At 73.7% G+C, this 56,469-nt stretch carries 51 protein-coding genes (2 of these 51 cut by a window edge); 20 read left to right on the forward strand and 31 right to left on the reverse strand.

The features are described 5' to 3' along the window. Positions 1–1,592, reverse strand: the 5' portion of a protein-coding gene (locus AB0424_RS15700; protein WP_366305626.1) for an IucA/IucC family protein. The gene continues 307 nt to the left of window position 1, outside the view; the window shows 1,592 of its 1,899 coding nt (coding positions 1–1,592); its start codon is at positions 1,590–1,592; its stop codon lies beyond the left edge, outside the window. 35 nt (positions 1,593–1,627) lie between these two features. Next, positions 1,628–3,070, reverse strand: a complete 1,443-nt coding sequence (locus tag AB0424_RS15705) for a diaminobutyrate--2-oxoglutarate transaminase family protein (RefSeq protein ID WP_366305628.1) — start codon at positions 3,068–3,070, stop codon at positions 1,628–1,630. A 329-nt stretch (positions 3,071–3,399) separates the two neighbouring features. Here AB0424_RS15705 and AB0424_RS15710 point away from each other — a divergent pair, with 329 nt between their 5' ends. Together AB0424_RS15710 and AB0424_RS15715 are read left to right on the forward strand one after the other, a co-directional pair. After that, the gene (locus AB0424_RS15710; RefSeq protein WP_366305630.1) at positions 3,400–4,575 is read left to right on the forward strand and encodes a hypothetical protein; all 1,176 of its coding nucleotides are present in this window, start codon (positions 3,400–3,402) and stop codon (positions 4,573–4,575) included. A gap of 129 nt (positions 4,576–4,704) precedes the next feature. Then, the gene (locus AB0424_RS15715) at positions 4,705–5,871 is read left to right on the forward strand and encodes a hypothetical protein (RefSeq protein ID WP_366305632.1); all 1,167 of its coding nucleotides are present in this window, start codon (positions 4,705–4,707) and stop codon (positions 5,869–5,871) included. 103 nt (positions 5,872–5,974) lie between these two features. On the opposite strand, the gene hflX is transcribed toward AB0424_RS15715, so the two are convergent. From hflX to miaA, 6 genes are all read right to left on the reverse strand, one after another. Then, positions 5,975–7,468, reverse strand: a complete 1,494-nt coding sequence (gene hflX / locus AB0424_RS15720) for a GTPase HflX (protein ID WP_366305634.1) — start codon at positions 7,466–7,468, stop codon at positions 5,975–5,977. Between the two features lie 123 nt (positions 7,469–7,591). Beyond that, complete coding sequence (locus AB0424_RS15725; RefSeq protein ID WP_366305636.1) at positions 7,592–9,070, reverse strand: M1 family metallopeptidase; 1,479 nt, start codon at positions 9,068–9,070, stop codon at positions 7,592–7,594. 114 nt (positions 9,071–9,184) lie between these two features. Continuing rightward, positions 9,185–11,377, reverse strand: a complete 2,193-nt coding sequence (locus AB0424_RS15730; RefSeq protein WP_366305638.1) for an HD domain-containing protein — start codon at positions 11,375–11,377, stop codon at positions 9,185–9,187. Positions 11,378–11,517: 140 nt separating this feature from the next. Continuing rightward, positions 11,518–12,426: a diaminopimelate epimerase gene (dapF, locus tag AB0424_RS15735; RefSeq protein WP_366305639.1), complete on the reverse strand. Its 909-nt coding sequence runs from the start codon at positions 12,424–12,426 to the stop codon at positions 11,518–11,520. Positions 12,427–12,606: 180 nt separating this feature from the next. Further along, positions 12,607–13,119: a hypothetical protein gene (locus AB0424_RS15740; protein ID WP_366305773.1), complete on the reverse strand. Its 513-nt coding sequence runs from the start codon at positions 13,117–13,119 to the stop codon at positions 12,607–12,609. Positions 13,120–13,227: 108 nt separating this feature from the next. After that, entirely contained in the window at positions 13,228–14,166 is a 939-nt protein-coding gene (gene miaA, locus AB0424_RS15745) for a tRNA (adenosine(37)-N6)-dimethylallyltransferase MiaA (protein WP_366305641.1), read from the reverse strand. 285 nt (positions 14,167–14,451) lie between these two features. On the opposite strand from miaA, the gene AB0424_RS15750 reads away from it, so the two are divergent. Then, positions 14,452–14,745: an antitoxin gene (locus tag AB0424_RS15750; RefSeq protein WP_366305643.1), complete on the forward strand. Its 294-nt coding sequence runs from the start codon at positions 14,452–14,454 to the stop codon at positions 14,743–14,745. A gap of 115 nt (positions 14,746–14,860) precedes the next feature. Here AB0424_RS15750 and AB0424_RS15755 read toward each other — a convergent pair whose 3' ends face one another. The 3 genes from AB0424_RS15755 to AB0424_RS15765 all read right to left on the reverse strand — a co-directional run bounded on the left by AB0424_RS15755 (position 14,861) and on the right by AB0424_RS15765 (position 17,603). Next, the gene (locus tag AB0424_RS15755) at positions 14,861–15,586 is read right to left on the reverse strand and encodes a class III extradiol dioxygenase subunit B-like domain-containing protein (RefSeq protein WP_366305645.1); all 726 of its coding nucleotides are present in this window, start codon (positions 15,584–15,586) and stop codon (positions 14,861–14,863) included. A gap of 174 nt (positions 15,587–15,760) precedes the next feature. Next, complete coding sequence (miaB, locus tag AB0424_RS15760) at positions 15,761–17,290, reverse strand: tRNA (N6-isopentenyl adenosine(37)-C2)-methylthiotransferase MiaB (protein WP_366305646.1); 1,530 nt, start codon at positions 17,288–17,290, stop codon at positions 15,761–15,763. A gap of 58 nt (positions 17,291–17,348) precedes the next feature. After that, entirely contained in the window at positions 17,349–17,603 is a 255-nt protein-coding gene (locus tag AB0424_RS15765) for a hypothetical protein (RefSeq protein WP_366305648.1), read from the reverse strand. A 247-nt stretch (positions 17,604–17,850) separates the two neighbouring features. On the opposite strand from AB0424_RS15765, the gene AB0424_RS15770 reads away from it, so the two are divergent. From AB0424_RS15770 to AB0424_RS15780, 3 genes are all read left to right on the forward strand, one after another. Next, complete coding sequence (locus AB0424_RS15770) at positions 17,851–18,531, forward strand: DedA family protein (RefSeq protein WP_366305650.1); 681 nt, start codon at positions 17,851–17,853, stop codon at positions 18,529–18,531. Between the two features lie 101 nt (positions 18,532–18,632). Beyond that, positions 18,633–19,799 (forward strand): sensor histidine kinase, encoded by a 1,167-nt coding sequence (locus tag AB0424_RS15775; protein WP_366305652.1) that lies wholly within the window; start codon positions 18,633–18,635, stop codon positions 19,797–19,799. After that, complete coding sequence (locus AB0424_RS15780; protein WP_366305654.1) at positions 19,790–20,434, forward strand: response regulator transcription factor; 645 nt, start codon at positions 19,790–19,792, stop codon at positions 20,432–20,434. Before AB0424_RS15775 ends, AB0424_RS15780 begins: the two co-directional genes overlap by 10 nt. Before the next feature lie 34 nt (positions 20,435–20,468). Here the strand turns inward: AB0424_RS15780 and AB0424_RS15785 are convergent, their stop codons facing one another. Continuing rightward, positions 20,469–21,554: a CaiB/BaiF CoA-transferase family protein gene (locus tag AB0424_RS15785; protein ID WP_366305656.1), complete on the reverse strand. Its 1,086-nt coding sequence runs from the start codon at positions 21,552–21,554 to the stop codon at positions 20,469–20,471. 163 nt (positions 21,555–21,717) lie between these two features. Between AB0424_RS15785 and AB0424_RS15790 the strand changes: the two genes are divergently transcribed. Beyond that, the gene (locus tag AB0424_RS15790; protein WP_366305657.1) at positions 21,718–22,134 is read left to right on the forward strand and encodes an organic hydroperoxide resistance protein; all 417 of its coding nucleotides are present in this window, start codon (positions 21,718–21,720) and stop codon (positions 22,132–22,134) included. A 108-nt stretch (positions 22,135–22,242) separates the two neighbouring features. Here the strand turns inward: AB0424_RS15790 and hemL are convergent, their stop codons facing one another. From hemL to AB0424_RS15855, 13 genes are all read right to left on the reverse strand, one after another. After that, a complete protein-coding gene (gene hemL / locus AB0424_RS15795; protein ID WP_366305658.1) occupies positions 22,243–23,544 on the reverse strand; it encodes a glutamate-1-semialdehyde 2,1-aminomutase in 1,302 nt (433 codons plus the stop codon). Continuing rightward, positions 23,541–25,592 (reverse strand): acetate--CoA ligase family protein, encoded by a 2,052-nt coding sequence (locus AB0424_RS15800; RefSeq protein ID WP_366305660.1) that lies wholly within the window; start codon positions 25,590–25,592, stop codon positions 23,541–23,543. Before AB0424_RS15800 ends, hemL begins: the two co-directional genes overlap by 4 nt. Beyond that, positions 25,589–26,953 carry a glutamyl-tRNA reductase gene (gene hemA, locus AB0424_RS15805; RefSeq protein WP_366305662.1) on the reverse strand — a complete coding sequence of 455 codons (1,365 nt, stop codon included), beginning with the start codon at positions 26,951–26,953 and terminating at the stop codon, positions 25,589–25,591. Before hemA ends, AB0424_RS15800 begins: the two co-directional genes overlap by 4 nt. Positions 26,954–26,957: 4 nt before the next feature. Then, complete coding sequence (gene hemB / locus AB0424_RS15810; protein ID WP_366305664.1) at positions 26,958–27,977, reverse strand: porphobilinogen synthase; 1,020 nt, start codon at positions 27,975–27,977, stop codon at positions 26,958–26,960. Positions 27,978–28,062: 85 nt separating this feature from the next. Further along, positions 28,063–28,863, reverse strand: a complete 801-nt coding sequence (locus tag AB0424_RS15815; protein ID WP_017237779.1) for an aspartate/glutamate racemase family protein — start codon at positions 28,861–28,863, stop codon at positions 28,063–28,065. Continuing rightward, on the reverse strand, positions 28,832–30,082 hold the full coding sequence (locus AB0424_RS15820; RefSeq protein ID WP_366305666.1) for an FAD-dependent oxidoreductase: 1,251 nt from the start codon (positions 30,080–30,082) through the stop codon (positions 28,832–28,834). Before AB0424_RS15820 ends, AB0424_RS15815 begins: the two co-directional genes overlap by 32 nt. Continuing rightward, a complete protein-coding gene (locus AB0424_RS15825) occupies positions 30,079–30,849 on the reverse strand; it encodes an arylmalonate decarboxylase (RefSeq protein ID WP_366305667.1) in 771 nt (256 codons plus the stop codon). Before AB0424_RS15825 ends, AB0424_RS15820 begins: the two co-directional genes overlap by 4 nt. Positions 30,850–31,093: 244 nt before the next feature. Next, a complete protein-coding gene (locus AB0424_RS15830) occupies positions 31,094–31,513 on the reverse strand; it encodes a hypothetical protein (RefSeq protein WP_366305669.1) in 420 nt (139 codons plus the stop codon). Between the two features lie 59 nt (positions 31,514–31,572). After that, entirely contained in the window at positions 31,573–32,184 is a 612-nt protein-coding gene (locus AB0424_RS15835) for a LuxR C-terminal-related transcriptional regulator (RefSeq protein WP_366305671.1), read from the reverse strand. Positions 32,185–32,384: 200 nt separating this feature from the next. After that, positions 32,385–33,314 (reverse strand): DMT family transporter, encoded by a 930-nt coding sequence (locus AB0424_RS15840; protein ID WP_366305672.1) that lies wholly within the window; start codon positions 33,312–33,314, stop codon positions 32,385–32,387. Between the two features lie 168 nt (positions 33,315–33,482). Next, complete coding sequence (locus AB0424_RS15845; protein WP_366305674.1) at positions 33,483–34,451, reverse strand: LysR family transcriptional regulator; 969 nt, start codon at positions 34,449–34,451, stop codon at positions 33,483–33,485. After that, positions 34,448–35,365 carry a TIGR03619 family F420-dependent LLM class oxidoreductase gene (locus tag AB0424_RS15850; protein WP_366305676.1) on the reverse strand — a complete coding sequence of 306 codons (918 nt, stop codon included), beginning with the start codon at positions 35,363–35,365 and terminating at the stop codon, positions 34,448–34,450. Before AB0424_RS15850 ends, AB0424_RS15845 begins: the two co-directional genes overlap by 4 nt. After that, entirely contained in the window at positions 35,362–36,654 is a 1,293-nt protein-coding gene (locus AB0424_RS15855) for an MFS transporter (RefSeq protein WP_366305678.1), read from the reverse strand. The genes AB0424_RS15850 and AB0424_RS15855 overlap by 4 nt, the downstream gene beginning before the upstream one ends. Positions 36,655–36,866: 212 nt before the next feature. Between AB0424_RS15855 and AB0424_RS15860 the strand changes: the two genes are divergently transcribed. Continuing rightward, positions 36,867–38,519 carry a glutamate--tRNA ligase family protein gene (locus AB0424_RS15860; protein WP_366305680.1) on the forward strand — a complete coding sequence of 551 codons (1,653 nt, stop codon included), beginning with the start codon at positions 36,867–36,869 and terminating at the stop codon, positions 38,517–38,519. A gap of 20 nt (positions 38,520–38,539) precedes the next feature. Here AB0424_RS15860 and AB0424_RS15865 read toward each other — a convergent pair whose 3' ends face one another. Genes AB0424_RS15865 through AB0424_RS15875 form a run of 3 tightly spaced genes read right to left on the reverse strand, consistent with a single transcriptional unit; the run spans position 38,540 to position 41,442 of the window. After that, positions 38,540–39,919 (reverse strand): hypothetical protein, encoded by a 1,380-nt coding sequence (locus AB0424_RS15865; RefSeq protein ID WP_366305682.1) that lies wholly within the window; start codon positions 39,917–39,919, stop codon positions 38,540–38,542. A gap of 16 nt (positions 39,920–39,935) precedes the next feature. Then, positions 39,936–40,910 carry a hypothetical protein gene (locus AB0424_RS15870; RefSeq protein ID WP_366305684.1) on the reverse strand — a complete coding sequence of 325 codons (975 nt, stop codon included), beginning with the start codon at positions 40,908–40,910 and terminating at the stop codon, positions 39,936–39,938. 46 nt (positions 40,911–40,956) lie between these two features. Then, positions 40,957–41,442: a hypothetical protein gene (locus AB0424_RS15875; RefSeq protein ID WP_366305686.1), complete on the reverse strand. Its 486-nt coding sequence runs from the start codon at positions 41,440–41,442 to the stop codon at positions 40,957–40,959. Positions 41,443–42,271: 829 nt separating this feature from the next. Here AB0424_RS15875 and AB0424_RS15880 point away from each other — a divergent pair. The 4 genes from AB0424_RS15880 (at position 42,272) to AB0424_RS15895 (ending at position 46,998) form a co-directional block, all read left to right on the forward strand. Continuing rightward, complete coding sequence (locus AB0424_RS15880) at positions 42,272–43,504, forward strand: sialidase (RefSeq protein ID WP_366305688.1); 1,233 nt, start codon at positions 42,272–42,274, stop codon at positions 43,502–43,504. Between the two features lie 14 nt (positions 43,505–43,518). Beyond that, positions 43,519–44,685 (forward strand): chromosome condensation regulator RCC1, encoded by a 1,167-nt coding sequence (locus AB0424_RS15885; RefSeq protein ID WP_366305690.1) that lies wholly within the window; start codon positions 43,519–43,521, stop codon positions 44,683–44,685. A gap of 19 nt (positions 44,686–44,704) precedes the next feature. Next, positions 44,705–45,886 carry a chromosome condensation regulator RCC1 gene (locus tag AB0424_RS15890; RefSeq protein WP_366305692.1) on the forward strand — a complete coding sequence of 394 codons (1,182 nt, stop codon included), beginning with the start codon at positions 44,705–44,707 and terminating at the stop codon, positions 45,884–45,886. Between the two features lie 113 nt (positions 45,887–45,999). Continuing rightward, a complete protein-coding gene (locus AB0424_RS15895; RefSeq protein ID WP_366305775.1) occupies positions 46,000–46,998 on the forward strand; it encodes a TAXI family TRAP transporter solute-binding subunit in 999 nt (332 codons plus the stop codon). A 79-nt stretch (positions 46,999–47,077) separates the two neighbouring features. Here AB0424_RS15895 and AB0424_RS15900 read toward each other — a convergent pair whose 3' ends face one another. Continuing rightward, complete coding sequence (locus tag AB0424_RS15900; RefSeq protein WP_366305694.1) at positions 47,078–48,529, reverse strand: HAMP domain-containing sensor histidine kinase; 1,452 nt, start codon at positions 48,527–48,529, stop codon at positions 47,078–47,080. Between the two features lie 19 nt (positions 48,530–48,548). Next, positions 48,549–49,253, reverse strand: a complete 705-nt coding sequence (locus AB0424_RS15905; protein WP_366305696.1) for a response regulator transcription factor — start codon at positions 49,251–49,253, stop codon at positions 48,549–48,551. A gap of 273 nt (positions 49,254–49,526) precedes the next feature. Between AB0424_RS15905 and AB0424_RS15910 the strand changes: the two genes are divergently transcribed. The 8 genes from AB0424_RS15910 (at position 49,527) to AB0424_RS15945 (ending at position 56,150) form a co-directional block, all read left to right on the forward strand. Next, entirely contained in the window at positions 49,527–50,312 is a 786-nt protein-coding gene (locus AB0424_RS15910) for an amino acid ABC transporter ATP-binding protein (protein ID WP_366305698.1), read from the forward strand. Between the two features lie 54 nt (positions 50,313–50,366). Further along, a complete protein-coding gene (locus AB0424_RS15915) occupies positions 50,367–51,188 on the forward strand; it encodes a glutamate ABC transporter substrate-binding protein (protein WP_366305700.1) in 822 nt (273 codons plus the stop codon). A 120-nt stretch (positions 51,189–51,308) separates the two neighbouring features. Then, a complete protein-coding gene (locus AB0424_RS15920) occupies positions 51,309–51,983 on the forward strand; it encodes an amino acid ABC transporter permease (RefSeq protein ID WP_366305702.1) in 675 nt (224 codons plus the stop codon). Then, positions 51,980–52,870 (forward strand): amino acid ABC transporter permease, encoded by an 891-nt coding sequence (locus AB0424_RS15925; RefSeq protein ID WP_366305703.1) that lies wholly within the window; start codon positions 51,980–51,982, stop codon positions 52,868–52,870. The genes AB0424_RS15920 and AB0424_RS15925 overlap by 4 nt, the downstream gene beginning before the upstream one ends. A 192-nt stretch (positions 52,871–53,062) precedes the next feature. Further along, positions 53,063–54,727 (forward strand): FAD-dependent monooxygenase, encoded by a 1,665-nt coding sequence (locus AB0424_RS15930; RefSeq protein WP_366305705.1) that lies wholly within the window; start codon positions 53,063–53,065, stop codon positions 54,725–54,727. Positions 54,728–54,759: 32 nt separating this feature from the next. Further along, complete coding sequence (locus AB0424_RS15935) at positions 54,760–54,846, forward strand: putative leader peptide (protein ID WP_366305777.1); 87 nt, start codon at positions 54,760–54,762, stop codon at positions 54,844–54,846. Between the two features lie 222 nt (positions 54,847–55,068). Next, the gene (locus tag AB0424_RS15940; RefSeq protein WP_366305779.1) at positions 55,069–55,626 is read left to right on the forward strand and encodes a cysteine dioxygenase; all 558 of its coding nucleotides are present in this window, start codon (positions 55,069–55,071) and stop codon (positions 55,624–55,626) included. A gap of 89 nt (positions 55,627–55,715) precedes the next feature. Next, complete coding sequence (locus tag AB0424_RS15945; protein ID WP_366305781.1) at positions 55,716–56,150, forward strand: rhodanese-like domain-containing protein; 435 nt, start codon at positions 55,716–55,718, stop codon at positions 56,148–56,150. Between the two features lie 50 nt (positions 56,151–56,200). Here AB0424_RS15945 and recX read toward each other — a convergent pair whose 3' ends face one another. Then, a protein-coding gene (gene recX / locus AB0424_RS15950; RefSeq protein WP_366305707.1) for a recombination regulator RecX crosses the window boundary here: on the reverse strand, positions 56,201–56,469 show its end. 298 nt of this gene lie beyond the right edge of the window; only the last 269 of its 567 coding nucleotides appear in the window; its start codon lies beyond the right edge, outside the window — the gene reads right to left on this strand; its stop codon occupies positions 56,201–56,203.

A 56,469-nucleotide genomic window follows, 5' to 3' on the forward strand; every position in this document is an offset into this window, starting at 1 on the left:
GTGTCGCTCTCCGCGCCGATGCCGGGGAGGCGGCTCTCCAGCTCGCCGCGGTGGGACTCGCGGAAGTAGTAGCCCTGGTTGTCGCGGTAGCGGCCGCCGACGGGCCAGCCGTCCGGGTCCAGCAGGACCAGGGTGTTCTGCTGGTGGGCCTCGAGGGCGATGCCGGCGTGTCCGTCGAGCCAGAGGACGGGGCGGACGACCTGGTCGAGGTAGCGCAGGAACCACTCGGCGGCGACGGCCGTGAGGGGGCGGCCGGTGCGGGCGGAGAGCCGGCCGACGACGTCGGCGAGGCGGGAGCGCATGGTGGTGCTCCCGGACCAGGGACGGGGGGTGGTGAGGGAGGCGATGCAGACGGCGTCGTCGCCGGGGCCGAAGGGGTTGTGGCGGATCATCACGTCGAGTCCGGCGACGGGGGCGCCGTCCGGGGTGTCGACGGCGAGCCAGGCGGGGTCGCGGACGATGTCGAAGCCCGGGTGGGCGGCCTGCCACTCGTCGACGAGGCCGGTGCGGAGCAGCCGGTGGACCTCGACTCCCCGGTGGAGTTCCTTGCGGAGGTTCTCGCGGCGGGAGTTGGTGATGCGCAGGCCGAGGGAGAGCTTGAGCATGGCACGGGCGCCGGGGCGGTGCACGGTGCGGACGGAGGAGGTGGGGTGCCAGGGGCTGCCGTGCAGGCCCAGGTCGTGGAGGAGGCCGGCATCGAGGAGGGCGCGGACGTCGGGGCGGTGGAGGAGTTCGCGGGCCTGCCAGGGGTGGAGGGGCAGTGGGGCGGTGCCGGCGGGGAGGGCGAGGCCCTCGGCGAGACCGGCGGCGAGCTGCTCCGCGGTGACGGGACGGCCCTGCTCGGTCCAGGCGGAGTCGGAGGCCAGGAGGGAGGAGTCGACGGCCATCCAGTGGAGGGGGAAGGCGCCCTGGAGCTCGGGCGAGTAGAGCCTGGCTTCGGCCTCGGAGAGACCCTCGCGGCTCTTGGGAGTGGGGTGGAGCGGGTGGCCGAGCAGCAGGGACTGTTCGGCGGCGAGGAAGAGGTCGGCGTCCGGGTGCGGCTGGGGCCGGTGGCGGCGTTCGGTGAGGAAGTCGGAGGTGCGGCGGGCGGAGTCGGCGACCCGGCCGACGAGTTCGGTGCCCTCGGGGCGGCCGGTCTCGCGGCTGAGCAGGGCGGCGACGGTGACGGCGTCGACGGTCGGCGCCGTGGCCGGGAGCCCTTCGAGGAGGGGGGCGCCGAAGCGGTGCCAGCCGGTGGGCGACCAGTAGCGGACGGGGACGAGGAGGGCGGTGCCGCTGGCGTCGAGGGGGATGCGCAGGGTCGCGGAGACGGGAGCGGGGATGCCCTTCTCCCGGACCCAGCAGCGCAGGAGGTTCTCGATGGTGGCCGTGTCGGCGGCGCGCGCCGTGTCGGGGTCGTCCAGGGGGTCCGCGCCGGCGGCCGGGTGCGGGGTCCTGGCGTCGTACGGGCCGGTGTGCTGGCGCGGGACCGTGGGCTCGTCGGCGGAGCCGTGGCCGGTGCCAGGGAGGGCGACGGCCGGGGAGGTGAGGTGCTCGAAGGAGGAGAGGGGCGCCTCGGTGTCGGGAGCCGGGGAGGTGGGCGTGGGGTTCACGGGGCTTCCTTGGGGTGTGGCCGGGGCGGTCCGGGTCAGTGGGACGGTCCGGGGGCGGTCCGGGGGGCCGTGGCCCGGCGGGCGGCCGGCTGGTGGGGGACGTGGGCCCGTTCGGCCGCGGCCAGGGCGTCGGCGAAGCGGTCGAGGACGGCGGTGGCCTGCTCGTCGGTGAGGGTGAGCGGAGGCAGCAGCCTGACCACCGCGGAGTGGCGGCCGCCCAGTTCGACGATGAGGCCGCGGGCGAGGCACTCCTGCTGGACGGCGCGGGCGAGGGCCGGGGCGGCGGGCGGGACGGCGTCGTCGGGTCCGGCCGCGTCGGGGTCGACGAGTTCGACGCCGATCATCAGGCCGCGGCCGCGGACGTCGCCGACGCAGGAGTGGGCGGCGGCGAGGCCCTGGAGCCGGCCGAGGATGCGGGCGCCGAGGACGTCGGCCCGCTCGGCGAGCTTGTTCTCGCGGACGTAGGCGAGGGTGGCCGTGCCGGCTGCCATGGCGAGCTGGTTGCCGCGGAAGGTGCCCGCGTGGGCGCCGGGTTCCCAGGCGTCGAGTGCCGACCGGTAGACGATGACGGCGAGGGGGAGGGAGCCGCCGATGGCCTTGGAGAGGACCATGACGTCGGGCACGACGCCGCTGTGCTCGACGGCCCAGAAGGCGCCGGTGCGGCCGACGCCGGTCTGGACCTCGTCGACGACGAGGGGGATGGAGCGGTCCGCGGTGATGCGGCGCATGCGGCGCATCCAGTCGTCGGGGGCGGGGAAGACACCGCCCTCTCCCTGGACGGCCTCGACGATCATCCCGGCGGGGGTGGTCACTCCGCTCTTGGGGTCGTCGAGGAGGTTCTCGGTCCAGTGGGCGGCCAGTTCGGCGCCGCGTTCGCCGCCGACGCCGAAGGGGCAGCGGTAGTGCTGCGGGTAGGGCAGGCGGGTGACGCTGACGTCGTCGGCGCCGCCGGAGGCGGACAGGGCGCCGGCGGTCATCCCGTGGTAGGCGCCGGTGAAGGCGAGGAGACCGCGTCGGCCGGTGGCGGTGCGGACGAGCTTGAGGGCCGCCTCGACGGCGTCGGTGCCGGCCGGTCCGCAGAACTGGATGCGGGCGTCGTCGGCGAGTTCGCCCGGCAGGGTGGCGAACAGCTCGGACGTGAAGGCGTCCTTGAGGGGGGTGGCGAGGTCGAGGACGTGGAGCGGGGCCCCCGAGTCGAGGACCTTGCGGATGGCCTCGAGGACCACGGGGTGGTTGTGGCCGAGGGCGAGCGTCCCGGCGCCGGAGAGGCAGTCGAGGTAACGGCGGCCGTCCGCGCCCTCGATGGTCAGTCCCCTGGCCCGCACCGGGACGATGGGCAGCGAGCGGGCGTAGGTGCGCGCGGCGGACTCACGCTGCGACTGGCGGCCCAGGATGCCTTCGTATCCGCCCCCTTGGTCCGTCGGGACGTGCGTCCGGGCGGCCGGTGGTACGGCCGGAGCTGATTCGGTCACGGCCACGGCTCGTTGTCCTCCCGCGGTAACGGTTGCGTTGCACATCGGGACGTCGAGGAGCCGCCCGCACAGGCGGTCCCGAACGCCACCGTCGTGTCCCCCGTACGTACCAACGACGGGAACTGCCGGGGATCACGGGCCGGGGGCAAGTTCTTGGCGTGTCCCGGATCACGGCACGGCAACGACCGAACGGTGCGCGGAACCGCGGACGGGGCGCGTACCGTCCCCTCCGGCACCGGCATAGTGGGGGCCGTCGGTCGCGCCCGGGAGGGTTCGGCCGCTGCAGTACCACGCACATGTAGGACAAGTTGACGTAGTCCCAGGGGGATCACGAGATGCGATCGATGCGCACGCTGCTGACGGCGGCCTCCGCCGTGGCGGCGCTGACGTTCACCGCAACGGCCTGCGGGCCGAGCGAGGAGAACGCGGGAGACAAGCCCAGCGCGCCCGCGAGCCTGAGCCCGGCCGACAAGATCAAGATTCCGGAGGACCTGAAGAAGCGTCTGAAGGAGCACGGGATCGACGTCGACAAGTGGCGCGACGGCGAGTGGAAGAACTGGGACCGCGACAAGTGGCTTCGTGAGGCGAAGGACTTCGTCAACCCGATCATCGAGGACCTGTGGAACCCGGACCGGATGCGGGAGGCCGAGCGCCCGGACAAGCCGGTCGAGGAGGAGGACATCTCCGGTGACAAGGGTGTCACCGACCCGACTCCGAACCCGGTGAGGGCCAGGGCCGTGGACGCCAAGTACCACGCCAACGCCCCCGAGTCGGGCAAGGTCTTCTTCGACGGCCCCGAGGGCTCGATGGTCTGCTCGGCCACGGTCGTGAAGGACCCGGCGCACCCCGGCAAGTCCAACATGGTGTGGACGGCCGGACACTGCGTACACAAGGGGAAGCAGGGCGGCTGGTACCGCAACATCGCCTTCGTCCCCTCGTACAACGACGCCGCGCGGGAGACGTCCGACCTCGAGAAGGCGACGCGCGAGCAGGTCGCGCCGTACGGCGTGTGGTGGGCGGACTGGGTCAAGACCTCCGACCAGTGGATCGCCCAGGGCGCTTCCACGGGCGGTGCGGGCGCTCCCTACGACTTCGCCGTCATCCAGGTGACCCCGGAGAAGGGTTCCTCGGGCAAGTCCCTTGAGGAGACCGTGGGTTCGGCGCTCCCGGTGGAGTTCAACGCTCCGGCGGTGCCGAAGATCAAGAGCCTGACGGCGACGGGTTACCCGGCGGCGCCGCCGTTCGACGGCCAGAAGATGTACCAGTGCCAGGACAAGCCGGGCCGGCTGTCCCTCAAGGCCGAGCAGCCGACGATGTACCGCATCGGCTGCTCGATGACCGGCGGTTCGTCCGGCGGCGGCTGGGTCGCCCTGGGCGGCGACGGCAAGCCGGCGCTGGTGTCGAACACCTCGATCGGCCCGTCGACGGCCGGCTGGCTCGCGGGTCCGCGCTTCGGACCCGAGGCCAAGGCCGTCTTCGACGAGGTCAGCAAGAAGTACGCCGGGCGCTAGGGGCGGTCGGTGGAGGCGGGACCATCCGGTCCCGCCTCCGCCGCGTTCGGGCCCGGCGGGCATACTGTGCACCGCTCATGACACGTCCATGGCAATACCGACATGGCGACACCAACGGGGAATTGATTCATGCGCTCTGTACGACTCATACCGGCCGCCCTCGGCCTGGCGACGGCGCTCGCGCTGACCGCCACGGCCTGCGGTCCCACCGACACTCCTGCGGCCGACAAGCCGGCGGCCGGGGCGAGCAGCTCCGCACCGGCCACCGGCGACGCCGGCACCGACCTGACCAAGGACCTGGCCGACAAGCTCAAGAAGCACGGCGTCGACCTGGACAAGTGGAAGGACGGCGAGTGGAAGAACTGGGACCAGGAGACCTGGCTCCGTGAGGCCGAGGACTTCGTCAACCCGGTGATCGAGGGCCTCTGGGACCCCGCCCGCATGCAGTCGGCGAAGAGCCCGGACCAGACGATCACGGCGCAGGCCGGTACCGGCGGCAGCGACCCGACGCCCAGGCCGGTCACGGCGCAGCGCGAGAAGACGCCGTACCACCGCAACGCGGCCCCGGTCGGCAAGATCTTCTTCGACTCTCCGCAGGGCCACATGGTCTGCTCCGGCACGATCGTGAAGGACCCGCGCCGGCCCGGGAAGTCCAACCTCGTCTGGACGGCGGGCCACTGCGTCCACGCGGGCAAGCGCGGCGGCTGGTACCGCAACATCACCTTCGTCCCCGCCTTCAACGACCTCGGCAAGTCGCCGGCGGCGCTGAACAACGCCCAGCCGCACGAGGTCTACCCCTACGGCCAGTTCTGGGCCGACTGGGCCGTGACCTCGGGTGAGTGGATCAACGCGGGCGGCACCAACCAGGCATGGCCGTACGACTACGCCGTGCTGCACGTCCAGCCGGAGCGGGGCGGCAAGTCGCTGGAGGAGACGGTCGGCGTCGCGCTGCCCGTGGACTTCTCGGCGCCGACGCCCGCGCAGTCCGGGACGGTGGGCGCCTGGGGCTACCCGGCGGCGCCTCCGTACAACGGCATGATCATGCACAAGTGCCTCGACCGGGCCACGCGGCTCACCACGGCTCCGGCCACGCCGACGATGTACCGCATCGGCTGCACGATGACCGGCGGTTCCTCGGGCGGCGGCTGGTTCCGCGTGCTGTCCAACGGCAAGACGGCGCTGGTGTCGAACACCTCGATCGGCCCGGCCGGCGGCAACGGCTGGCTCGCGGGTCCGCAGCTGGGCAAGGGCGCCAAGGCCGCCCACGACATGGTCAGCAAGAAGTTCGCCCGCTGACCCGGCGGCCGGCCACGGGCTGACGGTCGGCACACCACGACGAAGGGCGCTGCCCCTCCCCCGGACGGGGAGGGGCAGCGCCCTTGTGCCGTGGTGCGGTGCGTCAGTGCGCGGCAGGCACGAACGGTGCCAGCATCGCCGCCAGCTCCTCGTGCACCCGGGCCTTGAGCAGGGTGCCCTCCGGGGTGTGCTCCTCGGACTCGACCTCGCCCTCGGCGTGCACCCGGGAGACGAGACCGCCCTGCGTGTACGGCACGAGGACTTCGAGCTCGACCTGCGGGCGCGGCAGTTCGGCGTCGATGAGGGCGAGCAGCTCCTCCATGCCCTGGCCCGAACGGGCCGAGACGACGAGGGAGTGCTTCTCCATCCGCAGCAGGCGCTGGAGCACCAGCGGGTCGGCCGCGTCCGCCTTGTTGATGACGACGATCTCCGGCACGTTCACCGCGCCGACGTCCCGGAAGACCTCGCGCACGGCGGCCAGCTGCTCCTCCGGAGCCGGGTGCGAGCCGTCCACCACGTGCAGGATGAGGTCGGACTCGGCGACCTCCTCCATGGTGGAGCGGAACGCCTCGACCAGGTGGTGCGGCAGGTGCCGGACGAAGCCGACGGTGTCCGCGAGGGTGTAGACCCGCCCGGTCGGCGTCTCGGCCCGGCGCACGGTCGGGTCGAGGGTGGCGAACAGGGCGTTCTCCACGAGGACGCCCGCGCCGGTGAGCCGGTTGAGCAGGGAGGACTTGCCGGCGTTGGTGTATCCGGCGATGGCGACCGACGGGACCTTGTTGCGGCGGCGCTCCTGCCGCTTGATGTCGCGCCCGGTCTTCATCTCCGCGATCTCCCGGCGCATCTTCGCCATCTTCTCGCGGATGCGGCGCCGGTCGGTCTCGATCTTGGTCTCACCGGGACCACGGGTGGCCATGCCGCCACCGCCGCCGCCGCCCATCTGCCGGGAGAGCGACTGGCCCCAGCCTCGCAGGCGCGGCAGCATGTACTGCATCTGCGCGAGCGCGACCTGGGCCTTGCCCTCACGGGACTTGGCGTGCTGGGCGAAGATGTCGAGGATGAGGGCGGTCCGGTCGACCACCTTCACCTTGACGACGTCTTCGAGGGCGATGAGCTGGCCGGGGCTGAGCTCGCCGTCGCAGACGACGGTGTCGGCGCCGGTCTCGACCACGATGTCGCGCAGTTCGCGCGCCTTGCCCGAGCCGATGAACGTGGCCGGGTCCGGCTTGTCACGGCGCTGGATCACGCCGTCGAGCACGAGGGCGCCCGCCGTCTCGGCGAGGGCGGCGAGCTCCGCGAGGGAGTTCTCCGCGTCCTGCACCGTCCCCGAGGTCCACACACCGACCAGCACGACGCGCTCCAGGCGCAGCTGGCGGTACTCGACCTCGGTGACGTCCTCGAGCTCGGTGGAGAGGCCGGCGACACGGCGCAGGGCCGCGCGCTCGGAGCGGTCGAGCTGGTCGCCGTCCCGCGCTCCGTCGATCTCGTGGCTCCAGGCGACGTCCTCTTCCATCAGGGCATCGGCCCGAAGGCTCTCGGTACGGCTCGTCTCCGCGAAGCTCTGCTCGTCCTGGGAAGGGGAAGAAGAGGAGGTCATTGGATCCTTACGTCGAATGAAGCGATGGGTCTGTGTCCGTGGCAACGCGTGGGGGCTCCGGAAGATTCCCGGGGCCGGCCGCGCCGCCGACCTGACGATGGTGGCACGGTCCGGCCGGGCCCGTCATCCCGGTTTCGCGGCGGTCGCCGGGCGGCTGCGCCAGTCGGGGTGTCCGGGCATGGCCGGGGTCTTCGCCGCGTAGAGCCAGCCGCGGAAGAAGGCCGTGAGGTCACGCCCGGCGATCTCGCCGGCCAGGTCCGTGAAGTCGGCGGTGGTGGCGGTGGCGTCGCGGTGGTCGGCGACCCAGCGGCGTTCCAGGGTCCGGAAGGCGTCGGTGCCGATCTCCTGGCGGAGCGCGTAGAGGACGAGGGCGCTTCCGTCGTAGACGACGGGCCGGAAGAGGCTGATCTTGTGGCCGGGCGAGGGGGGCTCGGGGGCCGCGGGCGGTCCGCCGTCCGCGCGCCAGGCGTCGGAGGACGCGTAGGCCGCCTTCATCCGCTTCTCCAGGGACTTGCCGGCGGTCTCCTCGGCGTACAGGGCCTCGTACCAGCTGGCGTGCCCCTCGTTGAGCCAGAGGTCGGACCAGGTCCGGGGCGAGACGCTGTCGCCGAACCACTGGTGGGCCAGTTCGTGGACCATGATCGAGTCGACGTACCACTCCGGATAGGCGGGCTCGGTGAAGAGGCCGCGCTCGAAGAGCGACAGGGTCTGCGTCTCCAGCTCGAACCCCGTGTCCGCGTCGGCGACGAGCACCCCGTACGTCTCGAAGGGGTACGCGCCGACCTGTCGCTCCATCCACTCCAGGTGTCCGGGGGTGCGCCGGAGCCACGGCTCCATGAGCTGCCGGTCCGCGGTGGCCACGACGTCCCGGACGGGCAGGCCGTGCGGTCCGTCGCGGTGCACGACGGTGGAGCGGCCGATGGAGACCTGGGCGAGCTCCGTGGCCATGGGGTGGCGGGTGCGGTAGGTCCAGGTGGTGGTGGCGCCGTGGTCGGCGCGACCGGCCGGGAGTCCGTTGGCGACGACGGTGAGGTCGCTGGGGGCGGTGACCCGGAAGGTGAAGTACGCCTTGTCCGCCGGGTGGTCGTTGGAGGGGAAGACCCGGTGGGCGGCGTCGGCCTGGTTGGCCATGGCGAGGCCGTCGCCGGTGCGGACCCAGCCGCCGGTGTCGGCGGGCCCGGTCGGGTCGCTGGTGTGGGTCACGGTGATCTCGACCGTCTCGCCGGCGTCGATGGCGACGGCCGGGGTGACGACCAGGTCCTCGCCGCGGCCGGTGTACTCGGCGGGGAGCCCGTCCACGGTGACGGCGGAGACCGTGCCGTGGGTGAAGTCGAGGTTGAGGCGCTCCAGGTCGTCGGTGGCGACCGCGTCGATCGTGGTCACGGCGGCCAGCGGCCGGGTGTTCACGCCGGGGTAGGTGAGGTCCAGGTGGTAGGCGAGGACGTCGTAGCCGGGGTTGCCGAGGTGTGGGAAGAGCGGGTCGCCGATGCCGAGCGGTGTGGGGGCGGGCAGCGCGGCGGCGACCAGCCCGGCGGAGGCGGCGACGAGGACGGCGGAGCGGAGCCACCGCGCGTGGGGCAGGGGGGTTCGGACGAGCGGCATGGGCCAGGGCCTTTCCGGAGGACTGGCCCTACCGCTACCAGGGGATTCCCCGCCGCCCGGGGCGGCGCGCTCGCCCGCCACCCGAAGGGGGTCACCCCGTCGGGCCCTCGCGCGTCAGGTCCGCCGCTGCCCCGGGGTCCCGCGGCGGGCGCGGCTGACGTCGTACACCCCGGGCACGTCCCGCATGGCCCGCATGAGGGCGGGGAGTCCGGCGGCGTCGGGCAGGTGGAGCGTGTACGTGTGGCGGACGCGCTGCTCGCTGGGCGGCTCGACGTTCGCCGCGACCACGGCGGCGCCGGCGGTGGCGATGGCCTCGGTGAGGTCGGCGAGCAGCCCGGGCCGCCCGAAGGACTCGGCGACGAGGGTGACCCTGCCCTGCGCGGTGTCGCCCCAGCGGACGGCGACGGGCGCGCGGCCGACCCGGCGCATGGCGTCGACGGCGGCGCAGCGCGCGCGGTGCACGGTGACGGAGCCGCCGCGGACCCGGAATCCGGTGATCTCGTCGGGGGGTACGGGGGTGCAGCAGCCGGCGGGGCGGACGGCGGCGGCCGCTTCGTCGCCGTCCAGGTCGGCGTGGAGCTCGGCGCCGGAGTTCCGGTCGGCCGCGACGTTGACCTGGGGCCGGGGCGCTCCGGGGGCCGGGGGCGCGGCGGTCTCGGGGTGGGCCCGGAGCCAGCCGGTGATCGCGATCCGCGCGGCGGGGGTGCGGACGTGGTCGAGCCACTCGGGCGACGGGCCGGAGACCGTGTCCGACGGTCCGGAGAGGGTGTCCTGGGCGAGGAGCAGCTGGACGGTGTCGCCGTCGCCGAGGACGGTGCCGAGCGGGGCGAGGCGGCCGTTGACGCGGGCTCCGAGACAGCCGTGGGCGGCCTCGCCGTGCCGTGCGTAGGCGGCGTCGACGCAGCTGGCCCCGGCGGGCAGGCTGATCGTGCCGGGGGCGCTGCCGTCGGCGCAGAAGACGGTGATCTCGTCGTCCTCGGCGAGGTCGGCGCGGAGCGAGGACCAGAAGGTGTCCGGGTCGGGCGCGGACTGCTGCCAGTCGAGGAGCCGGGAGAGCCAGCCGGGGCGGGTGGGGTCGACGCGCTCGCCGTCGTCGGCGCGGGCGACGGGGTCCTGCTGCTCGGCCGCTTCCTGGCCGACGTGCGGGTTGCCGAGGGCGACGACCCCGGCTTCCGCGACCTTGTGCATCCGGTGGGTGCGGATCAGGACCTCGGCGACGGCTCCGTCGGGGGCGGCGATCGCGGTGTGCAGGGACTGGTAGAGGTTGAACTTGGGGGCCGCGATGAAGTCCTTGAACTCGGAGATCACCGGGGTGAAGCAGGTGTGGAGCTCGCCGAGGACGCCGTAGCAGTCGGCGTCCTCGGCGACCAGGACGAGCAGCCGGCCGAAGTCGCAGCCGCGCAGCTCCCCGCGCTTGAGGCGGACGCGGTGGACGGAGACGAAGTGGCGGGGGCGGACCAGGACCTCGGCGCCGATGCCGGCCTCGCGCAGGACGGCGGCGACCTGTTCGGCGACGGCGTCGAGGGCGTCGCCGGCCCGCGGGTTGCCGGCGATGAGCGCGCGGGTGGTCTCGTACTCCTCGGGGTGGAGGATCGCGAAGACGAGGTCCTCCAGCTCGGTCTTGAGGGCCTGGACGCCGAGCCGCTCGGCGAGCGGGATGAGGACGTCCCGGGTGACCTTGGCGATCCGGGCCTGTTTCTCGGGGCGCATCACGCCGAGGGTGCGCATGTTGTGGAGACGGTCGGCGAGCTTGATCGACATGACCCGGACGTCGCTGCCGGTGGCGACCAGCATCTTGCGGAAGGTCTCGGGTTCGGCGGCGGCCCCGTAGTCGATCTTCTCGACCTTGGTGACGCCGTCGACGAGGTAGGCGACCTCGTCGCCGAACTCCCGGCGCACCTGATCGAGGGTCACCTCGGTGTCCTCCACGGTGTCGTGGAGGAGGGAGGCGGTCAGGGTGGTGGTCTCCGCGCCGAGCTCGGCGAGGATGAGCGTCACCGCCAGCGGATGCGTGATGTACGGCTCGCCGCTCTTGCGGAACTGGCCGCGGTGCGAGGACTCGGCGAGGACGTACGCCCGGCGCAGCACCGAGAGGTCCGCGTCGGGGTGGTGGGCCCGGTGCGCCTCGGCCACGTGGCTGATGGCGTCGGGCAGCCGGTCACGGGGCGCCGGTCCCGCGGTGGCGCCGAGCAGGGCGGCCCGGCCGAGCCGCCGCAGGTCGATCCGGGCCCGACCGCGTCTGCGGACGCTCGCGTCGGTGACGGCGGCGTCCGCCGGGCTCACGGGGTTGGTGGCCTCTGCGCTCATGGGGCACCTCCGGCAACGTCGACCGGCGGCGGGCGGGCCAGACGTGCCCTGGGGGCCGGTGCTTGATGCTACCGAGCCCACCACGTGGCGCAGTCGCGCTCTCGCCCAGCGTGAATCGGATCACCCATTCGAGCGACAAATCAGTCGTTGACAGTTTCGATTCCGCCGGGTGCCGACCACCATTCCGGGTCGAGGGTGCCCTCGGCGACGATGACGGCCGGACCGGTCATGTCGATCGCGCCGTCCGGGTGCTCGGTGATCACCAGCGTCCCGCCGAGCACGTCGACGGTGTACGTGACGGGGGTGCCGGTCTCGGCGGGGTCGGTGCCGTCCCGCCGGGCGGTGGCGACGGCGACGGCGCAGGCGCCGGTGCCGCAGGAACGGGTCTCGGCGGCGCCGCGCTCGTGGACCCGCATGGCGACGTGGCGGGGGCCCCGGTCGGCGACGAACTCGATGTTCACGCCGTCGGGGTAGACGGTGGCCGGCGCGTACGGCGGCTCGGTGAAGAGCGTGCCGGCGTGGGCGAGGTCCTCGACGAAGGCGACCGCGTGCGGGTTGCCCATGTTCACGTTGCGGGCGGGCCAGCTGCGGCCGTCGACGGTGACGGTGACCCCGGCCTCGGGCAGGGCCGCGCGGCCCATGGAGACGGTGACGGAGCCGTCCTTGTCGAGGTGGACGCGCTTGATCCCGCCCCGGGTGGCGACGGCCACCTCGCCGGCCGTGACGTGGCCGGCGTGCTCCAGGTAGCGGGCGAAGACCCGGACGCCGTTGCCGCACATCTCGGCGACCGAGCCGTCGGCGTTGCGGTAGTCCATGAACCACTCGGCCTCGTCGGCCATGTGCCGTGCCTCGGGGTGGGCGGCGCTGCGCACGACGTGCAGCAGTCCGTCGCCGCCGATGCCGGCCCGGCGGTCGCAGAGCCGCGCCACGGAGGCCGGGGGCAGGTCGACGGTGTTCTCCGCGTCGGGGACGATCACGAAGTCGTTCTCGGTGCCGTGGCCCTTCAGGAACCTCAGGGCGGGGAGCTGCGGCGTCTGCGTGCTGGTCACGCGATCAACTGTACGGGGCCGGGCGGGGCGGACGCAGGCGGGGCGGCGGCCGTCCGGGCGCGGCGGCCCGGGTGCCGGGACGGTGGCCGCGCGGGTGGCGGGACGGGAGGGGCCCCGGCGGACCCGCGCGGGGTGGGGCGAAGGTGCGGCCCGGCCGTCGGGCCGGGGTGGGTCCCGGGGTCAGCGGAGGCGGGCGACGCGCCAGACGGCGAGGACGACGAGGGCCGCGATGGTGGTCGCGTACAGCGCGAGGACGCGCCAGTCGGGCCGCTCGCCCGAACCGCGCTGCGGCAGCCCCGGCCAGGTGTAGCCCACCTTGCGGGCGGCCATCATCCCCCAGCCGGCGGCGCAGGAGCTGATGAGCAGTCCGAGCATGGCGACGACCGCGCCGCCGTCGCCCGAGCCGAAGGCGAGGGGGAAGGCGAACATCAGCGAGCCGAGGGCGGCCAGGGCGACGATCGGGGCGATCTGCCAGATCCTCAGACGGCGCTGGGGGCGGAGTTCGACCTCGACCTCGCCGGCGTCCACCTCGACGGCGGTGCCCACCGCGTCGTCGGGGCCGTCCGGGCTCAGGCCCTGCGCCCCGAGCGGCGCGTCGTCCGTCGGGTGGCCCGGGGTGTCACCCGCGGTGTCCGCCGTCGGGTCGTCCAGGGCCGCGTCGTGCTGTTCTCTGTCACGAGGGCCGGCCTCCATCGCCACGCGCCCTCCCCACTCGGACTCCACTTGGTCGATCGATGCTCGATGATGGCACGCCCACGACCGCCGGAATGACGGGCAGGGCGTCCCGATGCCATCACGTGATCAGGCTGTAACCGCTCGTTCGACCAACGACAGCGCCTCCCGCGGGAGTTCCCCGCGGTGCCCGGCGGCCCCGCTGAGCCAGTGGACCCGGGGGTCGCGGCGGAACCAGGAGTCCTGGCGGCGGGCGAAGCGCTTCGTCGCCCGGACGGTCTCGGCCCGCGCCTCGTCCTCGGTGCACTCCCCCGCCAGCGCGGCGAGGACCTGCTGGTAGCCCAGGGCGCGGGAGGCGGTGCGCCCCTCGCGCAGACCGAGCGCCTCCAGGGCGCGCACCTCGTCGACGAGGCCGGCCTCCCACATCCGGTCCACGCGCGTGGTGATGCGCTCGTCCAGTTCGGGACGGGCCACGTCGACACCGATCTGGACGGTGTCGTAGACGGAGTCGGGACCGGGCAGGTTGGCGGTGAACGGCTTGCCGGTGATCTCGATCACCTCGAGGGCGCGGACGATCCGGCGCCCGTTGCTCGGCAGGATCGCGCGGGCCGCGTCCGGGTCGGCGGCGGCGAGCCTGGCGTGCAGGACTCCGGAGCCGCGCTCGTCGAGCTCGGCCTCCAGGCGGGCCCGGACGGCGGGGTCGGTGCCGGGGAACTCCAGGGCGTCGACGGCCCCGCGCACGTACAGTCCCGAGCCGCCGACGAGGACCGGGGTGCGGCCCGCGGCGAGCAGCCGGTCGATCTCGGCGCGGGCGAGCCGCTGGTACTCGGCGACGGAGGCGGCCTCGGTCACGTCCCAGATGTCGAGGAGGTGGTGCGGGACGCCGTCCCGTTCCTCCACCGTCAGTTTGGCGGTCCCGATGTCCATCCCCCGGTAGAGCTGCATCGAGTCGGCGTTGACGACCTCGCCGCCGAGCTGCTGGGCCAGGAAGACGCCCAGATCGGACTTTCCGGCCGCTGTCGGACCGACGACGGCGATGACCCGCGGGGCGGGAGCTGCGCTTCTCACCGCCCCAGTCTCGCAAACCTCCCGGCCCGTCCCCGAACGAGCTGCGTGACGGGGTGCGTCCGGGGTCGGTCGCCCGGTGCGTGGTTCCGGCCGCCGTTCGCCGCGGAACCCTCCCTCACGAGTACGCTTTGGAGTGGAAAAGGGACTTTTGGCAATGTTTCGCCGGAGGAAGCGGGACCGACGACGAGGCGGGCGAAGGCGTCCGTCGGCAGGCCCGCCTCCGGGGTTCCGGGGGCAGGACACGGAAGACGGGCCCCTCGGGGGTCCGCGGAGGGAAGGTGCCCCATGGGTCTCCTGGATTCGCTGAAGGCCAAGCTCGGACCGGCCAAGGACAAGGTCGCGGACCTCGCGCAGCAGCACGGGGAGAAGATCGACCACGGCCTGGACAAGGCCGCGAAGATGGTCGACGAGAAGACCAAGGGCAAGTACAGCGACAAGATCCAGACCGGTACGGGCAAGGCGAAGGACGCCATCGACCGCATCGGCCACAACGACGACGGCAGGGACGGTGGCCAGGGCGGCGGTCCCGGCGCAGGCCCCGGCGGCGGACCGACCCCGCCCCCGCCCCCGGCCGCCTGACGGCACGCCCCCGCACGGGCGGTCGGTCCCTCGCGACGGCGGACGGCCGCGGAGCAGCTCGCTCCGCGGCCGTCCGCCGTCGCGTCGTCCCGCGCCCGTCGTGGCCGACCGTCCGTCAGGACCAGGCGGCGACGAAGTACCCCACGCCGTACGGGGCGTCCTCGAAGAGGAGCCTGCCGTCGAGCCCCGCGCCCTGGGCGGCGCCCGCGAGGACCTGCCAGGGGGCGCGGCCGGCCGCCTTCAGCTCGTGGGCGAGCCCGGTGTCGAGGGCGAGGAGCGCGGCCGTGTCGGCCGTGCCCAGCGCGCGGGCCGCCGCGGCGTCGAAGTCCTCCGCCCGCTCGTCCAGGTAGCCGGGGGCCTTGACGGTCCGGCAGGCGCTGCCGTCCCCGAGCACCAGGAGGGCGACCCGCCCGGCGGAGTCGGCCAGCCCGCGGCCGAGCCCGGCGCAGACGTCGGGCGTCGCCGCCCCGTCCACGCCCAGGCCCTCGATCGGCGCGTCCGCCCATCCGGCCCTGCCGAGCAGCCAGGCACCGACCGCGAGGGAGGTCGGCAGCGCGCGGCGGGCGCCCTCGTCCCCGTCGCCCGCCGGGGCCTCGCCGAGCCGTACGGACAGGTCGACGCCGAAGCCCGCGAAGGAGCCCGTCGAGCCGGCCGGGTGGACCCCGTGGCCGCCGTCGGGCGCCGCGCCGACGACGTACAGCCGGTCCGGACGCGCGGCGGCGAGCAGCCCGACGGCGTCGGCGCACGCCGCGCGCGCGGCGTCCAGCTCGGGGGCGGCTCCGGTCGCGACCTCGGGCACGAGGAGCGGCGGGCAGGGACAGACGGCTGCGGCGACAAGCATGATCGGCAGCCTACTGCGCCCCTCCGCCGGGGCCGCCTCCCTGACGCACGGGAGAGCCGCGGCGCGACGGAGCCGGACCCCTGGGTCGTACCGCCGCGCGGTCCGACCGTACGACGGCCGCCGCGCCGCCCGGCCGTCGTGCGGTCGGACGGCGCGGCGGCCGTGCGCGGTGGGTCAGTGCCCGGCGCAGGCCGGGGCTTCGGCCGCCGGAAGGGGGGCGGGGGCGCCGATGGTGGGGAGGCCGAGGAGGACGCCGGCGGGCTTGGCGGCGGCCGCGGCCGTGCGCTTCTCCCAGGCGTCGCCGGCGCGGGTGCGGCGGACGGAGGAGACGGCGCCCTCGGCGAGGAGGTGGTGGGGGGCGGCGTAGGTGATCTCGACGGTCACCACGTCGCCGGGGCGGACGTCCTCGGCGGGCTTGGTGAAGTGGACGAGGCGGTTGTCGGGGGCGCGGCCGGAGAGGCGGGCGGTGGCGCCGTCCTTGCGGCCCTCGCCCTCGGCGACCATGACCTCCAGGGTGCGGCCGACCTGCTTCTTGTTCTCCTCCCAGGAGATCTCCTCCTGGAGGGCGACGAGCCGCAGGTAGCGCTCCTGCACGACCTCCTTGGGGATCTGGCCGTCCATGTCGGCGGCCGGGGTGCCGGGGCGCTTGGAGTACTGGAAGGTGAAGGCGTTCGCGAAGCGCGCCTCGCGGACGGCGTGCATCGTCTGCTCGAAGTCCTCCTCGGTCTCGCCGGGGAAGCCCACGATGATGTCGGTGGAGATGGCCGCGTGCGGGATGGAGGCGCGGACCTTCTCCAGGATCCCGAGGAAGCGCTCCTGCCGGTAGGAGCGGCGCATCGCGCGGAGGATCGTGTCCGAGCCGGACTGCATCGGCATGTGGAGCTGCGGCATGACGTTCGGCGTCTCGGCCATGGCGGCGATCACGTCGTCGGTGAAGTCGCGGGGGTGGGGCGAGGTGAAGCGGACGCGCTCCAGGCCCTCGATCCGCCCGCAGGCGCGGAGCAGCTTGGAGAACGCCTCGCGGTCGCCGAGGTCGGAGCCGTAGGCGTTGACGTTCTGGCCGAGCAGGGTGATCTCGGAGACGCCCTCGGCGACGAGGGCCTCGATCTCGGCGAGGATGTCGCCGGGCCGGCGGTCCTCCTCCTTGCCGCGCAGGGCGGGGACGATGCAGAAGGTGCAGGTGTTGTTGCAGCCGACGGAGATGGAGACCCAGGCCGCGTACGCGGACTCGCGGCGGGTCGGCAGCGTGGAGGGGAACGCCTCCAGGGACTCGGCGATCTCGATCTGCGCCTCCTCCTGGACGCGGGCGCGCTCCAGGAGGACCGGCAGCTTGCCGATGTTGTGCGTGCCGAAGACCACGTCGACCCAGGGGGCCTTCTTGACGATGGTGTCGCGGTCCTTCTGGGCCAGGCAGCCGCCGACGGCGATCTGCATGCCGGGCCGGGTGGTCTTCATCGGGGCGAGCCGGCCGAGGTTGCCGTACAGCTTGTTGTCGGCGTTCTCACGGACCGCGCAGGTGTTGAAGACGACGACGTCGGCGTCGCCGTCCGCGTCCTTGGGGGCGCGGACGTAGCCCGCCTCTTCCAGCAGACCGGAGAGCCGCTCGGAGTCGTGGACGTTCATCTGGCACCCGTAGGTGCGCACTTCGTAGGTCTTGGATCCGTCAACGCTCACTGCGGTGCTCCGGTCGCTGCTGCTCGTCATGCGTCCAAGGGTAGGCGGTCCGCGGAGAGCCCCCGCCCCGCGAGCGGCGGCCGGGCGGTCAGGGGGTGCCGGTGGCCGGGGAGGTCTGCGGCGGCGGGACGAACGGCCACGGGTCCGTCGTGGGCGGCGGGCTCCAGGTGGGGCCGGGATCCGGGGCGAAGGGGCCGACGCGGTTCTGCAGGAGCAGCAGCACGGTGAAGACCACGACGACGGTGATCACGATGAGGGCGAGACCGACGGGGTTGGCCGGGTTGTACGCGTAGCGGTTGGCGCCCCACCGGCTCTTCTTGAAGACGGGCTCGTCGCCGTTCACCGGGTCGTGCCTCCGGGGGTGCGGCGAGGGCCCGAGCCCGGTATCCGGTCGTTCCTGGTCATGGCTCCCCCTCGGCGCTGTCCCGGTCCCGGCCGACCCTAGGCGGTGGCGGCGGGGCGCCGCCTGCGGTTTTCCGCAGGGTGGCCGGAAGGGAAGCCGCGTACCGGCGGGGAGCCGGGATTCCTAGCGTTCAGGAGTGCCGGGACGAGGGGTCCCGGCACGCCGTCCGCGCCGTCTGGAGGCCACCGTGCCGATCACCACGCTCCTCGCCGCCGCTTCCCCGGCCCTGACCGGGGAGCCCGCCGACGGCTTCGCCGGGTGGGCCGCCGGGCTCGTCGACACGATGGGCGGGCCCGGGGCCGGCCTCGCCATCGCGCTGGAGAACCTCTTCCCGCCGCTGCCCAGTGAGGTGATCCTGCCGTTGACCGGCTTCGCCGCCGGGCAGGGCGTGCTCAGCCTCACGTCGGCGCTGCTGTGGACGACGCTCGGTTCGGTGGTGGGCGCGGTGGCGCTGTACTGGATCGGGGCGCTCTTCGGCCGACGGCGGATGCACGCCCTGTGGGCGCGGCTGCCGCTGGTCAGGGTCGCGGACCTGGAGAGGACCGAGCGGTGGTTCGCGCGGCACGGCACCAAGGCGGTGTTCCTGGGCCGGATGGTGCCGATCTTCCGCAGCCTGATCTCCGTGCCGGCCGGTGTCGAGCGCATGCCGATGCCCGTCTTCCTGATGCTGACGACGCTGGGCAGCCTCGTCTGGAACAGCGTGCTCGTGCTGGCCGGCTACTGGCTCGGGGACGGGTGGGACGTGGTCGAGGGGTACGTGGGCGTGCTGTCGAAGGCCGTCCTGGTGCTGGTCGTGGTGGCGCTGGGCGCCTTCCTCGCGGTGCGGCTCCGGGGGCGCGGCCGCAACCGGCACCGCCGCACCTCGTGACGGGCGCGGACCGCCCGGCGGGAGGCCCCGGGGCTCACGAGCGGGACGGGGAGGCCGAACGGGGTCCGGTGCGCTGCGGCCACGGCCTAAGCTCGGGGGCCATGGGGGACGACGAACGGGCCGGTGCGAAGGCCCACTCGAGGGCCGCGGGCGTCGTCCTGGGCTGCCCGAGCGCGCTGCTCGACGCGCTGTACCTGCTGGTCGCCGGCGCCGCCCTCGGGCCCTTCCTGCTGTGGCCGCGGACCCGCCCGGACGCCCTGGCGATCCTGGTCGCCGGGGCCCGGCGGCCCGCGGCTCTGGAGCGGTGGCGCCGCTCGTTCTTCTTCGGCGACCGCTTCCCGGAGCCGTACGAGGTCCCCGGCCCTCGGCTGCTGCGCTATCTGGCGGTCCGCGGCTGGACGGGGCTGGTGTGCGGGGCCGTCCTCGGGCTCCTCGGCTTCGGGGCCGTGCTCGCCGTGCTGCTGGCCCGGGGAGTGGCCCGCGGGACGCTCGGCTGGCAGGAGCTGCTCACGCAGCTGCTGCTCGGCGGTGTCCTACTCTTCCTGGACGCGCAGGGGCTGCACGCGCTGGCCGCGCTCGACGCCCGGATCGCCCGGGAGTGCTTCGGGCCGTCGGAGCGCGACCTGCTGCGGCGCCGCGTCGAGGAGCTGGCCGTCAGCCGGGCCGCGGTGGTCCAGGCCGTGGACTCCGAGCGCCGGCGGATCGAGCGGGACCTCCACGACGGCGTCCAGCAGCGGCTCGTGGCCCTGGCGATGCTGCTCGGCCGGGCCCGCCGGGGCCGGGAGCGCGGGCAGGACCCCGAGCGGGTGGACGCGCTGCTGCGGCAGGCACACGGGGAGGCCCGGGAGGTCCTGGCCGAGGTGCGGGACGTGGCGTGGCGGGTGTACCCGTCGGCGCTCGACGCGCTGGGGCTCGAGGAGGCACTGGGCGGGGTGGCGCGGCGCTGCTCCCTGCCGCTGCGCGTGCGGTTCGAGGTGGGCGACGAGCCGCTGCCCCGGCCGGTGGAGACGGCTGCCTATTTCGTGGTCTCCGAGGCCGTCACGAACGCCGCCAAGCACTCCGCGGCGTCGGCCGTGGCCGTACGGGTGTCCCGCGAGGGCGCCCTCCTGACCGTGCGGGTCGAGGACGACGGCACGGGCGGCGCGGACCCGGACGGCGGCGGACTGACCGGGCTGCGCAGCCGGGTCGCCGCGCTCGACGGCGTGCTGCGCGTCGACAGCCCCCTCGGGGGACCCACCACTCTCGTCGCGGAGCTGCCGTGCGCCTGATCCTCGCCGAGGACTCCACCCTGCTGCGGGAGGGCCTGGTCCGGCTGCTCGCCGAGGAGGGCCACGAGGTCCTGGTGGCCCTCGGCGACGCGCGGACCCTGGTCGCCGAGACGGAGGCGCGGCGGCCGGACGTCGTGGTCGCCGACATCCGCATGCCGCCGACCCACACCGACGAGGGGCTGCGGGCGGCGGTGGAGATCCGCGAGCGGCTGCCGGGGACGGGGGTGCTCGTCCTCTCCCAGCACGTCGAGCGGAGCTACGCGGCCCGGCTCCTCGCTCCCGGCGCGGAGCGCGTCGGCTATCTCCTGAAGGACCGGGTGGCGCAGGTCGACGAGTTCCTCGACGCACTCGACCGGATCCACGAGGGCGGCGCGGCGATCGATCCGGAGGTCGTCCGGCAGCTGGTCGTCCAGGGCGACCGCGCCGATCCGCTGGCCCGGCTCACCCCGCGCGAGCGCGAGGTCCTGGAGGTGCTGGCCCAGGGGTACACGAACGCGGCCATCGGACGTCGGCTGCACCTCTCCCTCAGCGCGGTGGAGAAGTACCTCAACTCCGTCTTCGACAAGCTGGAGCTGGTCAGGACCGACGGCTACAGCCGCCGGATCCTGGCCGTGCTGCGCTACCTGGAGGGGTGAGCGGCCGGGCGAGCCTCCGGCGCGGGGGCGCGGTTCAGCCCCGCCACTCGGTGAGGACCTCCGCCGTGTGCTCGCCGGGGAGCGGGGCACGGCCGGGGAGGCCGGCGGGGGTGGCTCCGAAGCGGGAGGCGGGGGCGGGCTGGAGGGTGCCGCCGACGTCGACGAAGGCGCCGCGGGCGGCGAGCTGGTGGTGCCCCGCCGCCTCCGCCGCGGTGAGGACGGGTGCCACCCCGGCGTCCACGGCGTCGAAGAGCTTGACCCAGTGCTCGCGGTCGCGGCTCTCGAAGCGGGCGGCGAGCAGGGCGCGCAGCGCGGGCCAGGCGGCAGGGTCGGCGCGGTCCGGGAGCTCTTCGGTGGCGGCGAGGCCCAGCTGGTCCAGGAGGTTGTCGTAGAGCCGCGGTTCGATGGCCGCGACCGCGAGGTACCCGCCGTCGGCCGCCCGGTAGAGCGAGTAGTGCGGGGCGTCGGTGACGGTGTGGTTGCCGGGCACCTCGCGCCACTGGTGGACGAGGGTCGAGATGAGGGCGGCGCCGTCGGCGAGGGCGGTGTCGACGACCTGGCCGCGGCCGGTGCGCTCGCGGGCGTGGAGGGCGGCGAGCAGCCCCTGCACGTGGACGTTGGCGCCGCCGGCGAAGCTGGAGAGGTACGCGGTGGGCGGCTGCACCGGGGCGCCGGTCCCGGGGTCGGTGTCCAGGGCGCCGGTCAGCGCGAGGACCGCCAGGTCGTGGGCGGCGCGTCCGGCCCACTCCCCCTGCTGGCCCCAGCCGCTGACCCGGCCGTAGACGAGGCGGGCGTTGCGGGCGAGGGCGGCCTGCGGGCCGATGCCGAGGCGGTCGGCGACACCGGGGCGGAATCCCTCGACGAGGATGTCGGCGTGCTCGGCGAGGGAGAGGGCGTGCTCCACGCCGTCGGGGCTCTTCAGGTCGAGGGCGACCGACCGGCGGCCCCGGGACAGGGGGTTCTCGGGCGCGCGGTCGCCGTCGGGGTCCGCGGGGCCGGCGGGCGCCCGGTCGACGCGGACGACGTCGGCGCCGAGGTCGGCCAGGACGGTGCCGACGAACGCGGTGGGCGCCGAGCCCGCGAATTCCAGTACCCGTACTCCGCTCAGCGGTCCCGCCATGGCCAACTCCCTTGAATTCGGCGTTCTGTGATGTTCTCCACGGTAATTCGGCGCGTGGTGGCGGGAACTGCGGAATTCCGTAGCGCCCGTCATTCGGGGGCGTTCGAGACTGGCGGGAAGGCTGGGGGAATTCCCCCTTCTCCGATTCGGAAAGGCAGGACACATGTCCGTCGTCTACACCGCCGAGGTCGCCTCCACGGGAGACGGGCGCAACGGCGCCGTGCGCTCCTCCGACGGGCTCCTCGACCTTCCGCTGTCGAGTCCCAAGGCCGTGGGGGGCTCCGGCACGGCGACCAACCCCGAGCAGCTCTTCGCCGCCGGTTACGCCGCCTGCTTCCACAGCGCGCTGCGGGTCTCGGCGCGCGAGTCGAGGACCGCATTGGCCGACGACACGGTCACCGCCGAGGTGGCCCTGCACAAGGAGGAGGACGGTTTCCGCCTGTCGGTGGTCCTCACCGTCGAACTGCCGGGAATCGACGCCGACGAGGCCCGTCGGCTCGCGGACGCCGCCCACGGTCGGTGCCCGTACTCCAAGGCGATCCGCGGGAACGTCGAGGTCCGGGTGAACCTGGCCGCGTGAAAGCGCCGTTCTCGTCCGGCGCGTGAAACCCGTCGCGTGAGCCGGTGACGAGGGAAAGGCCCCCGTGGTGGACACCACGGGGGCCTTTCCCTTTCCGCCGCTCCTCCGTCAGGGCTTCGCCGCCGCCGCGGCCGCCGCCGCGGCCGGGAGCGCCTCGACGACCCGGGCGAGGGCGCGGTCGTCGTGCGAGGCGGAGACGAACCACGCCTCGAAGGGCGAGGGCGGCAGGTAGACGCCGCGGCGGAGGAGTTCGTGGAAGAAGGGCGTGTAGCGGTACGCCTCGGTGGCGCGGACGCAGTCGAAGTCGACCACCTCGTCCTCCGTGAAGAAGACCGAGAACATCGTCCCGGAGTACTGCAGCCGGTGGGCCACGCCCTCCTTGGCGAGGGCGGCGGAGACCTCGCGGCCGATGGTCTGCGAGACGTGGTCGAGCCGCTCGTACACCTCGGGCGTGGTGTGCCGCAGGGTGGCGAGTCCGGCGGCGGTGGCGACCGGGTTCCCGGAGAGGGTGCCCGCCTGGTAGACGGGGCCGGCCGGGGCGAGGTGGGCCATGACGTCCGCGCGGCCGCCGAAGGCCGCCGCCGGGAAGCCGCCGCCCATGACCTTGCCGAAGGTCAGCAGGTCGGGGGCGACGCCGTCCCGGCCGTACCAGCCGGAGCGGCTGGCCCGGAAGCCGGTCATCACCTCGTCGGAGATGAAGAGCGCGCCGTGGCGGGCGGTGATCTCCTTGAGTCCGGCGTTGAAGCCGGGGAGCGGCGGGACGGCGCCCATGTTGCCCGGGGCGGCCTCCGTGATGACGGCGGCGATCTCGTCGCCGATCTCGGCGAAGACCTTCTCGACCGCGGCCAGGTCGTTGTACGGCAGGACGATGGTGTCGCTCGCCTGGGCTCCGGTGACGCCCGGGGTGTCGGGCAGCGCGAAGGTGGCGAGGCCGGAGCCGGCCGAGGCGAGCAGCGCGTCGACGTGGCCGTGGTAGCAGCCGGCGAACTTCACGATCTTGCCGCGCCCGGTGAAGCCGCGCGCCAGGCGGATCGCGGACATCGTCGCCTCGGTGCCGGAGCTGACGAGGCGGACCTGCTCGACGGGGTCGACGCGGCCGACGATCTCCTCGGCGAGTTCGACCTCGCCGGTGGACGGCGCCCCGAAGGAGGTGCCGTGCTCCAGGGCCCGGGTGACCGCCTCGACGACGGCCGGGTGGCGGTGGCCGAGGATCATCGGACCCCAGGAGCAGATGAGGTCGACGTACTCGTTGCCGTCGCTGTCGGTGAGGTACGGGCCCTGGGCCGAGGCCATGAAGGGCGGGGTGCCGCCGACGGCCCCGAAGGCGCGGACGGGTGAGTTGACCCCGCCGGGCGTGACCTTGCGGGCCCGCTCGAAGAGCGCCTTGCTGTTGGTCTCCGCGCGGCTCATCGGCCCGCCTCCTGACCGTCGAGACCGATCGCCGCGTCGAGGACGACCACGCCCTCGGGGAGGACCCGGACCGGGTTGAGGTCGAGCGCGAAGCCGGCCGGCCAGTCCTGGACGAGTGCGCCGACCCTGTGCAGCAGGTCCGCCGCGGCCGCCGCGTCCACGGCGGCCGCGCCCCGGGCACCGTGGAGTACCTTCGCGCCGCGCAGTCCGGCGAGGAGTTCGGCCCCCTCTCCGGGGGCGAGCGGCAGGAGCCGGTGGCCGACGTCGTCGAGGACCTCGGTGAAGATGCCGCCGAGGCCGGCGGTGAGCACCGGGCCGAGGTCGGTGGTGTGCACGCCGACGATCAGCTCGACGCCCTCGCCGACGAGTTCCTCGACGAGCACCCGGCCGCCGAGCGCGGCGAGCCGGGCGAACACCTCGGGCGCCGTGTCGGGGGTGACGCCGATCTCGACGCCGCCCGCCTCGGTCTTGTGGAGCAGGCCGGGGACCACGGCCTTGAGCACCGCCGTACCGCCGACCTCGGTCACGGCGCGGGCCGCGTCCTCGGCGTCCTCGGCGATCCGGCCCTTCGGGACGGCGATCCCGGCCTCGGCCAGGAGCCGCTTCAGCTCGGGCTCCTCGGCGTCGGTGCCGGGTCCGGGGACGGTCCCGGGGCGCGGCGCGTCCGGCAGCGTACGGGGTCGGCTGACCTCCCAGAGAGCGGCGGCGGCGCGCAGGGCGCGGGCCGGCGTGGGGTACTCGGGGAGTCCGGCCTCGCGCAGGTCGCGGGGGGCGTCGGGGGCGAGGAAGTCGGCGCCGGTGCGGGCGACGAGGATGGGCTTGCCGCCCTTCTCGGCGGCCCGGGAGAGGGCGTTGACGGCCTTCTCCACGTCGGGGCCGGCCATCACGCAGAACGCCGCGACGATGATGTCGACGGTGTCGTCGGCGATCAGGACGTCGAGGGAGCGGTCGAAGAGCGAGGGGTCGCTGAGGACCGTGGCCGTGATGTCGACGGGGTTGTCGATCGCCCCGAAGGCGGGGACTATCTCGGCCAGCGCCTCCTTGCTGCGCGGCTCCAGGTCGCTGAGCTCCAGGCCGTGCGCCTCGACGGCGTCGGCGGCGAGGATGCCGGAGCCGCCCGAGGTGGTGACGACGGCGACACGGTTGCCGGCGGGCCGCCTTTCGGACTCGAAGACCCGGGCGACGTCGAGGAGTTCGTCGATGTCGTCGACGCGGACGATGCCGAGGCCGCGCAGGGCGGCGTCCAGGACGCGGTCGTCGGTGGCGAGGGCGCCGGTGTGCGAGGCGGCGGCCCGGCCGCCCGCCTCCGTGCGGCCCGACTTGAGCAGGGCGACGGGCTTGCCGGAGGCGGCGAGTTCGCGCAGGGTGCCGATGTCCGGGGTGTCCTCCAGGTAGCCCAGGAGGCCGGTGACGTCGGGGACGGTGGCGAGTTCGCGCAGGACCTCCAGCGCGGTGACGTCGGCGTCGTTGCCGGTGCTGACCACCCAGCCGGGGCGCAGGCCCCGTTCCAGGGCGAGGCTGGCCGCGCCGAAGCCGAGGGCGCCGCTCTGGCTGACGAAGGCGAGGGTGCCGGGCTCGAAGGGCACGGACTCGGCGCCGAAGAGGGGGCTGAAGGTGGCGAGGACGCGGTTCTCGTAGCCGACGGCGCCGATGCAGTTGGGTCCGATGATCCGCAGCCCTCCGGCCCGGGCCTTGGCGACGACCTCGGCCTGGAGGCGGGCGCCCTCCTCGCCGGTCTCGGCGAAGCCCGACGAGGCGATCACGGCGAGCTTGACGCCGGCGGCCACGCAGTCGTCGACGGCGCCGGGGACCCGCTCGGCGGAGACCATGATCAGGGCCAGGTCGACGGGGCCGGGGGCGTCCTTCACGCTGGGGTACGCGGGGACGCCGAGGACCTCGGGCGAGCGCGGGTTGACCGGCAGGATGCGGCCCTTGTAGCCGTAGCGGAGGAGGTAGTCGAGCGGCTTGCGGCCCAGGGCGCCGGGGCGCTCGCTGGCGCCGATGACCGCGATGGATTCGGCTTCCCAGAGAGCCGAGATGTCACTCATGCGATGGCCTCGATCTTCTTCTCGTTCGTGTCGTTCGCGTCGTTCGGGTGGTGCGCGTGGTCGCCGCCGTCACCGTGGGACTCCGCGGCGGCGAAGAGCCGCGTGAAGGCGGCGATGTGCCGGGCGCCGTCCGGATCGGCGGCCAGCTCCCTGACCAGGACGGTCGGCTGGTGCAGCGCCTTGTCGACGATCCGCCGGACGCTGCGGCCGATCTCCTGGCGGGCCGCGCCGTCGAGGCCCTCCAGCCGGCGTGCGAGCCGGTCGAGTTCGGCCTCGGCCGCCTCGGTGGCGGCGGTGCGGAGGGCGGTGAGGACGGGTTTGGCCCCGGCGAGGCGCAGGCCGGTGCGGAACTGCTCGACCTCGGCGTCGATCAGCTCGTGCGCGGCCTGGACGCTGGCCGTGGAGATCTCGTCCTCCTGGCCCTCCTCGGCGATCCGGCGCAGGTCGACGAAGGTGACGCCGGGCAGCTCGGCCGCGGTGGGGGCGATGTTGTGCGGGAGCGACAGGTCGAGCAGGAACAGCTCGCGGCCGTCCCGGGCGGCGAGCGCCTCCTCGATCTGCCGGGCGGTGACGAGGTGGCCGGTGGCGGCGGTGGCGCCGACCACCACGTCGACCTCGGTGAGCAGCCGGGGGATGTCCTCCAGGCCGTATCCCGTGCCGCCGGTGGTGTCCGCGAGGCGCTGGGCCTTGTCGGGGGTGCGGTTGGCGACGTGCACCCGGTCGAGGCCGGAGCGGCGCAGGGCGGCGACGACGACGCCGGCGAAGGCGCCGGCGCCGATGACGAGGGCGGTCTTGCCGTGCAGCGAGCCGACCTGGCGCTCGAAGAAGGCGAGTCCGGCGGTGGCGAGCGAGCGGCCGGCCTCGTTGAGCCCGGTCTCGTTGCGGGCGCGCTTGCCGACCCGCAGGGCGGTCTGGACGGCCTTGGCGAGGACCCGGCCGGTGCGGTCGAGCCGCTGGGACCGTTCGAGGCCGAGCTTCACCTGGCCGAGGATCTGGTCCTCGCCGACGACGACGGACTCGAGTCCGGAGGCGACGGCGAAGAGGTGGCGGACCGCGCCGTCGGCGTGGTGGCTGTAGAGGTGGGGGGCGATCTCCTCGCGGTCGACGCCGGTGTGCTGGGCGAACAGCTCGCCCAGGTCGCCGAGTTCGCCGAGGTCGGAGGGGACGCCGCGGGTCTCCGCGTAGATCTCCAGGCGGTTGCAGGTGGAGACGACGACGGCGGCGTCGATGCCGTCGACGGAGGTCACGTCGGAGACGAGGTCCTCGGCGGGCCGGTCGGTGCCGGCGAGTCTCTCCAGGAGGTCGAGCGGGGCGCTGGCGTGGCTGATGCCGAGGACCAGCATGGTGGCGGACGAGGTCACCGGGTCACCGGTCCAGGCTCTGGGCGAACTCGGAGGCCCAGTAGGTGATGATCTGCGTGGCGCCGGCGCGGTGGATGGAGGCGAGGCTCTCGCGGACGACCTGGTCGCGGTCGATCCAGCCCTTGGCCGCGGCCGCCTCGACCATGGAGTACTCGCCGGACACCTGGTAGGCGGCGACGGGGACCTGCACGTGGTCGGCGATGAGCCGGACGATGTCGAGGTAGGCGAGCGCGGGCTTCACCATGACGAGGTCGGCGCCCTCGGCGACGTCGAGGGAGACCTCCAGGAGGGACTCGCGGATGTTGCCGGGGAACTGCTGGTAGCCCTTGCGGTCGCCGCGCAGGGTGGACTCGACGGCGTCCCGGAAGGGGCCGTAGAAGTGCGAGGCGTACTTGGCGGAGTAGCCGAGGATGGCCACGGACTGGTGTCCGGCCTGGTCGAGGGCCTCGCGGATGCGGCGGACCTGGCCGTCCATCATGCCGCTGGGGGCGACGATCTGGGCGCCGGCGTCGGCCTGGACGACGGCGGCCCGGGCGTACAGCTCGATGCTGGCGTCGTTGTCGACGTCGCCGTGGGCGTCGAGGACGCCGGTGTGGCCGTGGTCGGTGTACTCGTCGAGGTTGATGTCGCCGATGACCACGGTGGAGTCGCCGACCTCGGCGGTGACGTCGCGCAGGGCGACCTGGAGGATGCCGTCGGGGTCGACGGCGCCGGTGCCGGTCGGGTCCTTGTGCTCGGGGATGCCGAAGAGGATGAGGCCGCCGACGCCGTTGGCGACCGCTTCCGCGGCGGCCTTGCGGAGGGTGTCGCGGGTGTGCTGGAAGACGCCCGGCATGGAGGGGATCTCACGCGGCTCGGTGAGGCCCTCGCGGAGGAAGAGGGGCTGGATCAGGTTGGCCGGGCCGACCCGGGTCTCGGCGGCGAACCGGCGCAGCGCGGGGGTGCGGCGCAGCCGGCGGGGGCGGTAGTAGGGGGCGGCGGGGTCGGTGGCCGCGGTGTTGCGGCCGTAGGCGTCGTACGTCATGAGCGGGGCTCCTTCGAGGGGGTGGCGGCGTGCGGGCGCGCGTACGGATACGGGTGCGGGGCTCGGTACGGGGACACGGCATCTCCTAGAGGGCCTCGCCGAGGAACACCTGCTCCAGGTGCTTGGCGACGGGCTCCTCGGGGCGGCTGAACCAGTAGCCGTGGCCGCTGCGCTGGAAGAGCTTCAGTTCGCCGAGCTGGACGAGGGTCTCGGCGAGCTTGACGGCGAGGCCGGCGGGGTCGATGACGGGCAGGCCGTGGAGCTCGTGGATGCCGAGGTGCCAGAGGATCTCGTTCGGGATGCCCTCGGCGGGGATGATGACCTCGGCGCCGGCGCGGGCGGCCCGCTCGGCGGCGGCCGAGTACACCTCGACGAACTCGTCGAAGTCGCCTTCGAGGGAGCGGTGGACGGAGTCCCAGCCGCCGGGGACGACCTCGTAGGAGCTGAGCGAGGACTCCAGGCGGTAGTGGCGGATGTTGGCCCGGATGGGCTCCTCCAGGGGCGGCATGAAGCCGAGGACGCCGAAGCGCTGTCCGGTGAGCGCCGAGAGGAAGAAGGCCGTCTCGCCGTAGCCGAGGGTGGGGATGGAGGCGAGGTGGCGGGCGTCGCGCAGGCCGGGGTCCTGTCCGGCGGCGATCACCCAGGCGTCGTACCCCTCCCGCTCCGCGACGAGCGCGGACTCGGAGAAGTGCCGGCTGAAGAGGACCTGGGCGGAGTGGTGGCCGACCAGGCCGAAGGGCGTGCGGTCGGGGTAGGTGTCGGCGGGGAGGGTCTTGATGTCGACGGTGGTGCCGGGCGCGGCGATCGCGTCGAGGTGTTCCCGGTACCACTGGTCGAGCAGCGGGAGCCGTCCCTCAACGGTGTGCTTGTGAAACCAGATCCGCATGTGCGTCACCTTTCAGGGGTCGTGGTGCGACGTCGAGAAGTGATGCCTTGAGCAGGTAGTCGGTGGCCGAGCGGGGGTCGGCGGCGGTGCGCCGCAGGGCGGCGATCCGGGCGGGGAGCCCGCCGGGGTCGTCGAGTCCGGCCGTGCGGGCCTCGCTGCGCGGGATGACCGCCGACTCGACGACGTGGCGCCGGCGGTCCAGGGCCTCGTCGAGGAGCGTCTCGGCGGCGGTGTCGCCGCGCAGGACGGCGGCGAGGGCGCGGCCGGTGTCCACCGCGTCGTGCAGCCCGCAGTTCATGTTCATGCCGCCGGCGGTGGAGGTGAGATGGGCCGCGTCGCCGGCGAACAGCACCCGGCCGGCGCGGTAGCGGGGCAGCAGGAACCGCGCGAGCCGGTAGGTGTGCGCGTCGGTGACGCGTACGGACCGGCCGGCGGTGCCCGGCAGCGCCTGGGCGACGCGGGCCCGTACGGCGTCGGGGGCGAGCACCTCGTCGCGGTCGACGCCGCGCGGGACGCGGAAGATGAGCCGCCAGTGGTCGGGCATCCCGAGGGCGCTGAAGGAGGCCCGCGGGTCGCGGACGTACGCCAACGGCGCCAGTCCGGGGATCAGTTCGTCGAGCGGGGTGTCGGTGACCACGCGCAGCGCGTAGTCCGGGTACACCTCGGCCGTGCCGGGGAGTCCGGCCAGCTCCCGCAGTCTGCTGCGACTGCCGTCGGCGGCCAGGACGTAGGGGTGGTGGGTGCGGGTGACCCGTCCCGCCGCGTCCTCGGCCGTCAGCCGCACACCGCCGCCGGTCTCCTCGGCACCGGTGACCGCCGTCCCGAACCGCAGCTCGGCGAGGCCGGTCGCGGCGAGTTCGGCGAGCAGCAGCGGGGTGAGCCGGGCCTGTTCGACGTGGAGCCGGTAGGGGTGACCGGTGTGTCCGGCGAGCAGGGCGTAGTCCAGTTCGGCGTGGACGCCGCCGTCCAGGTCGCGCCACTGGAGGCGGTCGACTGTACGGCCCTGGCGGCGCAGGGCCGACGCGACGCCGAGTTCGTCGAGGAGGTCGAGCGTGGCCGGGTGGAAGGTGGAGGCGCGCGACTCGGTGGCCAGCTCCTCGCGTGCCTCGAACAGGGTGACGGCCACCCCGGACCGGGCCAGGACGAGCGCGGCGGCCAGGCCCACCGGCCCGGCGCCGACGACGGCGACCGGCGGGAGGGTTCCGGGGCCGCCGCTCACGACGTCGCCAGGGCGGCGCGGCCCGCGCCGGAGCCGGTCCGCTCGGCCAGCCGGCGCAGCAGCGGGTGGGCGTCCGGGCCTTCCGCGGGGAGTCCCAGGGTGTCCCGGGCCCACCAGGCACTCGCCAGGTTGGAGGTGAGGAGGGTGTGTGCGCCGTCCCGGCCGAGCTCGGCCAGCGCGTCGAAGGTGAACATGCCGGTGCCGGTGAACAACAGCGCAGCGTCCTCGGGGAGTTCAGCCTCCCGGACCTGGGCCACGAGTTCGTCGGTGGTCACGTCGTACGGGGAGAAGCGGGCCCCGGCGCGGATCTTGACGACCCGGTCGACCGTGAGGCCGGCCGCCTCCCAGTATCCGTGGGAGAGCTCCGTGAGCCAGGGCTCGTACGGCGAGACGAGGACCAGTCGCTCGGCGCCCACGGCACGCGCGGTGTCGAGGATGGCCAGGGCGGCGGACCGTACGGGTGCTCCCACCCGCTCGGAGAGCTCCTCGCACAGGGCGCGGTCGCCGTCGGGGGTGAGGAGGTAGTGCGAGCCGGTGCAGGAGACGACGGCCGCGTCGAGGCGCAGTCCGCCGAAATTCCCCAGCACGTCGGGGAGCACGTCGTTGTACTTCTCGAGTCGACCGCGCAGGTCCTTTCCCGGAAGCACGGGGAATCGCGAGGTGTACACGTTGAGTGCGGGGCTGACGAGGCCGGCGATCTCGGGTTCGGCGGCGGCGTTTCCCGAGGGAACCACCACACCGAGTCGCGGCGCCGAATGCAGGGCCATGAGGCTGTGTCTCCTCTCCGTCGTTGTCGATGACATGACCGTACGGCCGGATCGACCCGCCCTTCGATACGGGATTCCGCACCCCGCGCCGCGGCTCCCGTGAATGCGAACGGCGCCGCACCCCGAATGGGGTGCGGCGCCGGGCACCGGAAATTCCGACACGAAATCGGTTGCCCTGGCCTGCGGAAAAGCCGACAGGAAAGCAGGCGTGAAATCCGAAGGGGGGACGGACGTGCGGCCGGGGTCAGTTCGCCCGGGCGGCTTCGGCGACGAATTCGTCGATCTTCGCCCGGCGGGTCAGTCCGCCGTTCACGGCCCAGTTGCCCTCGGGGACCTCGTGGACGACGAGCCAGACGACGGTGTCGGGCCCGGCGGCCTCCCGCACCTGACGGGTGACCTCGACGGAGAGGGCCTCGTTGCGCTCGGGGGTGAGGAAGCCCTCCAGCGGGGTGAGGACGACCAGGACGCCGGGCGGCGTGCCGACTCCGGTGGTCGCGAGGCCCTTCGCGGCCTCCCGGACGTAGACCCAGGTGGCGGCGGCGAAGAACTCCGTGTGGGGCAGTTCCATGGCCGTCAGCACGGAGTCGGCGACCTGCTGTTGCAGGACCTCCGCGGCGGCTTCGGAGAGGGTGCCCTCGGGAACGGTTATCTCGACCAGCGGCATGGTGACTCCCATCGTGTGAGCGGGTGCGGGTGCGGTGCGGTCGCGGGTGCGGCGGCGGGTCAGCAGGCCAGCGCGGCTTCGAACCGGTCGATGGCAGCGGCCAGTTGGGCGCGCCGGCGGATGTCGAGCTTGCGGTAGATGCGGGTGATGTGCAGTTCCACGGCCCGGGTGGACACCGTGAAGGACTCCGCGATCTGCTTGTTGGTCAGGCCGTCGAGCATCATCGTGGCGATGCGGCGCTCGTGGGCGGTCAGTTCCTCACGGGCACGCGACGACGAGGGCGGTGCGACGGGCGCCGGGACGCCCCCGCGTATTCGCTCGTGGGTCCCGGCGCCTCCGGTGGAGCGCTCCAGGCCGGCGAGCACCACGTGTCCCATGACCGCGTTCCATTCGCGGACCCGGAGCTCCCCGATCACCTGCGCCTGGGCGTACGGGTCGGCGTACAGCACCCGTAAGAGCGTGCGGCGGTCCGGTGCCTCGCAGACGAGGAATTCGCCGGTGCCGTCCCGCCAGGGTCCGCCACCGAGCAGGATGCCGCGCGCGGCCATCCTTTTCCAGTAGGTCCGGTGCGCCTCTCCGAAACTCAGCCGGTCCGTCTCATTGCCACGGAAAACGAGTTCGACCACAAAAGCCACGTGCGACTCCCCCATAAAGGCCGGGTGTTTCCGCATCCGACGCTACCACCCGTCACCGGCCCGATGAATGAACACAATGTTGCGGGTGACGGGCCCGTATCGACGGGTGCCGGGGCATGCGGAGAACCGGGGTGCGGGGATTTTCGGGAGTGCCTGTGGGTACGCGGGAAATGGCGTACGCCCGGCCGCCGGAAAACGGCCGGGTATCGCCTTGTGCCGCCGAATTCAGACGGTGGTCAATCGGCTGCCGCCGCGGTGGCCACGGGGGCGGGCTCGGGCGCCGGGGCCGCGGCCGGCCGCGGCTTGCGCCGGAGCAGACCGGTGGCGGCGAGCACCGCCACGGCGCCGACCCAGACCGTCCAGCCGAGCGGCTCGCTCAGCACGACGGCGCCCAGGACCACGGCGACCGCGGTCATCAGATAGGTCACCGTGGAGGCGACCGTGGGGCCGTCCTTGATGATCAGCTCGAAGTTGAGCAGCGCGGCGAAGCCGGTGCAGACCACGCCGAGGACGAGGACCGCGACGACCGAGTCGGTGCGCCAGGTGATGCTCTGGAGGCCGAGGAAGGGGAAGGCGACCAGGAGCAGCACGGTGGCCGCGCTGAGCTGGCCGCCCGCCAGCATCAGGGGCGGGATGCCCTTGCCCACCAGGAACTTGCCCATGTAGGCGAAGCTGGCGCCGAAGCTGATCGAGCCGAGGACGAAGCAGAGGATGCTCCAGCCGGTGCCCGCCGAGGCCGAGTTCCACGGGGAGGCGATGAGCGCGGTGCCGCCGAGGCCGAGGAGCACGCCGCCGGCCTTGAAGCCGGAGACCTTCTTCTCCTGGCCGAGCAGCAGGGCCGCCGCCAGGGTCCAGATCGGCGCGCTGCCGTTGACGACGGCGGCGACGCTGCTGGAGCCGTCGATCTCGCCCTCCGCGTACAGCGTCCACGGCACCGCGTTGCCGAGGAGCGCGGCCACGGTCAAGTGGCCCCAGACGGCCTTCTCCTTGGGCAGCCGAAGGCCCTTGGCGTAGCCGATGGCGAGGATGACGACGGCACCGAGCGCGAGCCGGATGAGGACCATCTGCACGGGCGAGAAGCCGTACCCGGCGATCTTGATCCACAGGAAGACCGAGCCCCAGATCAGGCTCAGCGCGGCCAGCCGCGTGTACGTGGCTTTGGACATGGGTGTTTCCCGCTCTACGAGAAGAGAAGTGAGGGAGGAGGCGAAAGGGGACGCGCGCCCGGCGGTCCGCGGTACGGGAACGAGCCTCGCACCGGCGGCCGGGCGGGTCCAGCAACGGCTGGTGGACGGTACCGTCCACCAGCCGTGGCGAATCGGGGAAGACGCCGCTCAGGCGGCGACGGCCGCCCTGGCCACCGTGCGGAGCGCGTCCAGGACGGCGGCGATCTCCGGGGAGGTCTGGCTGCCCTCGCGCACGGCGGCGAAGACCGTGCGCGAGGGGGCCTGCTCGCTGAACGCGCGGATCGTCACCTCGGGCCGCGGCGCCGGCTTGGCGAGACGCGGGACGAGGGCGACCCCGAGGCCGAGCCGCACCGCCGCGAGCGTGGCGTCCCAGTCGCCGATGGCGTGGGACGCCTGCGGGGTGAACCCGGCCGCCGTACACGCGGCGACGCCGATGTCGTGACACATGCCGGTGGTGGCGAAGATCCAGGTCTCGTCGGCGAGGTCGGCGAGCCGCAGAATCGGGCTGTCCAGCAGCCGGTGGCCCGCCGGCAGGGCGATGTCGAAGGGGTCGGCGCAGAGCGCGACCCGGTGGAACCGGCCGTCGAACCGGCCGTCGTCGCCCGCGGGACCCGGATTGCTCGTGGTGTCCGCGGAGATGACGACGTCGGTCTCGCCGCGGTGCAGCAGCGAGAAGCTCTCCGGCGGGTCGACCTCGGCGAGCGAGGTCCGCAGCAGCGGCCGGGTCTCCCGGAGCCGCGCCACGGCGGGCAGGATGAGCGCCGACAGGGTGGTGGAGAAGCCGGCCACCGCCACCTCGCCGCGCTCGCCGCTCTGGTGGGCGGCGAGCTCCGCGCGCATCTGCTCGACCTGGGTGAAGACGGCGTCGGCGTGCCGGAGCACGATCCGCGCCGCGCCCGTGAGCCGCAGCCGGCGGCCCGACGGTTCGGTGAGCGGGACGCCCAACTCCCGTCCCAGGGCACTGATCTGCTGCGACACGGCCTGCGGGGTGAGGTGGAGCGCCTGGGCGGCCGCGCTGACGGTGCCGCGCTCGCTGAGCTCCCTCAGCACGCGCAGCTTCCGCAGGTCCGGATCGCCCACGTCCCGCACTCCCTCCCGTTCCCGCCGCTCGGTCATCGTACGCAGCCGGCGTCCACGTCGATGACCTCCTTGACCAGTGTCTCCAGGACGTCGAGGTCCCGTGCCGTGCGGCCGGCCTCGCGCCGGTCGCCCGGGTAGGTGGGGTCGAGGACGACGGCCGTCGCGCCGACGTCCTGGAGGAGTCCGAGGTCGTCGGCGATCTGTCCCAGGGTCCCCTCGCCGAGGAGGCGTCCGGGGCCGAGGGGCCGGGGGGTGACGCGGAGTTTGATCCGGGGGGCCACGTCGGGGACGGGTCGCTCCTGCTCCTCGGCGACCTGGCGCAGCGTGGGCAGTCCGACGCCGAGGAGCCAGTCGCCCGAGACGGAGGTGGGATGCCAGGCGTCGCCGAGCCGGACGGCCCTGCGCAGGGCTCCGTAGCTGTGTCCGCCGACCCAGACGGGCGGTCCCGGGCGCTGCACGGGCAGGGGCCCGGTGTGCACCTCGCGGAAGGAGACGTGGGCGCCGTCGAAGGAGGCGACCTCCTCCGCCCAGCACGCCTTGATGGCGGCGAGGTACTCGTCGCTGATCGCGCCGCGCTTGCGGTAGGGCACGTCGAGGACGGCGAACTCGCGGGCGGCCCAGCCCGCCGCCGCGCCGAAGACGAGCCGGCCGTTGCTGAACCGGTCGATGTTGGCGGCGACGCGGGCGGTGTGCACGGGGTGGCGGTACGGGAGGATCGTCACGGTGGTGCCGAGACCGACGGTCCTGGTGACCCCGGCGAGCCAGGCGAGGGTCGCGAAGGGGTCGTAGAACGGGGCGGGGAAGAGGTGCTGCACGTCGGGGGTGAGCGCCACGTGGTCGGAGACCATGGCGTAGTGGTAGCCCATCGACTCGACCCGCAGCGCCCAGTCGGCGAGGGCGTCGGGGGTGGCCTCGGGCCCGTAGTTGGGCAGATTGACGCCGAACTTCATGGCGCGTTCCTTTCCAGGGGCTCGGCCGCGGTCGCGTCCGCGGCTCCGTCCCCGTCGGCATGGTCCGTGGTGCGGTGACCGGTCGGGTGGCCGGCCGCGGGGGTGCCGGCGCCGTCCGCGGGGGACGGTGCGCGCCGGGCGACCGCGCGGGCCACGGTGAGATGGAGGAGGACTCCCGCGCACGCGACCCCGGCTGCGGGGAGCGGGAGCCAGCGGGCGTCGAGCCCGTGGGCGAGGGCGAGGCCGCCGAGCGCGGAGCCGACGGCGCCGCCGAGGTAGGTGGCGGAGCTGTTGAGGCCGACGGCCGCGGCGCCCGCGGCGCTCCCGAAGGCGTCCTGGGCGAGCAGCCGGTGCTGCTGGGGCACGACGAAGGCCCAGCCGACGGCGCCCCAGAGGACCAGCGGCAGCAGGACCAGGCCGGGGACGGTGCCGGCCGCCGGGAGCAGTGCCAGCGCGGCGCCGAGGGTGCCGAGCAGGGTGACCGCGAGGAGGGCGGGCTTCCCGGTCCGGTCGACGAGGGTCCCGGCGAGGAGGCTGCCGCAGACCCCGCCGAGGCCCCAGGCCCACAGGTAGGGGACGGCGTCGTGCACGTCGGCGGTCCGGCGCAGGACCGGCTCCAGGTAGGTGTAGAGGCCGAGGCTGGCCACGGTCTGGGTGAAGGTGACGGCGACGACCACGGCCACCCTGGGCCGGGCGAGGGCGCCGAGCCGGGCCCGCAGCGAGGGCGCAGCGGCGCCGTCGACCGCGGGGAGGGCCGTGGCGACGCCGAGCAGGGCGACCAGGCCGAGGCCGGTGATCAGCCAGAGGGCCGCGCGCCAGCCGGAGCCGGCCGCGACGAGCAGTCCGAGCGGAACGCCGAGGACGGTGCCCGCGCTCATCCCGCCGAGGACCAGTCCGAGGGCGCGGCCGCGCCGCTCGGGCGGGACGAGCGCGACGGCGGCGGTGGCCGCCGCGGGGGTGAAGAGTCCGGCTCCGGCGCCGGCGAGCGCACGGGTGCCCAGGAGCTCGGCGTACGAACCGGCCAGTGCGCTTCCGGCGTTGGCGACGACGAAGACGACGAGCGCGGTCACGAGGAGCGTTCGGGTGCCCCAGCGGGCGAGCACGGCCGAGAACAGCGGGGCGGCCAGCGCGTAGCAGAGGGTGAAGGCGGTGACCGTCTGGCCCGCCAGCGACACCGAGACGTCCAGCTCGTCGCCGATGGCGGGGAGCAGTCCGGCCATCGCGTAGGCGTCGGTCCCGACGGCGAAGGAGCCCAGCGCCAGCAGGGACACCGCGCGCGTGCCGCCCATCACACCCTCCTCGTCCTGCGTCTCCGTGCCTCGTACGTCTCCGTACGTCGTACGGAGCGGTCCTCGGGACGCTACTGACGGTGCGGGGCGCCCGCAGCCCACAACGCCGAAGAGGGTTCGGAGTTCCGCAGCCTCCCGCCGCCGGTCCGCCGGATTCGGCCGGCCACCGGCCTACGGTGGATCTCTCCAGGAACCCCAGGAGGGAGTCCACCGTGCTCGACCTGTCCGTCATCAACGCGATGTTCCCGCCCGACCTGCCGGAACCGGCCGACTGGGAGCGCAGGTTCCGGCCGCGCGACCTGCCGGACGGCGCGGAGGTGACGCGCTTCGCCCCGAGCCCCACCGGACATCTGCACATCGGCGGCCTGTACACGGCGGCCGTGGCCCGGGCGCTGGCCCACCAGTCGGGCGGTGTGCACGTGCTGCGCGTCGAGGACACCGACCGCTCGCGCCAAGTGGCGGGTGCGGCGGAGGAGTTCTCGCGGCTGCTCGGGGCCTTCGGTCTCGCGCCCGACGAGGGCGGTGTCGCCGGGGACGGGGAGTGGGGGCCGTACCTCCAGTCGGAGCGCCGGGACGTCTACCTCTCCCATGTGCGGGAGCTGCTGCGCCGCGACCGCGCCTATCCCTGCTTCTGCGGCAAGGAGCTGCTGGCCCGCAGCGGCGAGGAGCAGCGGGCGGGCCGGTCCCCGCTGGGCTACTACGGACGCTGGGCGCCGTGCCGGACGCTCGCCCCCGAGGAGGCGGCGCGCCGGATCGCGGCCGGCGAGCCGTACGTGGTGCGGTTCCGCTGCCCGTACGAGTTCCCCGGCCGGGTGCGGTTCGCGGACCGGATCCGCGCCTCCGTGACGATGCAGGACAACGGCAACGACATCGTGCTGCTGAAGTCCTCGCAGGAGGAACTCCCGCTGCCGACCTACCACTTCGCCCATGTGGTGGACGATCACCTGATGCGGGTGACGCTCGTCGTGCGCGGCGAGGAGTGGCTCTCCTCCACTCCGGTCCACCTCCAGCTGCACGCCGCGCTCGGCTTCGAGCCCCCCGCGTACGCGCACCTCGCCCCGCTGATGAAGGCCGAGGGGGCGTCGCGCCGCAAGCTCAGCAAGCGCAAGGACCCCGAGGCGTCGGTGGACTACTACCTGTCCGCGGGGTATCCGCCGGCCGCCGTCCAGCACTATCTGCGCGGTCTGGCCAACGTCCGGCTGATGGACGTGCCGACGGCCCGGGCGCTCGGCGCGACCGTCCGGCTGGACGGCATGCGCCCCTCGGGCCCGCTGCTCGACCTGCCCAAACTCCACTCGCTGAGCCGGGAGTTCATCGCCTCGCTGGCCCCGGAGGAGGTGTACGCGCAGCTGCTGGCCTGGGCGCGGGAGTACGACCCGGAGCTCGCGGCCGTCCTCGTGCGCGAGGAGCCGCTGGCCCTGGCGGCCGTGGCGACGGGCCGGCCGGAGGGGGCGCCGGCCCGCAAGGACCTGGAGCGCTGGTCGTGCTTCCGCGACCGCTACGGCTTCTTCTTCGCCGAGCTCTTCGGCGCGGTCCCGGCCGCCGGGGACGACCGGTACGGCGGCCTGGCACCGGAGCTGGTGCGCGCGATCGCCGCCGATTTCGCGGGGTTCGCCGCCGGCCCGGAGGCGTCCGCGGACGCGTGGTACGCGGAGCTCGGAGGGCTCGCGGTGCGGCACGGGTTCGCCCCGGACACGGCGTCCTGGCGGCGGGAGCCGGATCGCTGGGCGGGGCCGCCGAGGGTGGTCGCGAACGTGGTCCGGGTCGCCCTGACGGGCGCCGTCCGCAGCCCCGACCTGTTCGCGGTGGCCCGGGCCCTCGGCCGGGACGAGGTCGTGCGCCGCCTCACCGCCGTGGCGGGGTGAGGCGGCGCGGCCGGGTGCGGTCAGCCCAGCGGCAGGCTCCGTGAGGAGGTGCGGACGCCCGGTGCGGTCGGCGCCGGCGTCCTGAGGAGGCCCTTGTCGCTGGAGCTCGCGGGCGCGTCCGCGCCCACCGGGGTGGTGGTCATGGGGCGGGCGGCGGCGCACCGCTGCTTCTCCGCCTCCGACATGGGCCCGGTGCGCTGGAGGAGCCGGTCGGGGACGGCCCGGGAGGGCCCGTCGACGACGGCGTGCAGCCGGTAGTCGTCCTTCTTGCCGACGAACCAGCCCTCGACCCGCTCGCGGCTGGGCTGCAGCTCGACCCAGCTCACCTCGCCGGGCTGGATCCGCTCCACGACCGTGCGCTGGTCGCTGCTGAACCACTGCCACGGCCGCTGCCAGCCCTTCTCGTAGGCGAGGGCGAACTGGGCGGCCATCGGCCGTTCCCTGGCCCGCTTCTCGTCCTCCTCCCGCACCCCGCTGGTGGGCAGTCGGGCGACCTCGACGAGCGCGAGGCCGGCCTCGGCGTACGTCTGGGAGATGCTGTCGTGGCTGCGCTCGGCGTACGACAGGAGCCTGCTGTGCTCCAGGGTGTTGCGGGTGCAGTTGACGAACGCCTCGCCGACCACCCGCGCCCGGTCGTAGTAGCGGAAGGACGTGCGGGTGTCCGGGCGGAAGACGCAGGCGTTGTCGCCGTTGCAGGCGGCCGCCGCGTTGTGGAGGGTGCTCTCGCGTTCGTTGCCCTTGTACGCCTCCGAGGTGCCCAGGCGCGTCTTGTCGACGGTCCTGTCGAGGGCCGGCGGCACCTCGACGGCGCGGATCCGGGCGATCATCGGCGTACAGGTCACATGGGTGCGGGAGTCGGTGACCCGGGAGGTGAAGGTGAGCAGCGGCTCGTTCTCGCCGGCGGTGAACACATAGGCCCGGCCGGTCCAACGGCCCTTGCCGGGGGTGCCCTTGACGCGGTCCGGGTCGCCCGCGGTGGTGACCTCGCGGACCGGGCCGCCGGAGGCGTCGACCGCGTACGGCTGGCCGCCGGCGACCTGTTCCCCGGTGCACTCCTTGGAGACGGCGGGGCTGTCCTCGTAGGTGACGGTGACCTGGGCCCCCGCACGGACGCCCCGGAGCCGCTGCCGGAGCGTGTTGCCGTCCTTCTGGAGGGCGACTCCGTGGGAGGCGTCGGTGCGGCCCGAAGCGGCGGGCGAGTAGCGCTGGTTGAGTCCGGTCCAGAAGTCGATGCCGACCGTGGTCGGGCCGTCGCCCTTCATGACCGGGTCGGCGAAGTCGCCGTTGAGGACGGGGACGGACTGCTCGGCGGGCGCGGCGGCCGCGGAGGGGAGGGCGGCGGCGGGGAGCAGCAGCCCGGCGGCGCCGAGGACGGCGAGCGCGGAGAGCGAGCGGTGCATGGGGGACTCCTCGGGCTCAGGAACCGTGGGACGACAGGACGACTTCGCGCTTCGGGTCGGCGCCGGGCGGCACCGCCCGCGTGGCCGGCACCTCGCGCGGGGTGGTGCGGACGCCGGGCGGAGGGGCGTTGTCGCCGTCGGGCGCGGTGTCGCCGGGGGGCCTCTTGCGGCCGCAGAGCATGTCGGGGACGGCGTACGTCTGGGCGACGAAGGTGCTGCTGTTGACCATGGAGGGGCTGTCGACCCGGATGCCGATGATCTTCTGCCCGTTGTCCGTGGCGAGGCTGCCGACGACCCGCCGCATCGCGGCGCTCGCGCCGAAGACGAGCATGTCGTAGGGCTTGACGGTGGTCTTGTACGTGGTCGTCTCGGTGTTGTCGATCGTCCAGGACTTGGAGTACGTGGCCTTGAAGGCCGCCTCGAAGGCGAGCTTGGCGCTCAGGGACCCGGCCACCTTGCCCCCGGCGGTGACGCCGGTCTTGGTGCCGTTGGTCGAGGTCGGTCCGTCCTTGAGGTTGGGTGTCTTGTTCTCGCTGGTGATGTCGTTGGTGAGGTTGGTGGTGACCTCGCCGGAGGCGCTCACCGTGCCCTCGGCGGCGATTTTGCCGGAGATCTCGCCGCCGATGTTGTCGGTGCTGCTGGTCCGCAGCGTGACGGTCCGGTCGACGCTCATGTCGTTCTGGGTGCAGTTGACGACCGCGTTGCCCAGGGACTTGACCGCGGTGGCGTACTCCCGGTCCTGCTTCGGGTCGATCGTGAAGGTGCAGGCCGTGCGCTTGGTCCCGCAGTACTCCAGGACGTCGGCGATCCTCGCGGGACGGCCGTCGGCCCCGACGGCGCGGGGCGCGGGGGTCTCTCCCGGCCCCTCCTCGGCGGAGGCGGGCCCGGTCAGCAGGCCGAGGGGCGCGGCGAGGACGAGGGTGAGCACGAGGGGGCGTGCGAGGGGACGGGCGAGGGCGGGCAGGCTGGCGCGGGGACGGCGCGGGGGCATGGCGGGGTGACCCTTCGTACGAGGGAGGAGGCGGGGGCGGGGACGCTCAGGAGCCGAGCAGCGAACAGAGCTGGTCGACCGGGAAGGGGGACTGTCCCGGGTCGGTGGAGCCCTGCGGCAGTGTGCCGGGGAAGGCCGAGCAGGTGGAGGTCACGGCGATCTGGGCGTTGTCGGCGGGCTCCGGCTCGTACGTGGTGATGGTGTCGGTCATGTCCGCGAGCCCCTTCTCCTCGGCGGCCCCCTTGCCGCCGGTCAGCCGGCCCATGCAGGAGGCGGATCCGGGCGGGCACTCGTCGAGCTTCTTGCCGACGTCCTTGATGTCCTTGTCGGCCTGGCCCGCGGCCTCCTGGGTCTTCTTCTGCTGCTCCTCGATCTCCTTGGCCTCCTGGGCGTTGGCCTCCTTGTCCAGGCACGCCTGGTCGTCCGGCTTGCACTCCTCGGCGTGCGCGACGGAGGCCAGGGGCAGGGCGAGGGCGGCGGCGAGGAGGGCGGCGGTCAGCACACGGCGTGCCGATGCCTTCGGTGTGGACATGAGAACTCCCTTGGGACAGGGGTGAGTTGGGGCGCCCGGGTGGGGATGCCAGGGGCGGACAGGGGACTGTCCTCAAGATCACCGGGCGCCTTCCGACGCTAACCGCCGCGGCCCCGGCGCCCCGGCACGACACACGGCGCGGCGCCCGGCCGCGGACCCGCTCACCACTTCGGCGGAGCGCACGCACGGCCGCCGCGAAGGGCCTGATCAGGGCCGGGGGCGAGCCGCTTCCCGCGGCCGCCGGTCCACCCGTTCGTAGGGAATCGGGAGGAGGGGCGAGAGTCCGGACGGCCGGACGCGGCGGGCTCCTCACTCCCCCGGACGCCGCCGTTCGGCCGCCCGCCGGAAGCGGCCGCGCGGGCGCCTCGCCAGAGGGCCGGTGCGCCGAACGCGCCCCCGCGGGCACACCTCCGAACGGACGCCCGTCAGGCGGGTGTTTCGGCGGGTCCGGCTCGCCGTGCCGATCTTTCTCGGTCAGTCTGCTTCTGTGCCCGACGGCCCGTCCCGGCCGTCGCACCCGGCCGTGGGCGTCCCATGCCCTTGGGGGTGTCTCGTCGATCAGGCCGGATCAGGGAGCGGGGTCTGGTGCCGTGCATCGCAAGGCGGAGGAGGGAGTCATGGCGGAGCCATGCCGACCGACGACAACGCGGCGAGGCGCGGCACCAGACCCCGCGAGCCCGGCCTGATCGACGAGACACCCCCGAGGCCCCGGCACGGCCTGTCCGCATGACCCGCGCCCACCAAGGCCACGCGTCGCCGCTCTCCCCCGCGGCCACCGGGCCGGCCGGTCGCAGCGCTCCCGTATGTCCCGACGAAGGAGAGCAAAGCCATGTCCCGTACACGCCGCAGTCCCCTGCGTACCCCCTTCCGGCGAAGGCCGTTCACGACCGCCGCCGTCCTCGCGGCAGCCGCCGCGCTGACCGGCGCCGCGGTGGTCGCCCCGGCCGCGAGCGCCAACGAGGGAAACCCGACCGTCCTGAGCTGGGGCGCGGGCCGCACCGGCCAGCTCGGCAACGGCACCCTGTCCGACAGCCTCAGCCCGACCTCGGTCACCAGCCTCTTCCGCGGCGACGTCGACCAGCTCGCGGCCGGCGGCACCTCGTCGGCCGACTCCTTCGCCCTCGCCCGCACCGACAAGACCGTGAAGTCCTGGGGTCACAACTCCTCCGGCCAGCTCGGCAACGGCGGCAACACCAACCAGACCGTGCCCACCACCGTGCCCCGGCTGACCGACGTCAAGGACATCGCGGCCGGCGGCCGGCACGCCCTCGCCCTCGACACCGGCGGCCAGGTCTACTCCTGGGGCGACAACTCCTACGGCCAGCTCGGCAACAACCGCACCGGCGACAGCCGCACGGTCCCCGACCGCGTCCAGGGCATGCCCAAGGTCAAGCAGATCTCGGCCGGCTGCGACTTCAGCCTCGCCCTCCTGGAGAACGGCAAGGTGTACGCCTGGGGCCGCGGCATCCACGGCCAGCTCGGCAACGGCAGCCGCGCCACCAGCTCCGTCCCCCGGCAGGTCACGGGCCTGGAGAACATCGTGGAGATCGACGCAGGCTGCCACCACGCCCTCGCGCTGACCGCCGACGACACGGTCAGGTCCTGGGGCTACAACCTCTACGGCCAGCTCGGCAACTCCTCCACCAAGTCCTCCACCGTCCCCGTCGACGTGGACTGGATCGAGGGCGTATCCGACATCGAGGCCGGCGCCTTCCACAACTACGTCAAGACCAGCGACAGCCACGTCTGGGGCTGGGGCAGCAACCAGTACGGGCAGCTCCTGGAGTCCGACGAGTCCTTCGACTCCAACGTCTCGCGCACCAACCGCACCGCCCCCGTCGAGATCCCCCGCCTGGAGGGCGTGCAGCACCTCGCCGCCGGCGCCCGCCACGGCGTCGCCGTCACCGCCGACGACGTCTTCACCTGGGGCCACAACGGCGAGGGCCAGCTCGGCAACGGCACGACCGTCTCCCGCTACGAGTCGGTGAAGATCCTCAAGGAGGGCTCCGCCGTCAAGGACGTCGCCGTCTCCCTGGGCGGCAACACGACGTACGCGTACTGAGCCGGGGCGCTCCGATGACGTACGCCCTCCTGCGGGGCCTCGCCACCGGGCTCGGCCTCGCGGTCCTCGCCGCCGGCCCGGTCCACGCCGAACCCCGCGACCCCTGGGTACGGGCCTGGGGCCAGAACGACTCGGGCCAGCTCGGCAACGGCTCCACGCTCGACCAGCTCACGCCCACGGCCGTGACCGGCCTCGCCCGCGCCGACGTGACGGAGGTGACGAGCGGCGGCTGGACCACGAACCAGGTCTTCGCCCTCGCCCTCCTGCGCGACGGCACGGTCCGGTCCTGGGGCGGCAACGTCAACGGGCAGCTCGGCGACGGCACCACGACGAACCGGCCCTTCCCCGCCGCAGTCGCCGGCCTCTCCGGCGTCTCCGACGTCACGGCGGGGCTCGACTTCGCCGCCGCCGTCAGGAACGGGCGCGTCCTGGCCTGGGGCAGCGACGCCTACGGCCAGCTCGGCGACGGCCTCCCCGACCCGGCGGCGCCCGCCACCCGGCCCGTCGCCGTCCAGGGCCTGACCAGGGTCACGTCCGTCTCGGCGGGCTGCCAGTTCGCCGTCGCCCTGCGCGAGGACGGCACGGTCTGGAGCTGGGGCCGCAACCACGAGGGCCAGCTCGGCGACGGGACCACCACCGACCGGAACACCCCCCGGCGGGTCCCCGGTCTGTCCGGCGTCGTGGCCCTCCGGGCGGGGTGCCGCCATGTGCTCGCCCTCACCGCCGACCACCGGGTGAAGTCCTGGGGCCGCAACGGCAACGGCGAACTCGGCGACGGCACACAGGAACCCCGCTCCTCCCCCGTCGACGTCCGGCACCTCGACGACGTCGCCGAGATCGTCGCCGGCCCCTACCACAACCTCGCCCTCCTGACGGACGGCGGTGTCCGCGCCTGGGGCGCGAACTGGGCCGGCCAGCTCGGCGACGGCAGCAGGGCCGCCCGCACCACCCCCGTCCCCGTCCCCGGCCTGAGCGGCGTCTCCGGCCTGCTCGGGGGCTACGACTTCACCCTCGCCCTGCTCGACGACCAGTCCGTCCTCGCCTGGGGCGCCAACGACCTCGGCCAGCTCGGCGACGGCACCACCACCTCCTCCCCGTCCCCGGTCGTCGCGCTGCCCGCGGGCAGCGGCACGACCCGCCTCGCGAGCGCCGTCGCGTGGAAGACCGGCTATGCCCACTGAACCCCGAAAGGTTCCACCGATGTCCCCCACCCCGCGCACCACCCTCCTCGCCGCGCTGTCCCTCGCGGCCCTCACCGCCACCGCGCTCCCCGCCCACGCCGCCGCCGGCACCGACCCCTGGGTGCGGGCCTGGGGCGAGAACGCCCAGGGGCAGCTGGGCAACGGCAGCGTCCTGGCCCAGCAGACCCCCGCGGCCGTCATCGGCATCACCCGGGACGACGTGCGCGAGCTGTCCGGGGGCGGAGGCGGCGCCGCCGCGGCCGCCAACGGCTTCGCCGTCGCCCTCCTCAAGGACGGCACGGTGAAGAGCTGGGGCTCCAACACCACCGGTCAGCTCGGCAACGGCACCCTCACCGCCCAGTCCTTCCCGGCGACCGTCGCGGGCCTCTCCGGCGTCAGCGAGGTCTCCGCCGGCCTCAACCACGCGCTCGCCGTGAAGGGCGGCCGGGTCCTGGCCTGGGGCGGCAACGCCTCGAAGCAGCTGGGCACCGGCCAGGACAGCACCAACCCGTACCGGACCCCGGTCCCCGTGCAGAGCCTGGACAAGGTCAAGGACGTGGGCGCGGGCTGCGACTTCAGCGTCGCGCTCCGCCAGGACGGCACGGTCTGGACGTGGGGCAAGGGCGACAACGGGCGCCTCGGCACGGGCAACAACACCACCCGCGAGACCCCTCAGAAGGTCCCCGACCTCACGGACGTCGAGTCCGTCGCCGTCGGCTGCGACCACGTCCTCGCGCTGACCGCCGACGGCACCGTCAAGTCCTGGGGCAAGGGCGCCGAGGGCCAGCTCGGCAACGACTCCGTCACCGACAGCAACAAGCCGGTGGACGTCGCCTACCTCGACGCCGTGGCCCGGATCTTCGCCACCTCCGCGTCCGGCTTCGCGGTCCTCGACGACGGCAGTGTGGCCGGCTGGGGCAAGAACACCGACCGCCAGCTCGGCGACGGCACGACCGCCAACCGCACCACCCCGGTCATGCTGGACGCCCTCAAAGGCGTCCAGAGCGTCGCCGGCGGCGCGGACTTCACCCTCGCCGCCCTCGACGACGGCTCGGTGATCGGCTGGGGCGCCAACGCCACCGCCCAGCTCGGCGACGGCACCACGACGACGCCGGCCGCCACGACCGTGGCCCTGCCGCCCGGCAGCGGCATCACCCACGTCGCGACGACGCTGACGGGCAAGTCCGGCTACGCGTACTGACGGGGTCCGGCCCCGCCCGGGGCCCCGGGCTCGTACGAGCCCGGGGCCCCGGCCAGCTTCCGACGCACGGCCGAGCCTGGCCAGGAGCGGCGGTGAGCTGGCAGGATCGCCCCATGTTCGCCTCGCTCTCCCGTGCCGCCCGCCGCCGTGTCCTGGCGGTGTCGGCCGCGCTGCTCGCGGTGTGCGGGGTACTGGTGTGGTGGCTGGTTCCCTTCGGACCGCCCGCGCCGAGCGGGACCGTCACGTTCAGTACGGGTGTCCCCACCGGTGTGTACCAGCGGTACGGCGATCTCCTCCGGCAGGCCCTGGCCGAGGACCTGCCCGAGGTGTCGATACGGCTCACGGACAGCGAGGGATCGCAGCAGAACCTGGCCCGGGTGGCCTCCGGGGAGGCGGACTTCACCATCGCCACCGCGGACGCGGTCGCCCAGTACCAGCGGGAGCGCCGGCCCGGCTTCGAGCGGTTGCGCGGCTGTGCGCGGCTCTACGACGACTACGTGCAGCTCGTGGTGCGCAAGGGCTCCTCGCTCCAGCGGGTGCAGGACCTGCGGGGGCTGCGGGTGGGCGTCGGCCAGGCCGGGTCGGGCGTGCGGCTGATCGCCGACCGGGTGCTCGCCGCCGCGGGCATCGCCCCCGTCCGGGACATCGAGCCGGTCGCGGCCGGCATCGACACCATGCCCGCGCTCCTGGAGCGGGGCGAGCTCGACGCCTTCTTCTGGTCGGGCGGCCTGCCCACCGAGGCCGTCCAGAAGCTGTCCGAGCGGTTCCAGGTCCGGCTCCTCCCGCTGGACACGACCCTGGTCGACCGGCTGCACGACGTCGGCGCGTCGACCCGCCACTACCGGTCCGCGGTGATCCCCGCGGACGCGTACGCCAAGGCGCAGGACGGCCGGCAGATCGAGACGCTGGCGGTGGCGAACCTCCTGGTCACGACCGACAAGGCCGACGCGGACCTGGTGGAGGGCTTCACACGCACGGTGATCAGGAGCCGTGACCTCATTGGCAGCAAGGTCCACCCGGCCCAGCTCGTGGACCTGCGCACCGCCGTCTACACCGAGCCCCTCACCCTGCACGAGGGCGCCCGCCGCTACTACCGCTCGGTGAAGCCCTGACGCCTACCACCCGGTGAGGCCCTGGCTCCCTCCGCCCGGTGAAGCCCTGACGCCTCCCGCCCGGCGAGGCCCTTGACCACTAGCGCCCGGTGAAGCCCTGACCCGAGCGCTCGGGGCCGGCGCCGCGGTCCCGGCCGGCGGGGGCGTGCCGGGGGACGGTGACCGTCACGCGCAGGCCGTGGGGCTCGTGCGGGGCGAAGGCGATCCCGCCGCCGCCCGCGGTCAGCAGGACCCGTGTGATGGACAGGCCGAGGCCGGAGCCCTTGATGTTCTGGTGCCGGCCGGAGCGCCAGAAGCGGTCGCCGATCCGGGCCAGCTCGTCCTCGGTGAGGCCGGGCCCCCGGTCGGCGATGACGACGTCGACGCTCTTCCCGTCCGGGGAGACCGCGACGGAGACCGTGACCTCCTCCCCGGCGGGGGTGAACTTCAGCGCGTTGTCGATCACCGCGTCGAGGGCGCTGGAGAGGGCCACCGGGTCCGCCCAGGCCGTGACGGCCGCGCACGCGCCGGAGAGCACGACGCCCTTGTCCTCGGCGACCGGGCGCCAGGACACGACCCGCTCGTCGGCGAGGCCGCCGACGTCGGTGAGCCGGAGCTCCGCGGCGGCGTGCTCGGCGAGGGCCAGGTCGAGCAGGTCGTCGAGGACCTGCGAGAGGCGCCTGCCCTCGGTGCGGACGGAGGCGATCTCCTCGTTGCCCTCGGGGAGCTCCATGGCGAGCAGCTCGATCCGCAGGAGCAGGGCCGCCAGCGGGTTGCGCAGCTGGTGGGAGGCGTCGGCGACGAAGGCCCGCTGCTGTTCGAGGGCCTCCTCGACGTTGTCGGCCATCTCGTTGAACGAGAGCGCCAGGCGCCGCAGTTCGGGCGGCCCGCCGGTCGCGGCGACCCGGGAGTTCATCCGTCCCGTGGCGATGTCGTGGGTGACGGAGTCGAGGACGCGGACCGGGCGCAGCACCCAGCCGGTGAGCCGGAAGGCGGCGCCGACCGCGACCAGCATGGCGGCGGCCTCGCCGGCGAAGATCAGCAGCCAGCCGCGCAGGATGCGCAGACGGAGCTGGCCGGTGGGCGAGTCGGTGACGACGACCGCGACGACGTCGCCGTCCCGGACCACCGGGGAGGCGACCGTGAGCCGCGCGTGGAACTGCCACGGCCACACCTGGGGCGGGTCGTGGCTGCGCCTGCCGACGAGCGCCTCGTTGAAGGCGCGCCGGGCCTCCCCGTCGTACGGGACGACCCAGTCCTCCGGGGCGGAGGCCATGGCGCGGTTGTCCCGGTAGAAGACCCCGGCCCGGATGCCGTACACGTCGTGGTAGCTGAGGAGTTCGCCGCCGAGGGTGGCGCTGCGCTCGTCGGTGCCGGGGCTGCTCTCGCTGACGAACTGGGCGAGGGCGGCGAAGCGGGCGGCGTCGTCGAGGCGGTCGACGACGACGCGCTGCTGCTCGGAGGCGGCGAGGCTGGCGGCGAGCGGGAAGCCGAGGGCGAGGAGCACTCCGGCCATCAGGACGATGAGCAGCGGAAGGAGTCGGGTGCGCACGGGTCGGGGATCCGGGGGGTTACGCGGCGGGGGCGACGAGGCGGTAGCCGACGCCGCGCACGGTCTCGATCAGGGCGGGCATCCGCAGCTTGGAGCGCAGGGACGCGACGTGCACCTCCAGGGTGCGGCCGGTCCCCTCCCAACTGGTGCGCCAGACCTCGCTGATGATCTGTTCCCGGCGGAAGACGACGCCGGGCCGCTGGGCGAGGAGCGCGAGCAGGTCGAACTCCTTGCGGGTCAGGGCGACGGCTTCGCCCTCGACGCTGACCCGGCGGGTGGGCAGCTCTATGGTGACGGCCCCGAGCCGCAGCTGCGTCCCGTCGGCGGCGCCGGCCGTCTCCTCGGGCCCGGCGTTGCGCCGGCTCACGGCGTGGATCCGGGCGAGGAGCTCGCCGGGGTCGTAGGGCTTGACGACGTAGTCGTCGGCGCCGAGGTTGAGCCCGTGGATCCGGGAGCGCACGTCGCCGCGGGCGGTCACCATGATCACCGGGGTGGTGGTGAGCTTCCGGATGCGCCCACAGACCTGGTAGCCGTCCTGGTCGGGCAGGCCGAGGTCGAGCAGGATCACGCCGTACGACGGCCGGTCGCCCTGCGCGGTCGGCAGGACGGCCTGGAGCGCCTCCTCGCCGCTGCGGGCGTGGGTGACGGTGAAACCGTGCTTGGCGAGGATCGCGGAGAGGGCGGCGGCGACGTGGTCGTCGTCCTCGACGAGCAGCAGTCGCATACGTACCTCCTCCGTGGTGATCTGTCGTGCGGCCGGTCTCTGTGTACCAGGTGGTACCAGGGCATGAACACCGAACATCGGTGCCACAGTCAAGTGTCCCCCTGCGACGCCGCCGTTTCCGTTATGCAGCCGGTACGCCCGAGGGGCCGACTTCACCCGCCGTGTCCGGTCGCAGCCGGATCGTTATCCTCAAGTTCCGCTCAGATGTGATGACGGTCGTCACATCGGGTCTCTAGTCTCCTCCCCAACCGAGGAGGACGGAGCAAGAGGCCGATGAGCGGAGAGTCTGTGTCCAAGGGTCCCGAGGACACCCCGCGCGCCGCGGACGACCTGGTCGTACTGTCCGGCGTGAACAAGCACTTCGGCGCACTGCATGTCCTCCAGGACATCGAGCTGACGATCACCCGCGGCGAGGTCGTCGTCGTCATCGGACCGTCCGGGTCGGGCAAGTCGACGCTGTGCCGCACGATCAACCGGCTGGAGACCGTCGACGCCGGCGTCATCACCATCGACGGCAAGGCGCTGCCGCAGGAGGGCAAGGAGCTCGCCCGGCTGCGTTCGGACGTCGGCATGGTCTTCCAGTCGTTCAACCTCTTCGCGCACAAGACGGTGCTCGAGAACGTGATGCTGGGCCAGGTCAAGGTCCGCAAGACGGAGAAGAAGGCCGCCGAGACCAAGGCCCGCGCCCTGCTCGACCGGGTGGGGGTCGCCAGCCAGGCGGACAAGTACCCGGCGCAGCTCTCCGGCGGTCAGCAGCAGCGGGTGGCGATCGCCCGGGCGCTGGCGATGGACCCGAAGGTGATGCTCTTCGACGAGCCCACCTCGGCGCTCGACCCCGAGATGATCAACGAGGTCCTGGAGGTCATGCAGCAGCTGGCCCGGGACGGCATGACCATGGTGGTCGTCACCCACGAGATGGGCTTCGCCCGCTCCGCCGCCAACCGGGTCGTCTTCATGGCCGACGGGAAGATCGTCGAACAGGCGTCGCCCGAGGAGTTCTTCAGCAACCCGCGCAGTGACCGGGCCAAGGACTTCCTCTCCAAGATCCTTCACCACTGAGCGAGTTCGGATCTATTCTTCCCAACTCACTTCTAGACCAAGGGACATTCCTCGATGAAGCTTCGTCGCACCCCCGCCGCCGCCGCGGCCGCCGTCGTCCTCGCGCTGACCGCCACCGCCTGTGGCGGCGGCTCCGACTCGGGCAGCAACGGTGACAAGATCACCGTCGGCATCAAGTTCGACCAGCCCGGTCTGGGCCTCAAGACCCCGGACGGCACGTACGCCGGCTTCGACGTGGACGTCGCCCGCTACGTCGCCAAGGAGCTCGGCTACGCCGAGGACAAGATCAACTTCAAGCAGGCGCCCAGCGCCGAGCGCGAGAACCTGATCAAGAACGGTGACGTGAAGTTCGTCGTCGCCAGCTACTCGATCAACGACAAGCGCAAGAAGGAGGTCGACTTCGCCGGTCCGTACTTCCTGGCCCACCAGGACCTGCTCGTGCGCGCCGACGACAGCTCGATCACCAAGGTCGAGGACCTCAACACCAAGAAGCTCTGCTCGGTCACCGGCTCGACCTCCGCGCAGAACGTCAAGGAGAAGCTCGCGCCGAAGGCCGACCTCCAGCAGCTCGGCGGCTACTCCGAGTGCCTCACCGGCCTGGAGAACAAGGCCGTCGACGCCCTGACCACCGACGACTCCATCCTCGCGGGCTACGCCTCGCAGAAGGAGCACCAGGGCAAGTTCAAGCTCGCCGGTCTCCGCATGAGCGACGAGAAGTACGGCATCGGCGTCAAGAAGGGCGACGACGAGCTGCGCGGCAAGATCAACAAGGCGCTGGAGAAGATGGTCTCCGACGGCACCTGGGAGAAGCTCGTCAAGCAGCACTTCGGCCCCTCGGGCTACAAGTACGAGCCCGCGCCGAAGGTCGAGAACTGACCTCACCCGCCTGGCCCGTGACGGCCGCCCCGCGTGGGGGCGGCCGCCGCACCGGCACCGGCCGCCGCCCACGCGGCGGCCTCCACACCGACCGACCACCAGGGGAGAGCGCGGGGCATCGTGTTCGACTTTCTTGATTCCGGGCAGTACGACCTGCTCGGCGCCTTCTGGGTGACGGCGCAACTCGCCCTCTACTCGGCGATCGGCTCGCTGGTCTGGGGCACCGCCCTGGTCGGCATGCGGGTCAGCCCGGTCCCGGTGATGCGCGGCTTCGCCACCGCCTACGTCAACATCGTCCGGAACACGCCGCTGACCGTCGTCCTCGTCGGCTGCCTGCTGGGCCTCAACCAGACCCTCGGCATCACCCTCGGCGCGGACCGCTCCGAGAACATCGGCTTCCGCCTCGCGGTCCTCGGACTCGTCGCCTACACCGGCACCTTCGTCTGCGAGGCGCTGCGCTCGGGCATCAACACGGTCCCGTCCGGCCAGGCCGAGGCGGCCCGCGCCCTGGGCATGTCGTTCACCCAGGTGCTGACCACGGTGGTCCTCCCGCAGGCGTTCCGCGCCGCGGTGACCCCGCTCGCCAACGTCCTGATCGCCCTGACGAAGAACACCACCGTGGCGGCGGCGATCGGCGCCGCCGACGCGTCGCTCCTGATGAAGGAGATGCTCGAGAACGAGGCCGACGCGCTCTTCGCCGTCTTCGCGATCTTCGCCTTCGGCTTCATCGTTCTCACCCTCCCCACCGGCCTCTTCCTGGGCTGGGCGGCCAAGCGACTGGCGGTGAAGCGATGAGTTCCGTCCTGTACGACACCCCCGGCCCGCGGGCCAGGCGGCGCAACGTCCTCTACACGATCGGGTTCCTGGCGGTCCTCGCCCTGGTGGCCTGGTGGGTGCTCACCGCCCTGGCCGACAAGAACCAGCTGGCGGCCGAGAAGTGGAGCCCGTTCGTCACCGACGCCGAGGTGTGGACGACGTACCTCCTCCCCGGCCTGGTCGAGACCCTCAAGGCCGCGGCGCTCTCCATCCTCATCGCGCTGCCCCTCGGCGCCCTCCTCGGCATCGGCAGGCTCTCCGACCACCGCTGGGTGCGGGTCCCCGTCGGCACGCTCGTCGAGTTCTTCCGCGCCATCCCGGTGCTGCTGCTGATGATGTTCGCCAGCACGGCGTACCGGGAGTTCAGCACCATCAGCTCCGACTTCCGCCCGCTGTACGCGGTCGTCACCGGCCTGGTCCTCTACAACGCCTCCGTCATCGCCGAGGTCGTCCGGGCCGGCGTGCTCTCGCTCCCCCGCGGGCAGGGCGACGCGGCCGTCGCGCTCGGCATGCGCAAGGGCCAGACCATGGTCTACGTCCTGCTCCCGCAGGCCGTGACCGTCATGCTGCCCGCCCTGGTCAGCCAGCTCGTGGTGATCGTCAAGGACACCGCGCTCGGCGGCGCCCTGCTCGGCTTCGCCGAGCTGCTCAGCCAGAACCGGCAGATCACCGCCAACTACGGCGCCAACACGATCGCCACCCTCACGGTGATCGCGCTGATCTACATCGCCATCAACTTCGCCCTCACCAGCTTCGCGGGACGCCTGGAGCGGCGGCTGCGGCGCGGCCGGAAGTCCGGCGCGCCGACCGTCCCGGCCCAGGCCGGAGCCCCCGAGGTGAAGTCGGAGGCGGTCAGCGGCGCCTGACCCCGAAGGGGTCCGTGGGACAGCAGGGGTGGGCCGAACCGGTACCGACGCGATGTCGACCGCACCGCGCCCACCCCGTCGCTTGACGCAAGCACCCTCAGTGGGTTGCATACGGTCTGTGATCAACCACCGGGCTCGTGCCACACTCAGCTGTGCTGCCCCCATGACCGTCCGGCCTACAGGAGCCGCGCCGTGGACCCGGTGATCATCGTGGGCGCGGGGCCGGTCGGCCTCGCGCTCTCCCTCGCGCTCGCCGCGCAGGGCGTGCCCAGCATCGTCCTCGACGAGGGCTCGGGCAAGGACGAACTCCGCCCCGCCCGCAGCGTCCTGCTGCGCGCCGACATGGCCGCCATGGTCGAGCGCCTGGGCTGCACCACCCTCCGTGACGAGGGGGTCCGCTGGGTCGGCTGGCGCAGCATGCGCCGCGGCCGGCTGATCCGCCACCTCCCCCTCGACCTGGGACTCAGCGGTACGGAGGAGTGGTCCGAGGCCCCCGACGCGCCCGCCGCCCCCGCCGCCCCGCTGCACATCCCCCAGCACGCCCTCGCCCGCGGCCTGCGCGACGCCATCGGCCGCGAGAAGCTGATCCGGGTCGTCCCCGACGCCCGGCTGGACACCATCGAGCAGGACCGCGACGGCGTCACCGCCCACACCCGCGGCCCCGACGGCACCTGGTGGCGCGGCAGCCACCTCGTCGGCTGCGACGGCGCCCGGTCGACCGTGCGCAAGCTGCTCGGCATCCGCTTCCCCGGGCGCACCGCGGTGGAACGCCACGCGGTCGCCGCCCTGCGCACCGAACTCCCCTGGCCCGGCGAAGCTCTGATGCATCGTCAACCGCCATGGCGGGGCGCTCCCGAGGAGATCACCGCCCGCCCGCTGCCCGACGGCGTGTGGCGGATCGACTGGTTGCTGCCGCCCCGCGGCGACCTGGTCACCCCGGACGCGCTGGTCGCCCGGATCCGCGAGACCCTCGCGGGCTGGTGCGACGGCGCCACCCCGCCGTACGAGCTCATCGACACCGGGGTCCACACCCTGCACCACCGGCTCGCCCGCCGCTGGCGCGTCGACCGGGTCCTGCTCGCCGGCGACGCGGCACACCTGCTCGGGGCGGTCGGCACCCAGAGCCTGGACGAGGGCTTCCGGGACGTCGACAACCTCGCCTGGAAACTCGCCCTGACCTGGCACCGAAGCGCGTCCGACCGGCTGCTCGACAGCTATCAGAGCGAGCGGCGGACGGCCGTCGCCTCCCGGCTCCGTGCCGCCGACCAGTCGCTGCCGGCGCTGCGCGGCGGCGGGGGCCTGCGGACGTACCTCCCCGGGGCGACGCGCGGCCACGACGCCCTGCTGACCGAGGGCCACGTGGGGCGCGGACCGCTCGGCGCGCCGCCTGCGTACCCGCACTCCCCCCTCGCGCCCGCGCACACCGACGGGCTCGCGCCGGTCGGCACCCCGCTGGGCGCCCCCGTCGAGGACGTCCGCGTGACCGCCCCGGACGGCACGACCGTACGGCTCCGCGACCGCCTCGGTCAGGGCCGGCTCCTGGTCCTGCTGGTGGCGCCCGGCACCGGTGTGTGGGACCGGCGCCACTGGCAGAGCGCGGGGGTCATGCCCCGGCTGGAGGAAGCGGTCCGCGCCCTCCCCGTGAAGGCCGAGGTCCTGGTGACCGAGGCGTACCCCGGCGCCCCGGCCCACGCCGTCCTGCTCGTACGCCCCGACGGCCACCTCGCGGCCTCGTTCTCCGGCGTCCTTCCCGAGGAGCTGTACGCGGCGGCCGACGCCGCCCGCGGCGGCTCCCCGGCCGAGCAGGAGCCCGCCGAGGTCTCCGTCGCGGGTGACCGTACGGCGGACATGCATTGATTCCCGCGGGCGCGCATGGTGTACTCCGGAGCGTGACCGACACGTATGCGCGCCTGTGGCGGAGGGTCCACATGGACCTCGTCCGCTACGCGGGCTGCGTGTGTCGCCCTTCCTCCTGACCTCGCCCTTCCCCGCGCGCGCCCCGCCGCCGACGCCTGTCCGCGGCGCCGTGAGCCGTCGCGCGCTCTTCGCGAACCCCAGGACGGTCACCCGTGTCCCTGCACACCTCCGCACCCGCGTCCACCTCCTCGCACCCGCCCGCCGCAGCACTTGCCGCACCGGTCGCCGGGCCCGCCGTCGGCGGTCCGGCCGACGTCCGGGTCCCCGCACCGGCCGGCGCCATCACCACAGCCACCACCACTGCGGCCTCCGCCTCGGCCGCCTCCTCCGCGGCGGCCCCCACGTCCGGTCCGACGGCGGCCGAGCTGCTCGACTTCGTGCGGCGCACGGCGGCCGACGACGCACTCGTCGCCTCGCTGCCGCTCGACCCCGAGGGCCGCACCTGGGTACGGCTCGACGGCCCCGGCGGCAGCGAGGCGTGGCTCATCGGCTGGCCGCCCGGTACCGGCACCGGCTGGCACGACCACGCCGATTCGCTCGGCGCCTTCGCCACCGCGCGCGGCACGCTGACCGAGAACGCCCTGGCGGTCCGGCTGCCCGCGAGCGGCTGGAAGACCCTGGAACTGGCCGACGGCCTCGACCGCTCCCGCCGGCTGGCGGAGGGCCGGGGCCGGGCGTTCGGCCGCCACCATGTCCACGAGGTGCTCAACGAGTCCGCCGACACCCACGCGGTCTCGGTGCACGCCTACTACCCGCCGCTGCCTCTGATCCGGCGGTTCAGCCGGACCGGCGCGGTGCTCCGTCTCGAGCAGGTCGAACGTCCGGAGGACTGGCAGTGAGCAAGAAGACAGTGGGCCACAAGGCAGTGAGCGTCGTGGCAGGACTCGACACGGCAGCGCTCGACACGGCAGTGAGTGACAGGGCAGTGATCGACCCGGCGGCGGGCGGGGCGCCGGCGAACGACGGCCGCGTCGGCATCGACGAGCTCCTGGAGCGGGTCAGGTCGGGGATCGACCGGATCGAGCCCCGCGCCGCCCACGAGGCGTACGAGGCGGGGGACGCGCTCCTGGTGGACACCCGCTACGCGGCTCTGCGGGAACGGGACGGCCTCATCCCCGGCGCGCTGATCGTGGAGCGCAACGAACTGGAGTGGCGGCTCGACCCGCTGGGCAGCCACCGCGCGGCCGAGGCGGACAGCCACGACCTGCGGGTCGTCGTCCTCTGCAACGAGGGCTACGCCTCCTCCCTCGCGGCCGAGTCCCTCCGTCGGCTGGGCCTGCACCGCGCGACCGACCTCATCGGCGGCTTCCAGGCGTGGAAGGCGGCGGGCCTCCCGGTCCTGCTCCCGGCCACGCGCGCCTGACACCGCCACCCGGAGGCGTGGACGAGCCCTTCCGACTCCCCCCCCGGAGGTCAGAAGGTCTCGTCCAGCCCGTCCGTGTCCTCGCCCTCGGCCTCCAGCGCCTGGCGGACGACGCGGAGGGCCATGCCCTCGGGGTACCCCTTGCGGGCGAGCATCCCGGCGAGCCGGCGCAGCCGGCGGTCGCGCTCGAGACCGCGGGTGGCGCGCAGCTTGCGGGCGACGAGCTCGCGCGCCGTGGCCTCCTCCTGCTCGGAGTCGAGCTGTCCCACCGCCTCCTGGATGAGGGTCGGCTCGACTCCCTTGGTCCGCAGCTCCCGGG

It is taken from the genome of Streptomyces sp. NPDC051180 (assembly GCF_040689545.1).
In the GTDB taxonomy this organism is placed as follows: domain Bacteria; phylum Actinomycetota; class Actinomycetes; order Streptomycetales; family Streptomycetaceae; genus Streptomyces.

Excerpts from the sequence above, each read along its gene's own strand:
- AB0424_RS15840 (WP_366305672.1), bottom strand. The coding sequence starts at position 33,314 with ATGTCCAAAGCCACGTACACGCGGCTGGCCGCGCTGAGCCTGATCTGG.
- AB0424_RS15815 (WP_017237779.1), bottom strand. The coding sequence starts at position 28,863 with ATGCGGATCTGGTTTCACAAGCACACCGTTGAGGGACGGCTCCCGCTG.
- hemL (WP_366305658.1), bottom strand. The coding sequence starts at position 23,544 with ATGAGCCGCGCGGAGACCAACAGCAAGGCGCTCTTCGAGCGGGCCCGC.
- AB0424_RS15895 (WP_366305775.1), top strand. The coding sequence starts at position 46,000 with ATGTTCGCCTCGCTCTCCCGTGCCGCCCGCCGCCGTGTCCTGGCGGTG.
- AB0424_RS15870 (WP_366305684.1), bottom strand. The coding sequence starts at position 40,910 with ATGCCCCCGCGCCGTCCCCGCGCCAGCCTGCCCGCCCTCGCCCGTCCC.
- AB0424_RS15785 (WP_366305656.1), bottom strand. The coding sequence starts at position 21,554 with ATGGCGGGACCGCTGAGCGGAGTACGGGTACTGGAATTCGCGGGCTCG.
- AB0424_RS15910 (WP_366305698.1), top strand. The coding sequence starts at position 49,527 with ATGAGCGGAGAGTCTGTGTCCAAGGGTCCCGAGGACACCCCGCGCGCC.
- AB0424_RS15855 (WP_366305678.1), bottom strand. The coding sequence starts at position 36,654 with ATGGGCGGCACGCGCGCGGTGTCCCTGCTGGCGCTGGGCTCCTTCGCC.
- AB0424_RS15830 (WP_366305669.1), bottom strand. The coding sequence starts at position 31,513 with ATGCCGCTGGTCGAGATAACCGTTCCCGAGGGCACCCTCTCCGAAGCC.
- AB0424_RS15710 (WP_366305630.1), top strand. The coding sequence starts at position 3,400 with ATGCGATCGATGCGCACGCTGCTGACGGCGGCCTCCGCCGTGGCGGCG.
- AB0424_RS15905 (WP_366305696.1), bottom strand. The coding sequence starts at position 49,253 with ATGCGACTGCTGCTCGTCGAGGACGACGACCACGTCGCCGCCGCCCTC.
- AB0424_RS15880 (WP_366305688.1), top strand. The coding sequence starts at position 42,272 with ATGTCCCGTACACGCCGCAGTCCCCTGCGTACCCCCTTCCGGCGAAGG.
- AB0424_RS15850 (WP_366305676.1), bottom strand. The coding sequence starts at position 35,365 with ATGAAGTTCGGCGTCAATCTGCCCAACTACGGGCCCGAGGCCACCCCC.
- hemB (WP_366305664.1), bottom strand. The coding sequence starts at position 27,977 with ATGACGTACGACGCCTACGGCCGCAACACCGCGGCCACCGACCCCGCC.
- miaB (WP_366305646.1), bottom strand. The coding sequence starts at position 17,290 with ATGACGAGCAGCAGCGACCGGAGCACCGCAGTGAGCGTTGACGGATCC.
- AB0424_RS15865 (WP_366305682.1), bottom strand. The coding sequence starts at position 39,919 with ATGCACCGCTCGCTCTCCGCGCTCGCCGTCCTCGGCGCCGCCGGGCTG.
- AB0424_RS15775 (WP_366305652.1), top strand. The coding sequence starts at position 18,633 with ATGGGGGACGACGAACGGGCCGGTGCGAAGGCCCACTCGAGGGCCGCG.
- AB0424_RS15715 (WP_366305632.1), top strand. The coding sequence starts at position 4,705 with ATGCGCTCTGTACGACTCATACCGGCCGCCCTCGGCCTGGCGACGGCG.
- AB0424_RS15730 (WP_366305638.1), bottom strand. The coding sequence starts at position 11,377 with ATGAGCGCAGAGGCCACCAACCCCGTGAGCCCGGCGGACGCCGCCGTC.
- AB0424_RS15925 (WP_366305703.1), top strand. The coding sequence starts at position 51,980 with ATGAGTTCCGTCCTGTACGACACCCCCGGCCCGCGGGCCAGGCGGCGC.
- AB0424_RS15825 (WP_366305667.1), bottom strand. The coding sequence starts at position 30,849 with ATGGCCCTGCATTCGGCGCCGCGACTCGGTGTGGTGGTTCCCTCGGGA.
- AB0424_RS15875 (WP_366305686.1), bottom strand. The coding sequence starts at position 41,442 with ATGTCCACACCGAAGGCATCGGCACGCCGTGTGCTGACCGCCGCCCTC.
- AB0424_RS15890 (WP_366305692.1), top strand. The coding sequence starts at position 44,705 with ATGTCCCCCACCCCGCGCACCACCCTCCTCGCCGCGCTGTCCCTCGCG.
- AB0424_RS15725 (WP_366305636.1), bottom strand. The coding sequence starts at position 9,070 with ATGCCGCTCGTCCGAACCCCCCTGCCCCACGCGCGGTGGCTCCGCTCC.
- hflX (WP_366305634.1), bottom strand. The coding sequence starts at position 7,468 with ATGACCTCCTCTTCTTCCCCTTCCCAGGACGAGCAGAGCTTCGCGGAG.
- AB0424_RS15915 (WP_366305700.1), top strand. The coding sequence starts at position 50,367 with ATGAAGCTTCGTCGCACCCCCGCCGCCGCCGCGGCCGCCGTCGTCCTC.
- AB0424_RS15790 (WP_366305657.1), top strand. The coding sequence starts at position 21,718 with ATGTCCGTCGTCTACACCGCCGAGGTCGCCTCCACGGGAGACGGGCGC.
- AB0424_RS15885 (WP_366305690.1), top strand. The coding sequence starts at position 43,519 with ATGACGTACGCCCTCCTGCGGGGCCTCGCCACCGGGCTCGGCCTCGCG.
- AB0424_RS15845 (WP_366305674.1), bottom strand. The coding sequence starts at position 34,451 with ATGACCGAGCGGCGGGAACGGGAGGGAGTGCGGGACGTGGGCGATCCG.
- AB0424_RS15755 (WP_366305645.1), bottom strand. The coding sequence starts at position 15,586 with ATGCTTGTCGCCGCAGCCGTCTGTCCCTGCCCGCCGCTCCTCGTGCCC.
- AB0424_RS15800 (WP_366305660.1), bottom strand. The coding sequence starts at position 25,592 with ATGAGTGACATCTCGGCTCTCTGGGAAGCCGAATCCATCGCGGTCATC.
- AB0424_RS15750 (WP_366305643.1), top strand. The coding sequence starts at position 14,452 with ATGGGTCTCCTGGATTCGCTGAAGGCCAAGCTCGGACCGGCCAAGGAC.
- AB0424_RS15835 (WP_366305671.1), bottom strand. The coding sequence starts at position 32,184 with ATGCGGAAACACCCGGCCTTTATGGGGGAGTCGCACGTGGCTTTTGTG.
- AB0424_RS15740 (WP_366305773.1), bottom strand. The coding sequence starts at position 13,119 with ATGGAGGCCGGCCCTCGTGACAGAGAACAGCACGACGCGGCCCTGGAC.